The sequence below is a fragment of the Nocardia sp. NPDC058666 genome (assembly GCF_042714895.1).
Lineage (GTDB): Bacteria > Actinomycetota > Actinomycetes > Mycobacteriales > Mycobacteriaceae > Nocardia.
In genome coordinates this window covers 110,644-167,420 of the sequence record NZ_JBHXRY010000006.1, presented here as the reverse complement: position 1 = coordinate 167,420, position 56,777 = coordinate 110,644, and the positions used below count along the sequence as shown (strand labels likewise).

At 66.1% G+C, this 56,777-nt stretch carries 56 protein-coding genes and 1 pseudogene (2 of these 57 only partly in view); 34 read left to right on the top strand and 23 right to left on the bottom strand.

Features of this window, described 5'->3' with window-relative positions:
• Positions 1-995: the beginning of a prolyl oligopeptidase family protein gene (locus ACFWVD_RS16840; RefSeq protein WP_379243621.1), read on the bottom strand. It extends 1,066 nt beyond the left edge of the window; 995 of the gene's 2,061 nt are visible here — the first part of the coding sequence; its start codon is at positions 993-995; the stop codon falls past the left edge of the window.
• A 51-nt stretch (positions 996-1,046) separates the two neighbouring features.
• On the bottom strand, positions 1,047-1,577 hold the full coding sequence (locus ACFWVD_RS16835) for a hypothetical protein (protein WP_379243619.1): 531 nt from the start codon (positions 1,575-1,577) through the stop codon (positions 1,047-1,049).
• Between the two features lie 138 nt (positions 1,578-1,715).
• On the opposite strand from ACFWVD_RS16835, the gene ACFWVD_RS16830 reads away from it, so the two are divergent.
• Entirely contained in the window at positions 1,716-2,690 is a 975-nt protein-coding gene (locus ACFWVD_RS16830; RefSeq protein ID WP_379243617.1) for a dipeptidase, read from the top strand.
• An 82-nt stretch (positions 2,691-2,772) separates the two neighbouring features.
• Here the strand turns inward: ACFWVD_RS16830 and ACFWVD_RS16825 are convergent, their stop codons facing one another.
• On the bottom strand, positions 2,773-3,795 hold the full coding sequence (locus ACFWVD_RS16825; protein WP_379243615.1) for an NADP-dependent oxidoreductase: 1,023 nt from the start codon (positions 3,793-3,795) through the stop codon (positions 2,773-2,775).
• Between the two features lie 200 nt (positions 3,796-3,995).
• Entirely contained in the window at positions 3,996-5,036 is a 1,041-nt protein-coding gene (locus tag ACFWVD_RS16820) for an AraC family transcriptional regulator ligand-binding domain-containing protein (RefSeq protein ID WP_379243613.1), read from the bottom strand.
• A gap of 324 nt (positions 5,037-5,360) precedes the next feature.
• On the opposite strand from ACFWVD_RS16820, the gene lpdA reads away from it, so the two are divergent.
• The 4 genes from lpdA (at position 5,361) to ACFWVD_RS16800 (ending at position 8,760) form a co-directional block, all read left to right on the top strand.
• The gene (gene lpdA / locus ACFWVD_RS16815) at positions 5,361-6,764 is read left to right on the top strand and encodes a dihydrolipoyl dehydrogenase (RefSeq protein ID WP_379243611.1); all 1,404 of its coding nucleotides are present in this window, start codon (positions 5,361-5,363) and stop codon (positions 6,762-6,764) included.
• Positions 6,765-7,140: 376 nt separating this feature from the next.
• Positions 7,141-7,599, top strand: coding sequence for a L,D-transpeptidase (locus tag ACFWVD_RS16810; RefSeq protein WP_379243609.1), 459 nt, complete (start codon positions 7,141-7,143; stop codon positions 7,597-7,599).
• Between the two features lie 122 nt (positions 7,600-7,721).
• The gene (locus tag ACFWVD_RS16805) at positions 7,722-8,342 is read left to right on the top strand and encodes a polysaccharide deacetylase family protein (RefSeq protein WP_379243953.1); all 621 of its coding nucleotides are present in this window, start codon (positions 7,722-7,724) and stop codon (positions 8,340-8,342) included.
• A gap of 94 nt (positions 8,343-8,436) precedes the next feature.
• Positions 8,437-8,760 carry a hypothetical protein gene (locus tag ACFWVD_RS16800; protein WP_379243951.1) on the top strand — a complete coding sequence of 108 codons (324 nt, stop codon included), beginning with the start codon at positions 8,437-8,439 and terminating at the stop codon, positions 8,758-8,760.
• Here ACFWVD_RS16800 and ACFWVD_RS16795 read toward each other — a convergent pair whose 3' ends face one another.
• Positions 8,761-9,138: a VOC family protein gene (locus ACFWVD_RS16795; protein WP_379243607.1), complete on the bottom strand. Its 378-nt coding sequence runs from the start codon at positions 9,136-9,138 to the stop codon at positions 8,761-8,763.
• A gap of 89 nt (positions 9,139-9,227) precedes the next feature.
• Positions 9,228-9,776: a carboxymuconolactone decarboxylase family protein gene (locus ACFWVD_RS16790; protein ID WP_379243605.1), complete on the bottom strand. Its 549-nt coding sequence runs from the start codon at positions 9,774-9,776 to the stop codon at positions 9,228-9,230.
• 200 nt (positions 9,777-9,976) lie between these two features.
• On the opposite strand from ACFWVD_RS16790, the gene ACFWVD_RS16785 reads away from it, so the two are divergent.
• A complete protein-coding gene (locus ACFWVD_RS16785) occupies positions 9,977-10,894 on the top strand; it encodes an NERD domain-containing protein (protein ID WP_379243603.1) in 918 nt (305 codons plus the stop codon).
• Here the strand turns inward: ACFWVD_RS16785 and ACFWVD_RS16780 are convergent, their stop codons facing one another.
• The 12 genes and pseudogenes from ACFWVD_RS16780 to ramB form a co-directional block, all read right to left on the bottom strand.
• Positions 10,895-11,611, bottom strand: a complete 717-nt coding sequence (locus ACFWVD_RS16780) for a GntR family transcriptional regulator (protein WP_379243601.1) — start codon at positions 11,609-11,611, stop codon at positions 10,895-10,897.
• A gap of 14 nt (positions 11,612-11,625) precedes the next feature.
• Positions 11,626-12,318 (bottom strand): urea ABC transporter ATP-binding subunit UrtE, encoded by a 693-nt coding sequence (gene urtE, locus ACFWVD_RS16775; protein ID WP_379243599.1) that lies wholly within the window; start codon positions 12,316-12,318, stop codon positions 11,626-11,628.
• A gap of 4 nt (positions 12,319-12,322) precedes the next feature.
• Positions 12,323-13,114: an urea ABC transporter ATP-binding protein UrtD gene (gene urtD, locus ACFWVD_RS16770; protein WP_379243597.1), complete on the bottom strand. Its 792-nt coding sequence runs from the start codon at positions 13,112-13,114 to the stop codon at positions 12,323-12,325.
• The gene (urtC, locus tag ACFWVD_RS16765) at positions 13,111-14,241 is read right to left on the bottom strand and encodes an urea ABC transporter permease subunit UrtC (RefSeq protein ID WP_379243595.1); all 1,131 of its coding nucleotides are present in this window, start codon (positions 14,239-14,241) and stop codon (positions 13,111-13,113) included. Before urtC ends, urtD begins: the two co-directional genes overlap by 4 nt.
• On the bottom strand, positions 14,238-15,122 hold the full coding sequence (urtB, locus tag ACFWVD_RS16760) for an urea ABC transporter permease subunit UrtB (protein WP_379243593.1): 885 nt from the start codon (positions 15,120-15,122) through the stop codon (positions 14,238-14,240). Before urtB ends, urtC begins: the two co-directional genes overlap by 4 nt.
• Positions 15,123-15,192: 70 nt before the next feature.
• Entirely contained in the window at positions 15,193-16,443 is a 1,251-nt protein-coding gene (urtA, locus tag ACFWVD_RS16755; RefSeq protein WP_379243591.1) for an urea ABC transporter substrate-binding protein, read from the bottom strand.
• A gap of 235 nt (positions 16,444-16,678) precedes the next feature.
• Entirely contained in the window at positions 16,679-16,978 is a 300-nt protein-coding gene (locus ACFWVD_RS16750; RefSeq protein WP_379243949.1) for a nucleotidyltransferase family protein, read from the bottom strand.
• Positions 16,979-17,002: 24 nt separating this feature from the next.
• A complete protein-coding gene (locus tag ACFWVD_RS16745; protein ID WP_379243947.1) occupies positions 17,003-17,260 on the bottom strand; it encodes a helix-turn-helix domain-containing protein in 258 nt (85 codons plus the stop codon).
• A 42-nt stretch (positions 17,261-17,302) separates the two neighbouring features.
• Positions 17,303-17,476: pseudogene (locus ACFWVD_RS16740) on the bottom strand (transcriptional regulator); the annotation flags it as partial.
• Between the two features lie 16 nt (positions 17,477-17,492).
• Positions 17,493-18,731, bottom strand: a complete 1,239-nt coding sequence (locus ACFWVD_RS16735) for a type II toxin-antitoxin system HipA family toxin (RefSeq protein ID WP_379243589.1) — start codon at positions 18,729-18,731, stop codon at positions 17,493-17,495.
• Positions 18,731-19,027, bottom strand: a complete 297-nt coding sequence (locus tag ACFWVD_RS16730) for a helix-turn-helix domain-containing protein (protein ID WP_379243587.1) — start codon at positions 19,025-19,027, stop codon at positions 18,731-18,733. The genes ACFWVD_RS16735 and ACFWVD_RS16730 overlap by 1 nt, the downstream gene beginning before the upstream one ends.
• A gap of 76 nt (positions 19,028-19,103) precedes the next feature.
• On the bottom strand, positions 19,104-20,510 hold the full coding sequence (ramB, locus tag ACFWVD_RS16725; RefSeq protein ID WP_379243585.1) for an acetate metabolism transcriptional regulator RamB: 1,407 nt from the start codon (positions 20,508-20,510) through the stop codon (positions 19,104-19,106).
• 86 nt (positions 20,511-20,596) lie between these two features.
• Here ramB and ACFWVD_RS16720 point away from each other — a divergent pair, with 86 nt between their 5' ends.
• The 5 genes from ACFWVD_RS16720 (at position 20,597) to ACFWVD_RS16700 (ending at position 24,740) form a co-directional block, all read left to right on the top strand.
• Positions 20,597-22,099: an ATP-dependent DNA ligase gene (locus ACFWVD_RS16720; protein ID WP_379243583.1), complete on the top strand. Its 1,503-nt coding sequence runs from the start codon at positions 20,597-20,599 to the stop codon at positions 22,097-22,099.
• A gap of 72 nt (positions 22,100-22,171) precedes the next feature.
• Positions 22,172-23,347 (top strand): anion permease, encoded by a 1,176-nt coding sequence (locus ACFWVD_RS16715; RefSeq protein WP_379243581.1) that lies wholly within the window; start codon positions 22,172-22,174, stop codon positions 23,345-23,347.
• Positions 23,348-23,359: 12 nt separating this feature from the next.
• Positions 23,360-23,641 carry a hypothetical protein gene (locus ACFWVD_RS16710; protein WP_379243579.1) on the top strand — a complete coding sequence of 94 codons (282 nt, stop codon included), beginning with the start codon at positions 23,360-23,362 and terminating at the stop codon, positions 23,639-23,641.
• Between the two features lie 10 nt (positions 23,642-23,651).
• Entirely contained in the window at positions 23,652-24,002 is a 351-nt protein-coding gene (locus tag ACFWVD_RS16705; protein ID WP_379243577.1) for a DUF3349 domain-containing protein, read from the top strand.
• Positions 24,003-24,080: 78 nt separating this feature from the next.
• On the top strand, positions 24,081-24,740 hold the full coding sequence (locus ACFWVD_RS16700) for a TetR/AcrR family transcriptional regulator (RefSeq protein ID WP_379243575.1): 660 nt from the start codon (positions 24,081-24,083) through the stop codon (positions 24,738-24,740).
• Between the two features lie 46 nt (positions 24,741-24,786).
• Here the strand turns inward: ACFWVD_RS16700 and ACFWVD_RS16695 are convergent, their stop codons facing one another.
• Entirely contained in the window at positions 24,787-25,803 is a 1,017-nt protein-coding gene (locus ACFWVD_RS16695; protein WP_379243573.1) for an alpha/beta hydrolase, read from the bottom strand.
• A 268-nt stretch (positions 25,804-26,071) separates the two neighbouring features.
• On the opposite strand from ACFWVD_RS16695, the gene ACFWVD_RS16690 reads away from it, so the two are divergent.
• From ACFWVD_RS16690 to ACFWVD_RS16675, 4 genes are read left to right on the top strand one after another with little or no spacing between them, the layout of a single operon-like run.
• Positions 26,072-26,866, top strand: coding sequence for an ABC transporter ATP-binding protein (locus ACFWVD_RS16690; protein WP_379243571.1), 795 nt, complete (start codon positions 26,072-26,074; stop codon positions 26,864-26,866).
• Positions 26,863-27,645 (top strand): ABC transporter permease, encoded by a 783-nt coding sequence (locus ACFWVD_RS16685; protein WP_379243569.1) that lies wholly within the window; start codon positions 26,863-26,865, stop codon positions 27,643-27,645. Before ACFWVD_RS16690 ends, ACFWVD_RS16685 begins: the two co-directional genes overlap by 4 nt.
• Positions 27,642-28,442: an ABC transporter permease gene (locus ACFWVD_RS16680; protein ID WP_379243567.1), complete on the top strand. Its 801-nt coding sequence runs from the start codon at positions 27,642-27,644 to the stop codon at positions 28,440-28,442. Before ACFWVD_RS16685 ends, ACFWVD_RS16680 begins: the two co-directional genes overlap by 4 nt.
• Positions 28,443-28,502: 60 nt before the next feature.
• On the top strand, positions 28,503-29,567 hold the full coding sequence (locus tag ACFWVD_RS16675) for an ABC transporter substrate-binding protein (protein WP_379243565.1): 1,065 nt from the start codon (positions 28,503-28,505) through the stop codon (positions 29,565-29,567).
• A 57-nt stretch (positions 29,568-29,624) separates the two neighbouring features.
• Here ACFWVD_RS16675 and ACFWVD_RS16670 read toward each other — a convergent pair whose 3' ends face one another.
• Positions 29,625-30,644 carry an XdhC family protein gene (locus tag ACFWVD_RS16670; protein ID WP_379243563.1) on the bottom strand — a complete coding sequence of 340 codons (1,020 nt, stop codon included), beginning with the start codon at positions 30,642-30,644 and terminating at the stop codon, positions 29,625-29,627.
• 15 nt (positions 30,645-30,659) lie between these two features.
• A complete protein-coding gene (locus ACFWVD_RS16665; RefSeq protein WP_379243561.1) occupies positions 30,660-31,247 on the bottom strand; it encodes an NTP transferase domain-containing protein in 588 nt (195 codons plus the stop codon).
• A 126-nt stretch (positions 31,248-31,373) separates the two neighbouring features.
• Here ACFWVD_RS16665 and uraD point away from each other — a divergent pair, with 126 nt between their 5' ends.
• From uraD to puuE, 9 genes are all read left to right on the top strand, one after another.
• Positions 31,374-31,862: a 2-oxo-4-hydroxy-4-carboxy-5-ureidoimidazoline decarboxylase gene (gene uraD, locus ACFWVD_RS16660; RefSeq protein WP_379243559.1), complete on the top strand. Its 489-nt coding sequence runs from the start codon at positions 31,374-31,376 to the stop codon at positions 31,860-31,862.
• A complete protein-coding gene (uraH, locus tag ACFWVD_RS16655) occupies positions 31,859-32,176 on the top strand; it encodes a hydroxyisourate hydrolase (RefSeq protein ID WP_379243557.1) in 318 nt (105 codons plus the stop codon). Before uraD ends, uraH begins: the two co-directional genes overlap by 4 nt.
• A 2-nt stretch (positions 32,177-32,178) precedes the next feature.
• A complete protein-coding gene (gene pucL, locus ACFWVD_RS16650) occupies positions 32,179-33,081 on the top strand; it encodes a factor-independent urate hydroxylase (RefSeq protein WP_379243555.1) in 903 nt (300 codons plus the stop codon).
• Entirely contained in the window at positions 33,069-34,439 is a 1,371-nt protein-coding gene (locus tag ACFWVD_RS16645) for an 8-oxoguanine deaminase (RefSeq protein ID WP_379243553.1), read from the top strand. Before pucL ends, ACFWVD_RS16645 begins: the two co-directional genes overlap by 13 nt.
• A 251-nt stretch (positions 34,440-34,690) precedes the next feature.
• Positions 34,691-35,539 carry an FAD binding domain-containing protein gene (locus ACFWVD_RS16640; RefSeq protein ID WP_379243945.1) on the top strand — a complete coding sequence of 283 codons (849 nt, stop codon included), beginning with the start codon at positions 34,691-34,693 and terminating at the stop codon, positions 35,537-35,539.
• Entirely contained in the window at positions 35,536-38,469 is a 2,934-nt protein-coding gene (locus tag ACFWVD_RS16635; RefSeq protein ID WP_379243551.1) for a molybdopterin-dependent oxidoreductase, read from the top strand. Before ACFWVD_RS16640 ends, ACFWVD_RS16635 begins: the two co-directional genes overlap by 4 nt.
• The gene (locus ACFWVD_RS16630) at positions 38,466-39,695 is read left to right on the top strand and encodes a DUF6986 family protein (protein ID WP_379243549.1); all 1,230 of its coding nucleotides are present in this window, start codon (positions 38,466-38,468) and stop codon (positions 39,693-39,695) included. The genes ACFWVD_RS16635 and ACFWVD_RS16630 overlap by 4 nt, the downstream gene beginning before the upstream one ends.
• Positions 39,696-39,847: 152 nt before the next feature.
• A complete protein-coding gene (gene alc / locus ACFWVD_RS16625) occupies positions 39,848-40,825 on the top strand; it encodes an allantoicase (RefSeq protein WP_379243547.1) in 978 nt (325 codons plus the stop codon).
• Positions 40,822-41,742, top strand: coding sequence for an allantoinase PuuE (gene puuE / locus ACFWVD_RS16620; RefSeq protein WP_379243545.1), 921 nt, complete (start codon positions 40,822-40,824; stop codon positions 41,740-41,742). The genes alc and puuE overlap by 4 nt, the downstream gene beginning before the upstream one ends.
• 167 nt (positions 41,743-41,909) lie before the next feature.
• On the opposite strand, the gene ACFWVD_RS16615 is transcribed toward puuE, so the two are convergent.
• Positions 41,910-43,043 (bottom strand): lipase family protein, encoded by a 1,134-nt coding sequence (locus ACFWVD_RS16615; RefSeq protein ID WP_379243543.1) that lies wholly within the window; start codon positions 43,041-43,043, stop codon positions 41,910-41,912.
• A gap of 512 nt (positions 43,044-43,555) precedes the next feature.
• Here ACFWVD_RS16615 and aceA point away from each other — a divergent pair.
• The 8 genes from aceA (at position 43,556) to ACFWVD_RS16575 (ending at position 54,288) form a co-directional block, all read left to right on the top strand.
• A complete protein-coding gene (gene aceA / locus ACFWVD_RS16610) occupies positions 43,556-44,845 on the top strand; it encodes an isocitrate lyase (RefSeq protein WP_378709799.1) in 1,290 nt (429 codons plus the stop codon).
• 162 nt (positions 44,846-45,007) lie between these two features.
• Positions 45,008-45,880, top strand: coding sequence for a 3-hydroxybutyryl-CoA dehydrogenase (locus ACFWVD_RS16605; RefSeq protein ID WP_255284589.1), 873 nt, complete (start codon positions 45,008-45,010; stop codon positions 45,878-45,880).
• Between the two features lie 190 nt (positions 45,881-46,070).
• Positions 46,071-48,395 carry a 5-methyltetrahydropteroyltriglutamate--homocysteine S-methyltransferase gene (metE, locus tag ACFWVD_RS16600; RefSeq protein WP_379243541.1) on the top strand — a complete coding sequence of 775 codons (2,325 nt, stop codon included), beginning with the start codon at positions 46,071-46,073 and terminating at the stop codon, positions 48,393-48,395.
• 168 nt (positions 48,396-48,563) lie between these two features.
• The gene (locus ACFWVD_RS16595) at positions 48,564-49,064 is read left to right on the top strand and encodes a DUF4365 domain-containing protein (RefSeq protein WP_379243539.1); all 501 of its coding nucleotides are present in this window, start codon (positions 48,564-48,566) and stop codon (positions 49,062-49,064) included.
• A 5-nt stretch (positions 49,065-49,069) separates the two neighbouring features.
• A complete protein-coding gene (locus ACFWVD_RS16590) occupies positions 49,070-50,119 on the top strand; it encodes a hypothetical protein (RefSeq protein WP_379243537.1) in 1,050 nt (349 codons plus the stop codon).
• Between the two features lie 15 nt (positions 50,120-50,134).
• Positions 50,135-50,743 (top strand): hypothetical protein, encoded by a 609-nt coding sequence (locus ACFWVD_RS16585; RefSeq protein ID WP_379243535.1) that lies wholly within the window; start codon positions 50,135-50,137, stop codon positions 50,741-50,743.
• Positions 50,740-53,940: an ATP-binding protein gene (locus tag ACFWVD_RS16580; protein ID WP_379243533.1), complete on the top strand. Its 3,201-nt coding sequence runs from the start codon at positions 50,740-50,742 to the stop codon at positions 53,938-53,940. The genes ACFWVD_RS16585 and ACFWVD_RS16580 overlap by 4 nt, the downstream gene beginning before the upstream one ends.
• 69 nt (positions 53,941-54,009) lie before the next feature.
• Positions 54,010-54,288 carry a helix-turn-helix domain-containing protein gene (locus tag ACFWVD_RS16575; RefSeq protein ID WP_379243531.1) on the top strand — a complete coding sequence of 93 codons (279 nt, stop codon included), beginning with the start codon at positions 54,010-54,012 and terminating at the stop codon, positions 54,286-54,288.
• A gap of 10 nt (positions 54,289-54,298) precedes the next feature.
• Here ACFWVD_RS16575 and ACFWVD_RS16570 read toward each other — a convergent pair whose 3' ends face one another.
• The gene (locus ACFWVD_RS16570; protein WP_379243529.1) at positions 54,299-55,369 is read right to left on the bottom strand and encodes a S1C family serine protease; all 1,071 of its coding nucleotides are present in this window, start codon (positions 55,367-55,369) and stop codon (positions 54,299-54,301) included.
• 117 nt (positions 55,370-55,486) lie between these two features.
• Here ACFWVD_RS16570 and ACFWVD_RS16565 point away from each other — a divergent pair, with 117 nt between their 5' ends.
• Entirely contained in the window at positions 55,487-56,539 is a 1,053-nt protein-coding gene (locus ACFWVD_RS16565) for an NAD(P)-dependent alcohol dehydrogenase (protein WP_379243527.1), read from the top strand.
• 57 nt (positions 56,540-56,596) lie between these two features.
• Positions 56,597-56,777, top strand: the 5' portion of a protein-coding gene (locus tag ACFWVD_RS16560) for an AI-2E family transporter (protein WP_379243525.1). The gene runs 992 nt beyond the window's last position; 181 of the gene's 1,173 nt are visible here — the first part of the coding sequence; its start codon is at positions 56,597-56,599; its stop codon lies off the right edge, out of view.

Below are 56,777 nucleotides of genomic sequence, written 5' to 3'. Positions count from 1 at the left end.
TCGGTCCATCCCCAACCGTCCAGTGAGGTATGCGCGTCGGGGGTGAACAGTGCCTCGAACTCCCTTGCCCCGGAAAGGAAGTCGTTCAAGTCGGTGACGAGCAGGCTGCCGGGTGGGAAGGTGGTGTCACCGGGTGTCCACTCGGTTTTCAAGCGCACCAGCAGCCAGTCGTGGTACCAGTCGACATCGGCGTCGGTCGGAGTTTCGATCAGGCGCCACTCCCCGTCCTGCAGCAGCGACACCTCACTGTTGAAGAAGTCGGTCGAACGGGTCAGCACGTGCCGTTCGTAACCGGGGTGGCGGTCGTACCCGACGCCGATCGAGACATCGCTGGGCTTGCCCTCGAATACCGTTTCCGCAGCGGACAATTCGGTGCCGCGATGCCAGCGCTTGGCGATGCGCGGGTAGCCGGAGTCGGTCAGCGATCCCGGTCCGAAGTCGGTGCCGATGTACACGGTGTCGGCGTCGATCCAGCTGATCCGCGTCTTGGCTTCGGGGACGTAGAACCCGCCGTCTTCGGGGGCGATGAATTGCCTTGTGGTCAGGTCGAATTCGCGTTCGACCTTGGCGTCGGCGCCGCCACGGGACAGGTGGATGATGGCGCGTTCCTGCGAGGGCCGCAGCACCGCGGCGCCCGCCCACACCCAGTTCTCGCCGTCGGCCTCGGCCAACGCGTCCACATCGATCAGCACATCCCACTCGGGATCGCCGGTGGCGTAGGACTCGAACGTGGTCCGTCGCCACAGCCCGCGCTGATGCTGCGCGTCGCGCCAGAAGTTGTACAGCCACGGCCCGCGCCGGCCGGGGAAGGCGATCTTGGTGTCGTCGTCGAGCATCGCGAGCATGCGACGCTCCAGGTCGGCGAACCGGTCGGTGGCCGCGAAGCGTCGCGCCACCACGTCGTTGCGGGCGCGCGCCCAGTCCAGCGCGCCCTCGTCGGTTACGTCCTCGAGCCAGAGATAGGGATCGGTCACGTTCTGCTCAACGCCGCTCATCCCCACATTGTTGCCGATGTGGGGATTCGCACGTCCGGCGAGCCGGGGTGGTCACCAATAGTGGGCGACGTCCACGACCACGCGGGTCGGATTCTCGAGCGTCATGACGCGGAACGGCAGCCGGGCACGCACGCCCAGGCCCATCCGGGACTGGCCTTCGAACGACACCGCCCAGGCGAGCTGGCGGAACGTTTGATAGCCGTTGACATCGACAAGTTCGGTGCGGTTCGGCGGCCAGTAGGTCATGTTGCCGGCGCTGTCGTAAGCCGGCGCGTTGACCGTGACCTGCAGGAACGCGCCGCCGCGCAGGGGAACGACCGCGCCGGAACCGTCTTCGGTGACGGTGTCGACGTAGCGCACCGTGTACCCCGCCGCCGGGCCCGCCACGTCCACGACCATGCGGTCGAAGCATTGGTGACGGCCCGCGCGCACATTCGTGAGGGTGCCTGCGGAGTAGTTCGGATCGGATTTGTCCTGGGAACCCCACACCAGTCCGCAGTAGGACGGGGTGGCGGCCGCGGGCAGGATGGCCAGGCCGAGGAAGGTTGCCAGGGAAGCTAGGAGGATGAGGAAGCGACGCATGTCGCACCGCCTTTGATCGGGGGCCCTAGGTCGGGGTCGGAGTATTGATTTATCGGACGAATCAGACATCGCGTTAGCGTCGGTCCGGTGTCGAATGCGCGGCGAAACGTACGATCACAGGTCACGAATCAACCGGAGGTGGATGTGTTCCTGTGGGAGCAGCACTGTTGTCTGCCGTTGCGGCCGACGGCGCGGATCGAGGATCTGGCACGGTATCCGCTGGGGTCGTATCTGTGTGTGAATGTGGGGTATTCGGGGGAGAGCAAGGCCGACTCGCTGGCGCTGCTGCACCAGTTCCGGGGTCAGGCGCAGGATGATCCGCGGTTCCGGTTGGTCGACACCGTCGCCGATATCGGCGCCCCCGACGTGATCGGGCTGGCCTTCGACCTGGAGGACTCCGCGCCGCTGGAAGGCGACCTCGACAATGTCGACCTGTTCTACGGCCTGGGCGTGCGCTCCTTGCTGCCCACCTACAACCACGCCAACGCGGCAGGCTGCGGCTGCCTCGACACGGTGGACACCGGCCTGACCGGCTACGGAAAAGACCTGGTACGCAAGCTCAACGAGGTCGGCATGTTCGCCGACGGCTCGCACTGCTCACGCCGCACCGGCCTCGACATCTCCACCCACACCTCGGAGCCGATGATCTACAGCCACTCCAATTTCGCTGCCCTGCACGAACATCCACGCAACATCGACGACGAACAGGCCCGCGCGTGCGCCGCGACCGGCGGCGTGATTGGCATCAACGGCGTCGGCATCTTCCTCGGCTTCAACGAACCCGCCGCACGCCTACAACGCTTGGCTGCGATGGCCGACCAAATCCGTTACGGCGTAGACCTACTCGGCATCGACCACATCGGCATCGGCTCCGACTACTCCTTCGACGGCGAACAATTCAACGACGAGATCCAAGAAAACCCCGCCGCCTTCTCCGCCGCCTACACCCAGTGGGGCCCGCTCCAATGGACCCCACCCGAAGACCTCCTCGGCAAGTCCGACCTCCCGGGCCTCGGCGACCTGCTGGCCGACCGCGGTTTCACCCCCACCGAGCGCGCAGCGGTCTTCGGCGGCAACTTCGCCCGCATCGCAGCCCAGGTCTGGCGCACCTAGCGTGTTGGACGAGTGATCACCACGCTCTGGTGGCGGGAGCCTCTCGCGCGATGCCGCCACCACAGCGTGGTGATCTTGAAACCTAGGCGAGGCGGACGAGCATCTTTCCGGTGTTGGCGCCGGTTAGGACGCCGAGGAGGGCTGCGGGGGCCTGGTTGAGGCCTTCGTAGACGGTTTCGGTGGTGTGTAGGGTGCCGTCGGCCAGCCAGGTCGCGGCCTTGGTGATGTATTCGGCGAAGATCGGGAAGTAGCTGGTCACCAGCATGCCGCGCAGGGTGATCTCCTTGGTTGCCGCTAGGTAGAGGTCGGGGGTCTGCTGGGTGGTGGTGCCGTTGTAGCCGCTGATCGCGCCGACCAGGGCGACGCGGCCGTGCTGCTCGAGCGCCTCGATGGCGACCTTCAGGTGTTCGCCGCCGACGCTGTCGAGGTAGACGTCGATGCCCTCGGGCGCGGCCGTCGCCAGCTGCCCGGCGAGATCGCCCGCGCGGTAGTCGATGGCGGCGTCGAAGCCGAAGTCCGCGAGCAGCTTTCGGGTTTTCACCGCACCGCCTGCCGAACCGATCACCCGCTTCGCGCCCAGTGCCTTGGCGATCTGCCCGGCCACGCTGCCTACCGCGCCTGCGGCAGCCGAGATGAACACGGTGTCGCCGGGTTTCACCGGGGCGACCTCGGTGAGTGCGGCGTAGGCGGTGAGGCCGGTGGTTCCCAGCACGCCCAGGAAATGCTGTGGCGCAGCGAGATCCGTATCGATGACGGTGGCGGCGTCGACGATGGCATGTTCGCGCCAGCCGGCGAAGTGCGAGACCGTCGCGCCGACCGCGATATCCGCCGAACGGGAGGCGATCACCTCGCCTATAGCCGAACCATCCAGGGCCGCACCGAGTTCGAACGGTGGGATGTAGGTCACCTTGTCGTCCATGCGGCCGCGCATATACGGGTCCACCGACATCCAGGTGTTGCGGACCAGGATCTGCCCCTGCGCGAGCTCGGCCAGTTCCCGCTCGACCAGCGCGAAATCGCCTGCCACCGGTGCTCCGTTCGGCCGGGCGGCGAGGTGGATCTCGCGGGTGAAGGTGGGCAGCGCGCTGGTGGTCGTGTTCGACATGATCGGGCCTTCTTTCCAGGTCAGCCGGTGTTTCTCGCCGGTGATGACAACGTTATGGGGCGCGATCGGCCCTATCGAGGTCCTTGGACGCCACCACTCGGTCCCTTCGCGTCACGTATCGCAACGGCGCGGCACTCGTCGCGTGGGGTGAGGGCGGCCGACAGATCGATCAGGTTGAACCAGCTGGGCATCAGGGCGGATCAGCGAGTCCAGCGGTGGAAGGCTTTGCGGAGGGCGCGGTCATCGGTGAAGCCGAGGCGGTGGGCAATCGCGGTTCGGGTGAGCCCTTGGGCCAGTAGGAGTTTCGCGCGTTCGTGGCGGAGCATGTCGAGTTCGTCGCGCCAGGTGGTGCCGTGTTCGGCGAGGTGGCGTTGGAGGGTGCGTTGGCTCATCGCAAGGGATTTCGCGACGCGGGGCAGGGTGGGGTCGGCGGCGTCGAGGGCTGCTTCGAGGGCGATGTGGAAGGTGTCGAGGGGGTCGGCGATGGTGCGTGCGGAGGCCAGGACCAGGTCGGCGTGGCTGCGCATCAGGTCTGCGAGCATCGGGTCGCTGCGGTGCAGTGGGGCGTTGGCGTCGTCGGCGTGGAAGGTGATCGAGTCCGATTCCGCGTCGAATTCGATACTGGCCGTGCCGAATACAGCCAGCAGGGCCGACCGATCAGGCGGCGCGCTGTGACCGAAGCTCACCCGTGTGGGGACCAGGGGGCGCCCGGTGGCCTCGCGGCCACGCCGCAGGTAGTAGGCCAGCACGTACTCGTTGACCACCGCCGCCACCGCGGGATCACCGGCGGAGGTGCGGTAGCCGATGGTGAGATCACCGTCGCCGGAGAGATCGAAACTCTCCGCAGCGCCGGTGACGAGGCGGTGATACGGCTGGGCACGGTGCAGCGAATCGGTCAGTGTCGCACCGCTTGTCACCAGGTAGTCCCAGGTGTTCAGCGTGCCGAGCGGTGCGGCGGCGGCCACCGCGACCCCTGCTCCCGGACGCGTATGGGCGATCAACTCCCACAGTCGCACCAGCGAACTCATCGGGATCCGGTTCAGCTCACCGCGCAACACCACGTCGTCGGTGCCGGGGACGCGAGTCAACTGCGCTTCGGCCACCCCCGCTTCACGTGCGGCCTGAACGAGCAATCGAACCAAGTGGGTCGACACCGTGCCGTCGAGTCGACTGCCGATTCCTGGGCCCGCGGCGGAGTCGTCGACGTAGGGCACACTGTCGGGCAACTCTGGGCTGTTCACTGCCGGTCCTCACAGCTCCGACGTGCACACCGTCTGGCAACGCTCGGCTGTTCACTGCCGGTCCTCACAGCTCCGACGTGCACACCGTCGAGCAACCCTCGCCCGCTCACTGCCCTCACAGCTCCGACAGTAATCCCTGATCTGGCACAACGGCCGTTCTGGACAGTCGATCACCAGGCTTTCACGCAAACATCGCCCGAGTAGAAAAATCCCTCAAAGCCTGGTGATCGACTGACCAGCAGTAGTAGCTCCGTGTTCGCGCGCATCTCACCGATGTGGGGGACGGGTGGGTGAACTTCGCGAAACAGAGTTAGGCTCGTTCACGTGACTTCCCACTACGATGTCGTCGTTCTCGGCGCTGGTCCCGGCGGATATGTCGCCGCGATCCGTGCCGCTCAACTCGGCCTGCGAACAGCGATTGTCGAGCAGAAATACTGGGGTGGCGTGTGCCTGAACGTGGGCTGCATCCCGTCCAAGGCACTGCTGCGCAACGCCGAGCTGGCCCATATCTTCACCAAGGAGGCCAAGACCTTCGGCATCTCCGGTGACGTCAGCTTCGATTTCGGTGCCGCCTTCGACCGCAGCCGCAAGGTGGCAGACGGTCGGGTCAAGGGCGTGCACTTCCTGATGAAGAAGAACAAGATCGACGAGTACGACGGTCTCGGTGTGTTCACCGGCCCGAACTCGATCGATGTCGACCTCACCAAGGGCGGCGTCGAGACGATCACGTTCGACAACGTCATCATCGCCACCGGCACCACCACCCGCCTGCTGCCCGGCACGTCGCTGTCGGAGAACGTGGTCACCTACGAGGAGCAGATCCTCACCCGTGACCTGCCCGGCTCGATCCTGATCGTCGGCGCGGGCGCCATCGGCATGGAGTTCGCCTACGTTCTCAAGAACTACGGCGTCGACGTGCGGATCGTGGAGTACTTGGATCGCGCGCTGCCCAACGAGGACGCCGACGTCTCCAAAGAGATCACCAAGCAGTACAAGAAGCTGGGCATCACCATCACCACCGGTGCGGCCGTACAGTCGATCGACGACGACGGTTCCAAGGTCACCGTGCAGATCAAGGACAACAAGTCCGGCGCGATCGAGACCGTCACCGTCGACAAGGTGCTGCAGGCCGTCGGCTTCGCCCCGCGCGTGGAGGGCTACGGCCTCGAGACCACCGGTGTGGAGCTCACCAACCGTGGCGCCATCGAGATCGATGACTACATGCGCACCAACGTGCCGCACATCTACGCGATCGGTGACGTCACCGCCAAGCTGCAGCTCGCCCACGTGGCCGAGGCACAGGGCGTGGTCGCGGCCGAGACCATCGGCGGCGCCGAGACGATGACGCTGGGTGACTACCGGATGATGCCGCGCGCCACCTTCTGCCAGCCGCAGGTCGCCAGCTTCGGCCTCACCGAGGAGCAGGCCCGCGACGAAGGCTACGACGTGAAGGTCTCGACCTTCCCGTTCCAGGCCAACGGCAAGGCGCACGGCCTCGGCGACCCGACCGGCTTCGTGAAGCTGATCGCCGACGCCGCGCACGGCGAACTCATCGGCGGCCACCTGATCGGCCCCGACGTGTCGGAGCTGCTGCCCGAGCTGACCCTGGCCCAGAAGTGGGACCTCACGGTCAACGAGGTGGCCCGCAATGTGCACACGCACCCGACGCTGAGCGAAGCGGTGCAGGAAGCTGTGCACGGCCTCGCGGGGCACATGATCAACTTCTGAGGTGTTCGATGGCGGCCGGGTGCGCGGATATCGCGTGCCCGGCCCTTTCGTAGCCTCCCGTGATCACGCGAGAACATGGGTAACTCCCCAGCCGACTCCGAACCGTTTCGCACCTGACGCGAGACCGAGAACAAACAGTCGAATTGCCGGACGGCACGCAAAATACGCGGGGAGGCGGGAAGGCGCGTTGATTTGGTGAATCCCGTTCCGTGACCGATGATCAACTGCACCTCCAGGTAGTTGTTCCACGCTCGTGTTCGACATGTTTGTGTTCCATGAGATGGTCCCCTCACCCGGGTCTCGCCGCGGTGGCGGGCACGGTTGAGAGGGTACGAATCGAATGAGCTTTCTCGGGTGGACAGCACGGATCGCGGCTATGGCCGCAGTAGCTGTGGCCGGACTCGGCACGGTGACACCAGCCGTGGCTGAACCCCTTTTCCCAGGTGGGCCGGATGTTCCCGGCGTCCCCTCGATCATCCCCACCGCCTCCCCGTGCCCCGTGGTCGAAGCCAGGGTGTGCATGCGGCTGTCGACGAACGAGGCGTGGCTGGTCGACAACGGTCGGGTGATCTTCGGACCCACCCCGATCTCGCACGGCATGCCCGGCTTCGAAACCCCGCCCGCGGTGACCCGCGTGTCGTTCAAGCGGGAATTCCACTGGAGCACGATGCACAACGCGCCGATGCGCTGGGCGACATTCTTCAACGGCGACATGGCATTTCACGTCGGCCCGATCCAAGCGCAATCACACGGCTGTGTGCGCATGACCGAAGACGGTGCGCACCGCTTCTTCGACTATCTGAATCCGGGCGATATCGCCCAGGTGATCGTGTAGAAACGTCCTGACTCACCGGGGATGACCCGGTGAGTTACCGTTTGCCGGTGCGCAAGTGGCTGGTCGGCGGGGTTGTCGGGATCGTTGTGGTGCTGGCGGTCGTGGCTGGTCTGTATGTGTTGATGAATTCACGGACCTATCAGCTGCAGGGGCGGCTGGTCGACCGGGTCGCCACCGAGGAGAAGGTCGTCGCGTTGACCTTCGACGACGGGCCGACCGAGCGCACGCCCGAGGTGTTGCGGATGCTCGACGAACTGAAGGTGCCCGCCACCTTCTACCTCATCGGCGAAGCCATGGCGGCGCATCCCGAATACGGTGCCGCCATCGCCGCGGCCGGGCACGAGATCGGCAATCACTCGTATACGCACCGTCGCATGGTGCTGATTTCCGGTGACACCGTGCGCGAGGAGATCGAGCGCACCGACACCGAGATCCGCCGCACCGGCTTCGCGGGACCGATCACTTTCCGCCCGCCGTACGGCAAGAAACTGTGGGCGCTGCCGCATTACCTGGCCGAGCACGACCGCACGACGGTGACCTGGGATGTGGAGCCCGATTCCGCGGGCGGGGCCTCCCGCGAGACCATCGTCGGCGACGCTCTCGCGCAGACCAGGCCTGGCTCGATCATCCTGCTGCACGTGATGCAGGGAACCGAGTCCGCCGCGGCGGTCCCGGACATTGTCAACGGACTGCGTGCACAGGGCTACCGATTCGTCACCGTCTCGGACCTTCTCGCCCGCTGACCTCGCGTATCGAAAGACCGCTAGGCTCGGCAGCGTGGCTGATCAAACTCCCCGTCGACGTGCGCACTCCTGGTTGAGTGGGTTGTTGTTCGTGATGGGCACCCTGCACTTCGTGGCACCCAAGCCGTTCGACAAGATCGTGCCCCCGCAGCTGCCCGGCAACCCGCGGACCTACACGTATGCGTCCGGGGTTGCCGAGCTCGGCGTTGCCACCGCGCTTGCGGTGCCGCGCACCCGTCGGCTCGGCGGCTGGCTGGCCGCGGCGTTGTTCATCGGTGTGTTCCCCGCCAACATTCAGATGACCGTCGATGTGGTCGGTAATCCGAAGGCGCCCAAGGCTTTCAAGGCCGGGGCGTTGGCGCGGTTGCCGTTGCAGATTCCGATGATCGTGGCGGCGTTGCGGGTCGCGCGCCGCTGATCAGACCCACTGGACGAGCTGGATGATGATCCCGTTGGGGTCGGTCATCTGGAAGTAGCGCTCGCCCCACTCCTCGGTTTCGATCGGCGTTTCGATCGGGACACCTTCGGTGCGCAGCCGGTCGTATTCGCGGTCGATGTCGTCGACGACGAACACCACCAGCAGCCCGTCACCCGCGCTGCCGGCGATGCGGGCGGGCTTGAACGAACGCAGGCCCGTGCGCAGGTAGATCACGTCCATGCCGGCGTCTTCCCGCGACAGCGCGACGAACCCGTCGGCGGCCATCTTCTCGGTGAAGCCGAGGTGGTCGATGAGGAACTGGGCCGAGGCCTGCGGGTCGGCGACATTGAGGGAGACGGCGGAAGCGGTGATCTGCATAAGTTCTCCTCGGGGCCATGAACTCCGTACTTTGTACGCTTTTCACTCTGGGAGATCGCGGGCCGCCCCGCCATATGGCCTGGGTCACACTATTTGAAGGTGTCCCGTTCGACGCGCAAGGTCGTGATGGTCGAGGCCAGGCCCTCGTACTGGTTGATCAGCAGCACGATCTCGATCAGGACCCGCTCGTCGAAGTGCGCGGCCAGCTCGGCCCACGCCGCGTCGTCGACATTTCGGGTGGTCACCAGCTGATCCACGGTCGCCAGCAGCGCCCGCTGCCGAGGTGTCCAGCCTTCGGCGTCCGGACCTGCGGCAACCCGCTCGATCTCGACGGCACTCAGGCCCGCCTTGCGCCCCAGTCGCCTGTGGTGGTCGGTCTCGTAACCGCACTCGCGCAGGTGCGCCACCCGCAGGATCACCAATTCGGCCTCCGCGCGCGGCAGGCGACCGCCGGGCATGAGCTTGCCGGAGAAATGCAGCCAGCCGCGGAACAGTCCGCCGGTGCGTCCGAGGGTGCTGAAAAGGTGTGCGTCGTCGGTGCCCGACGCGCGGGAAAGTACTTGCCACACAACCCAGTTGATCGGTCCTAGTTCACCGAGTCGTCCCGGAGAAACGCGTGGTAGGGGCACTGAATCCATCGTTGGTCCACCTGTCGTGTGCAGCATCGTCGGCCGAATCGCCAGGGTACTCGCCGGTTCCGGCCGCGGGGGTCGGTCCTGTGTTCGTGCCGGTTTTCTTTGGTTTCCAGTGGTTTTCGGAACAGTTGCGCGTCATGATCGGTGGGTACCGCAGCGCGCAGCGGCGGTGAGATCGCAGCACTGGTAGGGGAACATCGCACATGCTGGTTCGGATCAGGCCTGGGGCGCAGCTCACGGGGGCCGAGCGCGAGCTCGTGGAATGCCTGCGCGACTATCCGAGTACGGGGCTGGCGCTGGTCGATTGCCAGGTCGGTGATCGGCGGCTGGGCGCGGTGATCGTGACCCCGCGCGGGATCACCGTACTCGAGGTCAGGGGCTTCCGGCGACGGCAGAGCGGGCTGCTCACCGTCGCGGCCGACGGCAGCTGGAAGATCAGCGACAGTCCGCTGGATTTAGAGGACGAATCCACGAACGCGCTCACCGACCAGGTCGAGCACGGGGTACACGCGGTGCGCGTGGCGTTGGAACAGGCGCTGCAAGAGGGCAAGCACGTGTGCGGTGCGGTGATACTCGTGCCGTACCGGGGCGTGGTCGTGCGGCCCGCGCGCACGACACTGCGGCCCGGGCTGGACGTGCTGGTCGCCAATACCGTTGACGCGCACGAGCTTCGGGTCTATCTCGAGGGGTTCTCGGCGGCACCGCGCGAGTGGACTGTGGATCGGGTGATCAACACGTGCACCGCGCTCGGGGTGGGGGAGGTGCCGTCGCGCGCGGAGTTGGCCGAGGAGGGGTTCGCGGCCAATCGCCCCGCACCCACGCCGGTGGCGCCGCAGGTGCGGCCGGTGCGCAAGGTCAGCGCGCCCCCGCCGCCGGTGGATCCCTCACGGCGCGGAAAGCTGGTCGGCGTAGCGGTTTTCGTGGCGGCGTTGATCGGGGTGTTCGTGGTCTTCCTGGTGGTGGGCATGGCTCTGCTGCAGGAATCGCCGAAGACGCGGCCGATGTCGGATACCTCGCAGACGACCTCGACCACTCGTGCGCCCGTGCTCGGTCCGTCGACGACCAGCGCGCCTGTCACGCCGCGTAAGACCGCGTGCTGGCCCTTCCAGACCGACTGCTGATCAATCCCGCACGGCGCGACCGAGTTTGGTGAACGCGATCGCCTGCTCGGCACGCACCCGGACGTGGGCGCGGGAGGAATCCAGGTGGGCGGTGAGGGTGCGCAGGGCCTGTTCGGTGTCACCGGACAGGACCTGTTCGGCGATGGTGATGTGCTCGGCGGTCATCGCGGCCACTCGTTCGGCGGTGGGCATGTCCATGGTGCGGACCGGGCGAACGCGCAGGTACATCGCGGTCAGTGCCTCGGCGAGTGCGGAATTGCCTGCGGCCCTGAGGAGTTCGGTGTGGAACTGTTCGTCGGCGGCGACCAGCTCGGGGCCGGGTTCGGGTGGGGCGTCGCGGTATCGGAGCCAGCGGGCCAGTTCGGCGCGCACGGTGGGCAGGTCGTGTCCGGGCGTCGGTGCGTGGACTGAACTTGCTGTGCGCTGAAAACCGCGGGATTCCAGCACGATTCGTAGCTCGTAGAGTTCGTCGAGCTCGTTCAGGCGTGGGCGGTAGAGGTATAAACCGTCGGAATGCCGTTGCACCAGGCCATCGGCTTGCAGGCGGGCCAGCGCCTCGCGCACCGGAGTGCGCGAGACGCCGTAGCGGCGGGCCAACCGTTCGGCGCGCAGCCGTTCGGTCGGAGCCAGTTCGCCCGTGGCGAGGTCACGCCGGAGCTCGTCGTAGACGCGGGAGGCAAGCGGTACCCGCTTCGCCGGACCGGCCCTGTCTGCCATGTGACCGGCTGCGTTCAGATGGCCATCGCCGCGCGGACCGCGGATTCCGCGCCGGCCCCGCCCGTCCCGGTCGAGCCCAGATGCCCCGAATGCAGCACGTAGTACTGCTGCGCGGCCTGCAGGGCGAAGCCGATGTGTTGCTCCACCAGCAGCACGCTCAAACCGCCGCGCTGCGTCAATTCGATGATGGTGCGCTCGATTTCGGCCACAACCGACGGCTGGATGCCCTCGGTGGGTTCGTCGAGAATGAGCAGTTTCGGCTCGGTGATCAGGGCGCGCGCAATGGCCAGCTGTTGACGCTGGCCGCCCGAGAGCAGACCGGCCTTGCGGGTGAGCAGGTCCTTCAAGGCGGGGAACAGGTCCAGGGATTCGTCGATCAGCGCCTTGCCGCGTTTGCGACCGTCCGCGACCACCTGCAGGTTTTCGGCGGTGGTCAGCTGGCCGAAGCTCTGCTGACCCTGCGGCACGTAGCCGATGCCGCGCTTGACCCGTTGCGACGGTGAGAGTTTGGTGATCTTCTCGCCGTTGAACGTGATGGTGCCCGACTTGGTGGGCAGCAGGCCCACCGCGGTGCGCAGCAGGGTGGTCTTGCCCGCGCCGTTGTGGCCCATGATTGCGACCACGGAGTCGTCGGGCACGGTCATGCTGATGCCGTGGATGACCTCGGTGCGCCCGTATCCGGCGTGGATGTCGTGTAGCTCGAGCATCGGACTACTCCTTTTCTAGCGCAACGAGATTCGCGGTACCGAGGTAGACCTCTTGCACCTTCGGATCGGCCTGCACCTGTTCGACGCTGCCCTCGCTGAGCACCTTGCCGCCCGCGAGGACGGTGACCGAGGTGGCGAACGAGCGCATGAAGTCCATGTCGTGCTCCACCACGATCACCACGCGGTCACCACCGATGCGGCGCAACAAGTTTCCGGTCTCTTCGCGTTCTTCGGCGCTCATGCCGGCGACAGGTTCGTCGAGCAGCAGCACCGAGGCGTTCTGGACCAGCAGCATCCCGATTTCGAGCCACTGCTTCTGCCCGTGCGCGAGGACGCCTGCGGGCTTGTCGCGCAGTGCGGTGAGACCTGTTGTCTCCAAAGCCTCTTCGATGCTCGGCAGCACCGACTTGCGCGTGCGAAGCAGCGAAAGCGCCGAACGTCCCGCTCCCGCAGCGATATCCAGGTTCTGCAGCACCGTCAGCTGTTCGAACACGCTGGCCGTCTGGAAGGTGCGTCCGATGCCCAGGCGGGCGATCTGGTGCACCTTCTTGCCCAGCAGTTCCACACCCTGCTTCTGCGCCGAACCGGTGGCCGGGACCAGGCCGGTGATGGCGTCGATCAGCGTGGTCTTGCCCGCGCCGTTCGGGCCGATCAGGAACCGCAGGTCACCCTGCAGCACAGTGAGGTCGACATCGGTGACCGCCTTGAAGCCGTCGAAACTGACTGTCAGGCCACGGATTTCGAGGTAGTCGCTGTCCATTCCCGCGTTGCCGCCGGCTTTGGGTTCGTGGGTCATCGCGCTTCCACCTTCTCCAGGGTGACGTCGGCGGTGGGTTCTTCCGGTGCGGGCGGCAGCTTCTTGCGGCTGTCGAGCCAGCCCTTGAACATCGGCCACAGCCCGGCCAGACCGGCGGGGATGAAGCCGACGACCACGATGAACAGGATGCCCTGCATGTAGGTCCAGCCCGACGGGAACTGCTCCGACAGCGACGTCTGCGCCCAGGCCACGCCGATCGCGCCCAGGATCGGGCCGAGCAGGGTGGTGCGGCCGCCGATGGCCACGCCGATCAGGAAGGCGATCGACGGGATGACGCCGATGTCGGCGGGGGAGATGATGCCCACGATCGGGGTGAACAGCGCACCGGCGATACCGGCCAGGAACGCCGCCACCACGTACGCGACGATCTTGATATTGGCCGGGTCGTAGCCGAGGAAACGCACGCGTTCCTCCGCGTCACGCACCGCGACCAGCAGTTCGCCGTAGCGGCTGCGGTTGAGCTGACGGATCAGCGCCACCACCACGAGCAGTGCGCCCGCGGTGATGAAGAACAGCATCTGGCGGTTGGCCGGGTCCGACAGCTTGAAGCCGAAGAACGCGCGGAAGTCCGACAGGCCGGTGAAGCCGCCGATGGCCTGCTGACCGGTGAGCAGGATCGCCAGCGCCGCGGCCAACGCCTGGCTCAGGATGGCGAAGTAGGCGCCGCGCACCCGACGCTTGAACACGCCGTAGCCGAGCACGGCGGCGACCAGGGCGGGCAGCACCAGGATGCCCAGGATCGCGACCGGCGCGGAACTGAACGGCTGCCAGAAGGTCGGAAGTTCGCTGATGCCGGAGATTTCCATGAACTCGGGGACGTCGTTGCCCAGGCGTGCGGCGTCGGCGAGTTGCATGTGCATGGCCATGATGTAGGCGCCGATGCCGAAGAACACGCCCTGGCCCAGGGTGAGCATTCCGCCACGGCCCCATGCCAAGCCGATGCCGGCGGCCACGATGGCGAAGCACAGGAACTTGGCGAGCAGGTTCAAGCGGAAGTCGCTCAAAACCGCTGGGGCGACAGCGAACAGCAGAATCGCGGCGACCGCGAAACCAGCAAGGGGAGTGGCGCGCGGGTAGGCGCGGAGACGTTCGGTGAGTGCGGTCATGCCAGGCTCCTCGTCCGCACGGTGAACAGGCCCTGCGGGCGGACCTGCAGGAAGATGACGATCAGCACGAACACGATCACCTTCGCGATGGACGCGGTGGTGGAGTATTCGATGAACGAGTTGAGCAGGCCGAGCGCGAACGCCGCGATCACCGTGCCCTTGATCTGGCCCAGGCCGCCGATCACGACGACCAGGAACGCGTCGATCAGATAGCTCTGGCCGATGGTGGGGCTGGTCGAGCCGATCAGGGTGAGCGCCACACCGGCGACACCGGCGAGTCCGGAGCCGATGAAGAAGGTGCTGATATCGGTGAAACGGCTGGAAATACCGCTGGTTTCGGCCAGTCCGCGGTTCTGCACGACGGCACGAATCCGGCGGCCCATCGGGGTGGTCTTGAGCACGGCGGCCAGTGCGGTCACCGCGACGATCGCCAGCACCAGGATGAAGATGCGGGTCTTGGGCACCACCGCACCCGCGATAGTGATTCCGCCACTGAGCCATTCGGGCACGAGCACGTTCTTGGCGGGTGCGCCGAAGATGTCGCGCGCGGCCTGCTGCAGCACGAGGCCGACACCGAAGGTGACCAGCAGCGTGTCGAGCGGACGGTCGTACATGTAGCGGATGAGCCCCATTTCCAGGGCGGCGCCGAGCAGGCCACCGATGAGAAAGCCCATCAGCAGCGACACGACCAGTGAAACTCCGGCCGACGAGAAAACTTGCTGCACAACATAAGTGGTGTAGCAACCGGCCATGATGAATTCGCCGTGCGCCATGTTGATCACGCCCATCTGACCGAAGGTCAGAGAGAGGCCGAGCGCGGCGAGCAGAAGAATGGATCCCAGACTCAGCCCGGTGAAGAGCTGACTGATCAGCACGTCCATTGCAGTGGACTCCTTGGAAATGGGGCGGTGTGGGACGCGGTCGGTGCGCGTCCCACACCTGTTGGGCGACTTACTTGAGGCCCTTGGCCCACTCGTAGGACTTCAGGTACGGGTCAGGGGTGATGGCCTTGCCGGAATCCCAGACGGTGTAGATCAGGCCGTCGGGGCGGATCTCACCGATGCGGGCGGTCTTGGTGATGTGGTGGTTGGAACCGTCGATGGTGACGGTGCCCTCCGGGGCGTCGAAGCTCACGCCGTCGGCGGCGGCCTGAATGTCGGCCACGGCGAACGACTTCGCCTTCTCGACCGTGTTCTTCCACAGGTACACCGAGGCGTACGCGGCTTCCATCGGGTCCGAGGTGGGCTTGTCGGCGCCGAAGGCGGCCTTGTAGTCGGCGACGAACTTCTTGTTCGCCGGGGAGTCCACAGTCTGGTAGTAGTTCCAGGCGGTCAGCTGGCCCGCGATGTTCTGCGCGCCGATACCCGCGACCTCCTCCTCGGCGATCGACACCGAAACCACCGGCATCTCAGCGGCTTTCAGGCCCGCGTTGGTGTACTCGCGGAAGAAGGCGACGTTGGAGTCACCGTTGAGGGTGTTGAACACCGCGCCCGCCTTGGCGGCACGCACCTTGTTGATGATGGTGGAGAAGTCGGTCGAGCCCAGCGGGGTGTAGTCCTCGCCCTTGATCTCGATGCCGTTGGCCGCCGCGTAGGCCTTGATCTCGCGGTTGGCGGTCTGCGGGAACACGTAGTCCGAACCCACCAGGTACAGGGACGTGATGCCCTTCTGCTTCAGGTAGTCCAGCGCCGGAATGATCTGCTGGTTGGTGGTGGCACCGGTGTAGAAGATGTTCTTGGAATCTTCCAGGCCCTCGTACTGCACCGGGTAGTACAGCAGCGAGTTCAGGCTCTCGAACTTCGGCTTCATCGCCTTACGGCTCGACGAGGTCCAACCACCGAAAACCGCTGCGACACAGTCGGAGCTGATCAGCTTCTCCGCCTTCTCGGCGAAGGTCTTCGGGTCCGAGGCGCCGTCTTCGAGCACGATCTCGATCTTCTTGCCGTTGACCCCGCCCGCGGCGTTGATCTGGTCGATGGCCAGCTTGGTCGAATTGGCCACGGTCACTTCGGAAATGGCCATGGTGCCCGACAGCGAGTGCAGCGAGCCCACCTTGATGGTGTCCTTGGTGGTGTCGACACACGACGCGGCGGTCGAACCGGTCGACGCGTCGTCGCGCGCACCACAGCCGGTGAGTAGCAGGCCGGCGACGGCCACCGCGGCAGACACCGAAAGTGCCTTGACCAAACGGGTTTCAGACATGGGGCGTTCTCCTCATCAGGTGTAACGACGGCGCGCCACACGCGCCACCACGAACACCACCGCTGCCTGGGCGTACACCGAGTTGTATACAGCGGCTGTATTCGTGAGCCGAACCCTAAACCGAAGATGTTGCCCCAGAATGTCTCCCGATCACACGCCCGTTTCGTCTGTTTCGTCCGTGTGAATTGTTCAAAGGAGGGGGCGAACTCGCGGGCGACGGAGCCCGCAGCGTCGACTACTCGGGCTCAGTCTGCGGAGTCGAGGTCGGCGAGGAAGTCATCGGGCAACCGTGCAACCGACTCGCCCAGCAGGTGCAGCACCGCCTCAGCGGCCAGTCGGAGGTTCTGATCGTCCGCGTGCTTACGGCACGGCGACTCACAGCGGCTCGGCCTCGTCTCTGGGGGTGGGGGCCGTCAGGTAGACCGCCTTCGGAAACAACGTCGACATGGAGGCCGGTTAATTCTTCCAGCTCGAAGACCAGATCGGCCGTGTCGAACAGGTCGGCATCGGAGTCGAAACGAACCAGAAGATCTATGTCGCTTCCGGATACGTCCTCGCCTCAGGAGGTGGATCCGAAGATGCGAACTCGATGGGCTTTGTGACGGGAGGCGAGCGCGATGATCTGGTCGCGGTGTTTGGCGACGACGCCCGATGGCCGTGGCCGAGCGACGGCCCGTAGTCGGGTCAGCATCATCGGAGACGGTCGTCGTGTTCCGGCTTCGTAGGCGGCGATCACCGATCGCGCTACCCCGGATCGCGCCGCCGACTCGGCCTGCGTGAGGCCGGCGGCAAGTCGCAGGTCGACGACGGTTTCCATGCCCTCGATGACATCGGAGGATGCAGCATGGGAGCGACCTTGTTTGATGAGGTACGGCGAGACCGAGCTGCGGTGTTCGCTGATGTCGAGGGCTTTACCCAGGGGTGGGAAGGCTCGTTGGGGGCGTTGGCCGTAGCGGGTGGCGCGGCGTTCTACGGTGCGGGCTACCCAGAGGTACATGCGGCCGTCGGGCACCTGGGCGAGTGTGGTGGCTACTGCGCGAAGGCGTCGGTCAGCGGGGGCGCGAGCGTCTCTCCATGGTGGAGTGCAGTTCCTCGAACGCTGGGGCGAAACGCTTACGCTCGCTGGGCGAGATGCCGTTCGTTGCGGCGACATCTGCCCAGTTTGCTGTCGCTGCCAGTATTTGACGGAGCACCGTGGCTGCAGCGTCGTCTGTAAGTCCGAAAGCATCCGCAGCTGCCATCAGTGCTTCTGGCTCGTCGGTGCACGCGGTTACCCCGGCGATGGAAGTTGTTCGGTGCTCGGCGATCTCAGGGTTCGGGTTCACGTCGAAGACCGGGGCAAGGTGCCACCCGCCCGCATGGCGGATGAAGCCATGATTGCGGAGGTGGTCGTCGGTGTTGTGGATGGCGACGCTGAAGGCGATACGGCGCCACAGGGCGCGTAGGTCCGAGTTCGGCTGTGCGCTGTGTTCAGGAATTGTCTCGGCGAGGTCGAGATAGTCGTGGCCCTGCCCGTCGCGTGCTTGCAGCATGGTCATGGCGCTGATGTAGCCGAGTCGCTGTCCGTGTACCCGATCGAAACGGTCGAGGATGAGCACTCCTCGGCCGTCGATCCGGCGCAGAGTGCGAGCGGGGGTCGTGATGCCCGCTGCCTCGGCGAGGTCGAGAGCGGTTTTCTCCCAGGCCATGACATCCCAGGAATCGGCGTGATGTGGAAACTTGGCGATACACAATCGGTCCTCGTCGCGAACCGACGCTTTCGGGCGGGCACCACCCAAAGTCGCTGTTCCGGCGGCGAGCAGAATTTTTAGGTCGCTGAAGTCGGCATCATCTCGAGCGATGTGGTCCGAAGCCCTGAGTAGCGAGGGCAATTCGATCAATTTCGGGACAGTGGCGTCAGGATTCAGGAACTCGTCGGTATTCGGCTCGGCGAAGCGGAGTGCCCCTTGGCGGGTGAGGTCGCTGACACCCACCAAGAAGTCGACGGGTGTGAGCGCGCGGGGCATCGACTTGTTCGCCTGATCCAGTATCTGGAGGCGTCGCTTGACAAGGTTCTGCCCCCACCGGTCAGGTGCACAGTCAGCGAACGCACCGGGCAGACCGGACACGTGGTGCTGTCCTTGATACAGAGGCAGCGCGGGGTCGAGTTCGTAGGCTCCCGGCATCCGAAGGTAGTCGGAGCTGTATTGGAACGAGGTGGCGAGGCTGCCTCGGTGGGTGAAGTAGGCGGTGCCTGCCTGGATGGTCCGGCCGTTGATATCGACGGAGACGATCAGCTCGTCTGGCATCAGCGCACTCGCTTCGGGAGCTGCTGGTCTGCGCGAGCGCGGCCTAGATCGGTCTCGTACGGGTCGATGGCGGTGACGACGTTGTCGAGTTGTCCCAGTGCGCGCAGCACGTTGAGATAGGTATCCATCGAGACCCCCAGTTCGCCCTGTTCGAGGCGCCGGTAGGTGGATCTGGCGACGCCTGCCCGTTCGGAGACCTGCTCGGCGGTGAGGCCGAGAAGTTTTCGCCACGTGACCAGGTGTTCGCCGATGTCGCGTGCCGCTCGGGTGACCCGCGCGGGGGTTCGTCGCTTCACTGGCAGCTCCTGATAATGGCGCGTATATGAATCATTATAGGCTCCTATGGAGCAGATACGCTCCATTGAAGCGAGGCTATTTGATGAGGTAGGGGGAGACCGAGCTGCGGTGTTCGCTGATGTCGAGGGCTTTGCCCAGGGGTGGGAAGGCTCGTTGGGGGCAGTTGGAGCGGACGCAGACTCGGCAGCCCGCGCCGATGGGGGTGGCGGTGGCTTCGCCGAGGTCTATGCCGTCGGCGTAGATGACGCGGGCGGCGTGGCGTAGTTCGCAGCCGAGGCCGATGGCGAAGGTTTTGCCGGGTTGGCCGTAGCGGGTGGCGCGGCGTTCTACGGTGCGGGCTACCCAGAGGTATTTGCGGCCGTCGGGCATCTGGGCGATCTGGGTCATGATCTTGCCGGGGTAGGCGAAGGTTTCGTAGACGTTCCACAGGGGGCAGGTGCCGCCGCTGGCGGAGAAGTGGAAACCGGTGGCGGACTGGCGTTTCGACATGTTGCCCGCGCGGTCCACGCGGACGAAGGAGAAGGGGACGCCGCGCAGGGTGGGGCGTTGCAGGGTGGACAGGCGGTGGCAGATGGTTTCGAAACTCTGCGAGAAGAAGGCCGACAGACGTTCGATGTCGTAGCGGAAGTTCTCGGCCACCTCGTGAAAGTGTGTGTAGGGCAACACCATTGCGGCGGCAAAGTAGTTGGCCAAGCCGAGCATGGCGAGCTTGCGTGACGACTCGGACGCGAAATTGCCTTCGTCGACCAGCTTTTCGAGCAGGGTGTCGCATTCGAGGTAGGCGAGTTCGGCGGCGAGTTTGAAGGTGCGTTGGCCGCCGGACAGGTGCGGGGAGATCTCGAGCTGCTTGGTGTCGGGGTCGAAATTGTGCAGCACCCCTTCGCCCAGGTCGATCCGCTCGCTGATCCGGACACCGTGTGAACGCAACAGTCGCACGATCTCGGTGCTCACCTCGCCGCCGTGGAAGCGGATGCGTGCGGTGAGTTCCTCTGCGGCGGTGTCCAATTCGTGGATGTAGTTCTGGCGCTGATAGAAGTAGTCGCGCACTTCCTCGTGCGGTTTGCTGATCGCGGCACTGCCGGAACCGTCGGCGAACCGGTCCTCGGTCGCGGCGGCCAGCTGGGCGCTGGTGTTGCGGTACCGGTTGTGCATGACCACCAGCGCGCGCGCCATCGACGGATGCGCGGAGACCATGTCGGCGATCTGCTGGGTGTCGGCCTCGATGCCCAGTTCGGCGTCCATCACGACTTCGGACAGCTCGGCGATCAGCCGGGTGTCGTCCTGGGCGGAGAAGAAGGTGGGGTCGACGCCGAAGACTTCGTTGATGCGGGTGAGCACCGGCACGGTCAGCGGTCGCACGTCGTGTTCGATCTGGTTGAGGTAACTGGCGGAGATCTCCAGTTTCTGCGCCAGCGCCACCTGGCTCAGCCCACGTTCGGTGCGCAGCTGACGCAGGCGCGCCCCGACATAGGTTTTGGCCATATGTCCAGTTTAGGGGCGGTTTCGCAACCTTGCCAAGCAATGCTTAACACCACGGACTTGTCACACCCCCGCGTTAGGGTCGACAGGTGCTGTTCAGCGATGTCGTGCACGCCTCCGAGGCCGTGCGAGCCACCCGGTCGCGCAAGGCGAAAACCGCCGCGCTGGCCGAACTTTTCGCGGCTACGGGACCGGCGGAGATCGGGACGGTGGTGGCGTGGCTGTCCGGTGAGTTGGTGCAGGGCCGGATCGGCGCCGGTTGGCGCACGGTGACCGGGCTGGATACCCCGCCCAGCAGCGTCGCGAGCCTGACGGTCGGCGAGGTGGACGACATCTTCTCGCAGTTCGTCGGGCTGAACGGCAAGGGCTCGACCCTGAAACGTCGCGAACTGCTGACTGCTCTGTTCACCGCCGCCACCCAGGACGAACAGCACTTCCTGATCCGCCTGCTCACCGGCGAACTCCGGCAGGGCGCGCTCACCGCGATCGTCGTGGACGCCCTCGCGCAATCCACCGGCATCCCCGTCGACGTGGTCCGCCGCGCCCACATGCTCTCGGGCCAACTCCCCGCCACCGCGATCGCCGCACTCGCGGGCGGCGAACAAGCGCTGCAAGCCTTCCGCCTCGAAGTAGGCCGTCCGATCGCCCCGATGCTCGCTTCACCCGGCGGCTCACTCGACCAGGCACTGACCGAATTGGGCTCGCAGGTCAGTGTCGAACACAAACTCGACGGCGCCCGCATCCAAGTGCACCGCGACGGCGACCAGGTCTGGGTGTTCACCCGAACCCTGCGCGACATCACCGAAGGCGTCCCCGAACTGGTAGAGCTGGTCAAAAGCCTCGACTGCACAAGCGTTGTCCTCGACGGTGAGACCCTGGCGCTCACCGACGCGGGCCGCCCCCGCCCGTTCCAGGAAACGATGAGCCGCTTCGCCACCATCGGCGACCCGCGACAACTGCACCCCTACTTCTTCGACTGCCTGCACCTGAACGGCACCGACCTCATCGACGAACCACTGCGCGTGCGCCGCACCGCGTTGGCGCAGGTAGCAGGCGAACACAGCATCCCCGCCCTGCTCGCGCCGACACCAGAGGAGGCCGCCGAGGCCTACGACGATGCACTCGCGGTGGGCAACGAAGGCATCATGGTCAAGTCCCTTGACGCCCCCTACGCCGCCGGTCGACGCGGCAAGGCCTGGCAGAAGATCAAACCCGCACACACCCTCGACCTGCTGGTGATCGGCGCGGAATGGGGTTCGGGCCGCCGCACCGGCTTCCTGTCGAACCTGCATCTGGCCGCTCTCGATCCGGACACCGGCGAACCGGTGATGGTCGGCAAAACCTTCAAGGGCCTCACCGACGAACTACTGCGCTGGCAGACCGAACAATTCCCGCTCCACGAAACCCACCGCGACAACCACACCGTGTACCTGCGCCCCGACCTCGTCGTCGAGATCGCGCTCGACGGCATCCAGACCAGCACCCGATATCCCGGCGGCGTCGCGCTGCGCTTCGCCAGAGTGGTCCGATATCGCCCCGACAAGGAGCCCGCGCAGGCCGACACGATCGAGGCCGTGCGCGCGTTGGGCTGAGGTCGCACCGGGTTCGGCGACTTTCCCGCAACAGTGCGCCGATCCGACGCGGGTATACGACACACTGTTCGGGTGAGCGCCGAACTAGTGGTCCTGTTGATCGTCATCGTCACCGCTCTGGTCTTCGACTTCACCAACGGCTTCCACGACACGGCCAACGCCATGGCGACCTCGATCGCCACCGGTGCGTTGAAGCCGAAGACGGCGGTGGCCATCTCGGGTGCGTTGAACCTGGTCGGCGCGTTTCTGTCGGTCGCCGTGGCGGCCACGGTTGCCAAAGGCATCGTGCGACTGGACGAAGTGCACGGGCAGGACCTGCTGGTGATCGTGTTCGCCGGACTCGTCGGCGGCATCCTGTGGAACCTGTTCACCTGGCTGCTGGGCCTGCCGTCGAGTTCCTCGCACGCGCTGTTCGGCGGTCTGATCGGCGCGACGATCGCCGCGCTGGGCTGGAGCGGGGTGATCTGGGTGGCGGGCACCGACGGGGTGCTGGTCAAGATCGTGCTGCCCGCCGTGCTCGCGCCGGTGGTGGCCGCGCTGGTCGCCGCGATCGGCACCTTCCTGGTCTATCGGATCACCCGCGGGGTCAGCCGGGACAAGACCGACGAGGGCTTCCGCTGGGGTCAGATCGGGTCGGCTTCGCTGGTCTCGCTCGCGCACGGCACCAACGACGCGCAGAAGACCATGGGCGTGATCTTCCTGGCATTGGTGGCCTACGGCTCGATCGAATCCACCGATCACATGCCGCTGTGGGTGATGGCCAGCTGTGCGTTCGCGATCGCCCTTGGCACCTATCTGGGCGGGTGGCGGATCATTCGCACCCTCGGCAAGGGGCTGGTCGAGATCGAGTCGCCGCAGGGGTTGGCCGCGGAATCGACGTCGGCGGCGATCATCTTGACCTCGGCCCATTTCGGGCTGCCGCTGTCGACCACGCAGACCGCGACCGGCGCGATCCTGGGCACGGGCCTGGGCAAGGGCGCGGAGGTGCGGTGGCCGGTGATGGGGCGGATGGCGGTGGCCTGGATGTTGACCCTGCCCGCGGCGGGCATCGTCGGCGCGATCTGCTGGGCGGTGGCGCATCTGATCGGCGGGCTGCCCGGTGTGCTCGTGGTGTTCGCGGTGCTGATCTTCGGCGCGCTGGCCATCTGGTTGCGGTCCCGGCGCGACATCGTGGGCCATCACAATGTGAACGAGGAATGGGAATCGGTCGAACCGGAGCACACCGATGATCAGAACAAGACAGGCTAGGAGGCGGACCGGATGCACACACTGTGGCTGAATCTGCGCGAACTGTGGGACGTACTGATTGCCGCGCTGATCCTGGGCGCGGGCGTGCCGATGGTGTTCGCCTTCGCGGTGCGCTGGTGGGCGCACGCCGAGACCGTCGACGCGCACGGGCAGGTGAAGCGCAACTACGTGGCACTGAGCGGCGCGGTGCTGTGCATGATCTTGATCATCGCCGTGGTGGTGTCCGGAATCCTGTTCACCGCAAAGGCTTTCATCGCCCATCAGTTCGGAATCCACCTGTTCGGCCAACAGTGAGCGAGGACCGATGACCGACCCCACACCCCCGGTACGCCCCACCCTGCTCACCCGGGTGCTGGGCTGGTTGCGCGCGGGATATCCGCAGGGCATTCCGCAATCGGACTACGTCGCGTTGTTCGCGGTGTTGCACCGACACCTCACCGATTACGAGGTGGTGGTGATCGGCGAGCGATTGGCCGAGGCCAGCCGTGAAGGCGAAAAGATCAGCGAGGCAGACATTTCCGCCGCCATCGCCGATTTCGCCAAGCAACAACCCGCGGCCGCGGACGTGTCACGGGTGGCTTCGCATCTGGCCGCCGGTGGTTGGCCGCTGGCCGAACCGCTGGACGATACCGAGCCCACCGCCGAACAGAATTGAACCGCAACCTTTTTCGACAATGGCGAATCGCCTGGCTGTGCGGGAAATGCGCGCTAGCATGCATCCGTGGTTCGGCGTGTGGATGTAACCGATAGTGGTCGTAGTTACGGTGGATTGTCGCGCCAGCAGCGAGTAGCGCTACGCCGCAACAGATTGACCGACGCGGCCCTGGAACTATTCGGCACCCAGGGATATTCGTCGACCTCGATCGAACGACTGTGTGCCACCGCGAATGTGTCCACACGCAGTTTCTACGAAGACATCGGTAGCCGTGAGGCATTACTGATCGCACTGGTGGACCGATTGAACGCCGCGGCACTGCGACGCCTGGACGAAGCATTGGAACGCACCAGCGAACAACCACTGGTGGTGCGCGTGGTGGAAAGTTTCCGTGCGTTTCTCGCGGTGACCTGTCGGGATCGCCGGGCCGCGCGCGTTTTCTATGTCGAAGTCGTCGGTGTGAGTCCGGTGGTGGAGGAGTGGCGGCGCGCGCAACGGCGGTCCATTTCCACGCTGCTGACTCGTGAAGCCCAGCGTGCGGCGGAACGCGGCGAAGCGGAATCGCGCAGCCTGCACCTGTTCGGGCTGGCGGTGATCGGCGCGGTGAATTCGCTGGCGCAGGAAATGGTGCACGCCACGGTGCCCGGTGACGCGATCTCGGTCGACGAGATCTGCGACGAGATCGCCTACTTCATTCGGTCCGGACTCACCGTGCGCACCGCGATCGTCCCCACATAGAAAACGGGAGGCATCCAGTGCGGATGCCTCCCGTTTCAGGGGAAAATCAGATGCCCATGCCTGCGGCCAGCAGCGGCCACGACTCGTGCAGTGCCTGCTCCCAGTAGGGCCAGTAGTGCGTGCCCATCGGGGTGAACTGGTAGGTCGCGGGGATGCCCAGCGAGTCCAGCTTGGCCTTCAGGTTCTGGCTGCACGCGTTGGTGGCGGCCTCGATGCCGATGCCGAGACCCAGGTTGATCACGCCCATCGGGCCGGGCGAACCGTTGAGGTAGTACGCGGCGTCGGCGTTGGTGGGCATGCCGCTACCGCTGGAGATGTAGAGGTTGGTGCCACGCAGCTTCTCGGCGTTGATGACCGGGTCGTTCTCGACCCACGCCGGATCGTTGTCCGGGCCGTACATGTTCACGGTCTTGCCGCCGGCCCAGGTCTCCACGGAGAACTTCACGGCCTGCTTGCCCAGCGGGTCGGCGATCTGCGCGCAGCCACTGTAGGCGGCCACGGACTTGAACAGACCCGGCTTGGCCTCGGCCAGCTGCAGCACCGAGGTGCCCGAGGTGGACAGGCCGGCCAGCGAGTTCAGGCCGGTGGAGTTCAGGGCGCCGTCCAGCAGCGACGGGAGCTCCTGGGTGAAGAAGGTGCTCCACTTGTTCAGGCCCAGCTTGGGGTCGGCCTGCTTCCAGTCGGCGTAGTAGCTGCCGCGGCCGCCGATCGGCTGGATCACGTTGACCTGCTTGTCGGCGAGGAATTCCAGCGCCTGGGTCTGCGCGGCCCAGCTCGCGGAGCCTTCGCCGCCGTCGAGACCGTTGAGCATGTAGAAGTTGGGGGCGGGCTTGGACTCGTCCACGGGACGCTGCACGTCGATGGTGATGTCCTGCTTCATCGCCGCCGAGTACACCTTCAGGTGCCACACGCGTCCGTCTTTGACGATGGACGACACGGCCGAGGCCTTCTCAGGTGCGGCGGACGCAGCGCCACCGGCGACAACGGCCACCGACAACGCGGCGGTCAGAGCCATGGCGGTGGTACGCAGCCCGGCCACGGTACGTAGTGCAGAAAGCTTCATCGAAAAGTCGGTCCCAGTCCACGGCCCTGTCGGGCACGTCATCGCAGTGCTTCCCCGGTCGTCGAGCAGCATATGTGCTCGACCCCCAATGGGCTGTCAGATCCTCCGATAGTCTATGTCCTCTCACGAGACAGAATCGTTACTGATTCAACTTTCTACGGTGACCTCGAGCACGCTGGAAGTTTGCTGGCGTGTCGGTTAACGGCAGCGCAATACAAGCCGCGATCAGGAAATGCCCCCGCAACCGGCCGCTCTTATGGTGACGAGCATGGGTAAGGAAATCCCCGGTAGCGTGACCACCGGGATCGAGATCAGCGGTTTGAGCAAGACGTTCAAGGTCGGCCGCACCACCGTCAACGCACTCGACTCGGTCGACCTGCATACTTCGCACGGCGCATTCCTGTCACTGCTGGGCCCCTCGGGCTGCGGTAAATCCACGGTGCTGCGGATTCTGGCCGGCCTCGACGATCCCACCGCGGGCACCGCGCGGATCAACGGCATGACCCCCGAACAATTGCGCGGCGGCCATCAGTTGGGAATCGCGTTCCAGGATTCGGCACTGCTGCCGTGGCGCAGTGTGGAATCCAATATCGCCCTGCCGTTGCAGGTGGCGGGACTGTCGGCGGAACCCGAGCGGATCGCGGAACTGATCGCGTTGGTGGGGTTGGAAGGGTTCGAGAAGGCCAAGCCCGCGCAGTTGTCCGGCGGTATGCGGCAACGGGTTTCGATCGCGCGGGCGCTGGTGGTGCAGCCGTCGGTGCTGCTGCTGGACGAACCCTTCGGTGCTCTCGACGACATGACCAGGCAGCGGCTGAATCTGGAACTGCTGCGGATCTGGACCGAGAAGCCCGCCACGACGCTGATGGTCACGCACGGCATCGGCGAAGCCGTGTTCCTGTCCGATGTGGTCGCGGTGATGAGTCCGCGACCGGGGCGGGTGCTGGAACTGGTCGAGATCGACCTGCCGCGGCCGCGCACGCCCGAGATGATGCGGACGCCGGAATTCCACAAGCTCTGCGATTACCTTTCTGAACTGCTGTTCGGGCGGGGTGGGGTGGCATGAGTACGGCTATAGCCGGGCGTATCGGGATGGGCCGGGTTGCGGGGGCGCTGGGCATCGTGGCGTTGATCGCGCTGTGGTGGGGGCTGGCTGCCGCCGGAGTTGCGGGCGGGACGATTCCCACACCGTGGGTCGTGCTGTCCACCATGTGGTCGGACGGATGGGGGCTGTACGGACCGAACTTCCAGGTCACCGCCATGGGCGCGCTGCAGGGCTTCCTGTGGGGGAACGTGCTGGCGATCGGGATCGCGGCGCTGATCATGCTGGTGCCGCGCATCGAACCGCTGGCCACCCAGCTGGCGATCCTGAGCTACTGCACCCCGCTGGTGGCGCTGGGCCCGATCATTCTGGTGGTTTTCGGCGGGCGCACCCCGACGGTGTTCCTGGCCGCGATGTACTGCTTCTTCACCACGATGGTCGGTGCGGTGAGCGGGTTGCGTTCGGCCGATCCGGCGAGTCTGGATCTGGTCCGGGCGTACGGCGGTGGGCGCTGGCAGCAGCTGTACCGGGTGCAAGCCATTGCGGCACTGCCGAATACGTTCGCGGCGCTGAAGATCGCCGCACCGTCGGCGGTGCTCGGCGCGATCATCGGTGAGTATCTCGGCGGTGTCGACAGCGGCATCGGCGTCGCGTTGACCGCCGCGCAAACCGCGTACAACGTGCCGCGCACCTGGGGGATGGCGCTGGCCGCCGCGGCGCTGGCGGGGTTGGGTTACCTGCTGGTGGCGGGTATCGCACGACTGGTCACGCCGTGGACGGCGACCGCGGAAGAGGGACGATGACAACCACAGTTCTGCGCCGGATCGGCCGTTTCCTGCTGCCGCTGGCGACTTCGCTGATCCTCCTTCTTGTCATTTGGACGCTGTTTCTTCGCATGTTCCCGCAGATCGGGCCGCGGGTGGGCAAGACGCCATCGGACGTATGGACCTACTTGGTGACCTCCGCCGGTGCGCCCAACGCGCGGCAGGCGATCTTCGACGACCTGGCGATCACGCTCGGTGACGCGGCGTCCGGTTTCCTGGTCGGCATGGTCGGCGCGCTCGGTGTCGCGGCGCTGTTCGTGCTGTATTCCGCTGTGCAACAGACGTTTATGCCGGTGGCGATGCTGCTGCGCTCGGTGCCGTTGGTGGCGCTGAGTCCCATTGTCGTGCTGGTCTTCGGACGTGGCACCGCGGGCGTGACCGTGCTGACGGCGATCGTGGTGTTCTTCCCCGCCCTGGTGATGATCATGACCGGACTGCGTGAAGCACCAAGGCAGGCAATGGAACTGGTGACCGCCTATGGCGGATCGCGATGGACCAGGCTGCGGATGGTCGCGATCCCCGCCGCACTGCCGTCGGTGTTCGCCGCGGCCAGGGTCTCGGTGCCGGGTGCGCTGATCGGCGCGCTCCTGGGTGAATGGCTCGGCAGCGGAACAGGATTGGGCGCGAGTCTGGTGCGCGCCATTCCGATGTTCCAGTACAACCGGCTGTGGGCATCGATCGTGGTCGTCACGGTGGTGTCGGTGCTGCTGTACGCGATCGTGGGCGTGATCGAGAACCTGGTGCTCGCCCGATTCGGGCCGAAAGCGGGAGCGTAGGGAATACCAGCGGAACCGGGACGCAAAGAGAACGAAACTTTGCGAATCTACATTCGCGCTATGAACAATATCGACCGTCGTTCCTTTCTCCGCTATTCCGCACTGACCGGCGCCGCACTCGGCGGCGCCGGATTGCTCGCCGCCTGCGGCGGTGGTTCGGGTACCTCCTCGAACGGTTCGACCGACGACGGCTCGAAATACGGCAAGGTCGCTATCCAGTTGTCCTGGATCAAGAACATCGAATTCGCGGGTGAGTATTTCGCGGATTCGAAGGGCTATTTCAAGGATGCGGGATTCGGTGCGGTAGACCTCGTCGCGGGTGGTGCGGCCTCGACCTCGGTGGAAGCCGGCCTGGACACCGGCAAGATCTGGCTGGGCTATTCCGCCCCGCAGACCACCGCCCCCGCCGTGCTCGAGGGCCTGCCCGCCAAGATCGTCGGCGCGACCTTCCAGAAGAACCCGTTCTCCATCGTCAGCTCCGCGGGCAAGCCGATCCGCACGCCCGCGGACATGAAGGGCCGCAAGATCGGCGTGCAGGACACCAACCAGTTGATCTTCAGCGCGCTGCTGGCCGCCAACGGCATCAACCCCGGCGACGTGACCGTGGTGCCCGCGCAGTTCGATCCGACTCCGCTGGCCAACGGCGAGGTCGACGGCTGGGTCAGCTACGTGACCAACGAGCCGATCACCCTGGCCGCCAAGGGCTTCGCCAACACGAACTTCCTGTTCGCCGACTACGGCCTGCCGCTGGTGGCCGAGACGCTGACCGTCAGCCAGAACACCATCGACAACGAGCGCGACAAGCTCAAGGCATTCCTGATCGCGGAGATCAAGGGCTGGAAGGACGCTGTCGCCAGCCCGGCGGAGTCCGCGCGCCTGGCCGTGGAGGTCTACGGCAAGGACCTGAAACTGGATGTGGCCGAGCAGACCCTGGAGGCCACCGCGCAGAACGACCTGGTCGTGTCCGCGGGGACCAAGTCCGACGGTCTGCTGTCGATGTCCGACGCGCTGATCGAGCAGAACATCGCCGCGCTGCGCACCGCCAAGATCGACATCAAGGCCGAGCAGCTGTTCGACCTGTCGATCCTGCGTGAGGTCTACGCCGAGAACCCGGGCCTGAAGTAGGAACACAGAAGCCGGCGTCGCGAACTTCGCGACGCCGGCTTCGGCAATTCACATCGCCTAAATCGCCATACCTACCGCGGCAGGAGAGCCGTAGTCGCGGTGGGCCGCAAGGCGCAGGCCCGCGCGCGAGGCGAGGAAATCGGCGGTGATGAACACCGCGGTCTCGGCCGGTGTGCGCGGACCCGATTCCAGGCCGGCGGGCACGTGGATGCGCGACAGGGTCGCTTCGTCGAAACCACCCGCACGCAGGTCGTCCAGGCGACGTGCCTGGTCGGCGGGAGTGCCAAGCGCCGCAAGGTAACCCAGCTCGGGCTGGCGCAATGCCACGGTGAGCAGCGGGATCTCGAAGCGCGGCTCGTTGGCCAGCACCACGATCGCGGTGGTGCTGTCGATCTCGCCGGCGGCGGCGAGGGTGTTGAGGTAGCGGTGCGGCCAGTCCACGACCACTTCGGCGCCGGGGAACGAGTTCGGATCGGCGAATTCGGGGCGCGAATCGCAGATGCTGACCCGGTAGCCGATCATCCGCGCCTGCGCCACCAGGGTGGCCGCGTAGGCGTTGGCGCCGAAGATGATCAGGCGCGGCGGCGGGCAGTACGAGGCGACGAACAGGTCCGATTCGGGCAGCGCGACAAGCTCGGTGGCGTGCTTGCGATCGGTGACCAAATGCTGGCCGATGACGTCGGGGTCCTGATTCCACACCACGGTGAACACGGTGACCCGGCGATGGGCCTGAATGTCGGCGGCGATGGTGGGGAATTCGGGGAAATCGCGGCAGGAGAACGGCTCGACGAAAATGTCGACCAGCGTGCCGTCGTCGGCGCTGGATTCCAGGCCGGTGAGCATGCTGTAGCGACGCAGTTGCCGGATGCCGGTGCGGCCCGCTTCCAGCGCCGCCTCGTAGACGGTCTCTTCCAGTCGACCCGAGGCGATGGATCCGAAGACACCACCATTGGGGGTCACCAGCATCGACGAGCCGATGGGCAGGGAATTGGTACCGATGGTGCGGACCACGGTGGCCAGGCCGCCCGTGCGGCCCGAATGCCACACTCTCAGAAGGTCATCAACGATATCGCGCATATCTCAAATCTCCGATCATCGTGCGCCGACCTCTGGGAAATCGCGATCGTTCCCTGCCGCCAAGTCGTCGCACGTGACGCACACCATATCCTGTCGACCGGACAAATAGGAACTGGCCCCCATATCGCCTGCGCATAACTCCGAAATGGCTTCCCAGTGCTTGTTCTCGATCACAACGGGATGCCCAGGTGTGTCGGAGAACACAGCACGTGCGAGTCCGCTCTGGCTCGTGCGGGCCGCGGCGAGCACGCGGGCGACGACATCGGGTCCGATATCGGGGATATCGACGGGCAGGAACGCCACGTAGCGCGAGTTCGCCGCGTGCAGTGCGGCGCGCACCGTCGCGGACAGTCCGGTCGCCCAGTCCGCGACCCACAACCACTCGGTGTCGGCGGGTAGGGCGACCGCGGTCGGATCGGGTCCGGTCGCGCCGAGCAACACGATCACCCGATCGCAACCACCGTCGCGCAGGGCGGTGATCGCCGAGCGCAACCAGGCGCCGTTCTCGGCGAGTGCCTTGGGTTTGCCGTAGCGCGTTCCGGCACCGGCCGCGAGGACGAAGCCCGTGCACGAGGAGTGCGCGGCGGGGTCGGCTGAGGGCATGTGAGCGAAGGTAATGACGTTATGTTGCGGGTCGATTACGGCAGGGCGGCTCGGCGACGACGACACGCCGACGTGATGGATTGCACATCGGTGGCGACAGGGCGGGGATCGCGCGATGCTGGTCCGATGACAAGCGAAGGGATCGGCCTGGCGGGCTTCAACAATCTGCCCGCCGACGCTGCCGAACAGGCGTTGCTTGCCTGTTGCTCCGCGCCACGCTGGGCACGGGCGGTCGCGGCCGCGCGCCCGTATGCGAGCACGGAATCGCTGCTGGAGGCGGCCGATGCGGCGTTGGAGGCTCTGGACGACGCCGACATCGACCAGGCGTTGGCCGGGCATCCGCGCATCGGCGACCGGCCGACCTCGGCGGCCTCGGCCCGCGAGCAAGCGGGTGTCGCAGGCGATGACGTGCGCGCCGGGCTAGCGCAGGGCAACCTGGACTACGAGGCGAAGTTCGGGCACATCTACCTGGTCTGTGCGGCCGGGCGCAGCGGCGAGGAGCTGCTGGCGGTGTTGCGCGCGCGCCTGGACAACGACCCGTCGACCGAAAGGCACGTCATGCGAACCGAATTGGCGAAGATCAACGCGTTGCGACTGGCGCAGGTGGTGGCATGACCAGCCTGAGTACGCATGTTCTCGACGCCGTGAGTGGGGTGCCCGCCGCGGGGGTGGCTGTGTGGCTGACTCGCGGCGAGGACCGGCTCACCGAGGCGCTCACCGACGCCGACGGCCGCGTGAAAGAACTTGCCGCGGGCCTGAATCCGGGCGACTACCGTTTGTTCTTCGACACCGGCAGCTACTTCGCCGCACAGGGAACCGAGACCTTCTACCCGGAGGTCTGTGTCACTTTCACGGTGGGTGAGCAGGCGCATCTGCATGTGCCACTGCTGCTTTCGCCGTTCGCCTATTCCACCTACCGAGGGAGCTGACCATGGCACTGAGTGGTCCGATCGTGCTGACCGATAACCGCTACGGCAAGGCCGAGAACCGGGTGGTGCGCTTCTACAAGGAGAACGCACGCCACGAGATCCGCGACGTGAACGTGTCCACCGCCCTGCGCGGCGATTTCGAGGCGGCCTACACCGACGGTGACCAGCGTCACGTGCTGCCCACCGACACCCAGAAACACACGGCGTTCGTGTATGCGAAGAAGCCGGGTCTGGACACCATCGAGGAGTACGCGATGGCGCTTGCGAAGCACTTCGTCGACACGGTCGACCCGGTGTCCAGCGCGCGGATCGACGTGGATTCCTATGGGTGGCAGCGGGTCTCGATCGACGGCAGCGAGCACGATCACACCTGGGTGCGGCAGGGGCCCGAGGTGCGCACCGCCGCGGTGACCGTGTCGGGCAAGGGCGACCAGCAGCGGACCTGGGTGATCGGCGGGATCAAGGACCTGGTGCTGCTGAAGTCGACCGGCTCGGAGTTCGCGGACTTCCTCACCGACGAATACACCACCCTGGCCCCGACCAATGATCGCGTGCTGGCCAGCGCGCTGGTGGTGCAGTGGCGGTTCGCCGAGACCGACGTGGACTGGGATCAGGTGTACGCGGGGATCCGCGCCACGCTGCTGGAACTGTTCGCGACCACCTATTCCAAGGCGCTGCAGCAGACGCTGTACGCGATGGGAACGGCTGTGCTGGAACGGTTTCCGATGCTGGCCGAGATTCGCCTTTCGGCGCCGAACAAGCACCACTTCGACTACGACCTGGCGCAGTTCGAGATCGAGAACGCCGGTGAGGTGTTCTGGGCCGCCGACCGTCCCTACGGTTCGATCCACGCCACGCTGGAGCGTGCGGACGCACCCGGTGCGGGGATCGCGTGGCAGCCGTGAGTGCGCCCGATCTGCTGATCCACGGGTGCGCGGTGGTGACCGTCGACGCGGCGGGCACCGAGTACCGCGACGGCTGGGTCACGGTGCGCGGCAACAGGATCGACGCGGTCGGTGAAGGTGCGCCGCCGGAGTTCGGGCCGGAGGTGGCGCGGATCGACGGGCGCGGGTGTGTGCTCACGCCGGGTCTGGTCAACACCCACCACCACCTGTACCAGTGGATCACTCGCGGGCTGGCCGCGGACAACACCCTGTTCGAATGGCTGACCACGCTGTACCCGGTGTGGGCGCGCATCGACGAGAAGTCGGTGCGCACGGCGGCCACCGGCGCGCTGGTGTCGCTGGCGCGCAGTGGCTGCACGACGTCGTCGGATCACCATTACCTGTTCCCGCGTGGGGGCGGCGACCTGCTCGCGGCGGAGATCGGGGCGGCGGCCGACGTCGGGCTGCGGTTCCATCCGGCGCGCGGGTCGATGGATCTGGGGCAGAGCAAGGGTGGGTTGCCGCCGGACAATGTGGTCGAGTCGATCGACGACATTCTCGCGGCCAGTGCTGCGGCGATTACGGACTGGCATGATCCGTCGTTCGATTCGATGGTGCGGATCGCGCTGGCGCCCTGCTCGCCGTTCTCGGTGACCGCCGATCTCATGCGCGAGTCCGCCGCGCTGGCGCGTTCGTCGGGGGTGCGGTTGCATACGCATCTCGCGGAAACGCTGGATGAGCAGGAGTTCTGTCAGGACAAGTTCGGCTGCACGCCCGCTGAGTACATGGAGCAGTTGGGGTGGATGGGCGACGACGTCTGGTACGCGCACGCCGTGCATCTCGACGATCCGGCGATCGCGGCGATGGCGCGGACCGGGACCGGGATCGCGCATTGCCCGACGTCGAACGGGCGGTTGGGGGCGGGGATCGCGCGCACGGCTGACCTGGTGGCGGCGGGGGTGCCGGTCGGGCTGGGCGTCGACGGTGCGGCCAGCAACGAGTCGAGTTCGATGATCGAGGAACCGCGCAATGCGCTGCTGTACGCGCGGGCGATCGGCGGGCCGCGGGCAATGACTGTGCGGACCGCTTTGGAGTTGGCGACCATGGGTGGAGCTCGGGTGCTCGGGCGGGCCGAGGAGATCGGGTCGATCGAGCCGGGCAAGTTGGCGGATCTGGCGCTGTGGCGGGTCGATACCGCCGCGCATGCCGGTATCGAGGATCCGGTGGTGGCGTTGGTTCTCGGGTCGGCGCCGCCGTTGGCCGCGCTGTTGGTGAACGGGCGCGAGGTTGTTCGCGACGATGTGGTGTTGACCGTGGACGAAGCGGCGGTCGGTGCCGATGTGGCTCAGGCGCAGGCGACGCTGTTGGCCGGTGCGTGAGCGCGATCTTTCTGGGTGGTGCTGATGGTGTCGGTGGGTCGGCGCGGTCCGGGCGGGCGCTGATGGGTTCGGCGCGTGCGCGCGTCCGCGTCGCCGTCGACGTGCGGCGTGCTGAACTGCGGTTTTGTTCGGATCGGCGCACACTGGAGGGCGTACACCGGGTTAACCGCGGCGCAATCTGGCGCGGGTTTCGTGCAACATCGTGGCAACTCCCGGCCCCTACTGTGGCCGGAGAGGGTAGCGAGGTGAACGTGGATCTGGATACTGTTTCCGAGGTGGTTCTCGCCCGCGAACGCGCCGATTTGGCGCAGGTCGGGGCGGGTAGTGCGGTGCTGGCGGGCGGCACCTTCTTGTTCTCCGAACCGCACGATCATCTCGACCGGTTGGTCGACATCACCACGCTGGGATGGGCGCCGCTGACGGCGACCGCGCAGGGGTTGGAGATCGCGGCGACGTGCACGCTGGCGGAGTTCGCCGGTGCACGTGTCGGGCGGGAACTCGGGTCTTCTGTGTTGCGGAAGGAATGGCCGGGGACGGCTCTGTTCGCGCAGGCTTGTCGGGCGCTGTTGGCTTCGCACAAGATCTGGCGTACGGCCACTGTTGGTGGGAATGTGTGTCTGTCGTTGCCTGCCGGAGCGGTGCTCGGTGCGCTGGTGGCTTTGGATGCGACCGCAGTGGTGTGGCCGCGTGGTGGTGGTGAGCGGCGAATTGCTCTGCGTGACTTCGTAACTGGGCCTGGGGACAACGTTCTGGCCGCGGGTGCTGTCGTTCGTTCCTTTGTGGTGCCGATGGCGAGTCTGTTGGCGCAGACCAGTTTTCGGAAGATCGCGCTTGCTCCGCTCGGACGTTCCGGGGCTGTGGTGATGGGTAGGCGCGAGGCTGACGGCCGGTGTGCGATCACGATCACCGCATCTACCGTTCGGCCGATTGTGCTCGACTTCGACGTTCCCCCTACCGATTCCGAGCTGAACGACGCGCTGGCGGACATCGATGCCGACGTGTGGTTCGACGACCCGCACGGTGCGCCGGACTGGCGTGAGCATGTGACCGGGCTGCTGGCTGCCGAAGTGGCTGCTGAGTTACGGGGGGCCCGGCTATGAGGCTCGATATCGACGGCGCCTCGGCCGAAGTCGACGCCCGTCCCGGCCAGTGCCTGCGCACTGTGCTGCGGGAACACGGCGAGCTGGCGGTCAAAAAGGGTTGTGACTCAGGGGATTGCGGTGCTTGCTCGGTGTTGCTGGATGGCGAGCCGGTTCACTCCTGCTTGATTCCAGCGCACCGTGCCGCCGACCGTTCGGTGACTACGGCGGCTGGATTGGGTGACGGTGACGGACCCACTTCTATGCAGCGGCGGTTTGTGGAGAACGCGGGATTTCAGTGTGGGTTCTGCACGGCGGGCATGGTGGTGACGGCGTCCGGGTTGGCTGCGGGTAGGGCCGACACTGCTGTGGATAACCTGTCGGCGCAGGATGTCACCGATGCCGAGCGGGCCGAGTTGATGAAGGGGAACCTGTGCCGGTGCACGGGGTACCGGTCGATCGCTGATTCACTTGCCACACCCTGTGCATCGCTGTGTACAACTGGCGAGGTCGACTCGGGTGGTCGCGGAACGTCTTGCGGTGAGGTGCTGCCTGGGCGGCCTGCCGGGGAAGTCACCTCGGTGTCGGCCGTGCAGGGGCACGTGGTCGGGGCAGATGAAATGCCGGCCGTGGAGTCGCGGGTCGGCGGGGTGATGCGGCGTAAGTATGGGGCCGGGCAGATCGGGGACGGGGTTCGGGCGCCTGCGGGGTCGCGGATCGTTCGGGGTGGGGAAGCGTTCACCATGGATGTGGTGCCGGGGGCGGGGGAGCAGATGCCGCCGACGGCGCCGTGGCATCTGGCGGTGCTGACCAGTCCGCATCCGCACGCGCGGATCGTTTCCATCGATGTGGCTGCGGCGCAGGCTGTTCCGGGCGTGCGTGCGGTGTTGAGGCAGGGGGATGCACCGAAGACGGCGTTTTCCACGGCCCGACACGAACTGCGGCAGGACGATCCCGACGACACGTTCGTGCTCGATACCACCGTGCGGTTCGTGGGTCAGCGAGTGGCCGCGGTCGTGGGCGAGACCCTCGATGCCGCGCGGGCTGGGGTACGGGCATTGTCCGTCGAATATGAGCTTTTGCCAGCGGTATTCGAGCCCGAAGCCGCGCTCGCTGAGGGTGCGCCGAAGCTGCACGGCGACAAGCCGGAGTCGGCGCGGATCGCCGATCCGGATCGCAACCTGATCGCCGAGATCCACGGCGGTGTGGGTGATTTCGATGCAGGTCTCGAGCAGGCTGCGAAAGTTGTGAGTGGCGTGTGGAATTCGCCGCGCGTGCAGCACGTGCACCTCGAGACCCACGGCGGCATCGGCTGGTTCGATGACGCAGGCAGGCTCGTCATCCGCTCGAGCACCCAGGTCCCGTTCCTCGTGCGCGACGAACTGTGCCACGTCTTCGGCCTCGACCGAGACCGCGTGCGAGTCTTCGCCACTCGTCTCGGCGGCGGCTTCGGCGCCAAGCAGGAAATGCTGGCCGAAGACCTCATCGCACTGGCCGTTCTACGCACCGGCCACCCGGTGCAATACGAGTTCACCCGCACCGACGAATTCACCTCGGCCACCTGCCGTCACCCGATGCGCGTAGCCGTCACCGCGGCCGCCGACGCGTCCGGTATCCTCACCGCCCTCTCGGTCGACGTCCTCGCCGACGCGGGCGCCTACGGCAACCACAGCGCGGGCGTGATGTTCCATTCCGTCGGCGAATCCGTGGCCGTCTACCGCTGCCCGAACAAACGCGTCGACGCACAAGCGGTGTACACCAACAACATTCCCTCCGGCGCCTTCCGCGGCTACGGCCTCGGCCAGGTGAGCTTCGGCGTCGAATCCGCCATCGACGAACTCGCCCGCGAACTCGACATCGACCCCTTCGAATTCCGTCGCCGCAACGTGGTGATCCCCGGTGACCAGTTCACCGGCGCCGAAATCGACGAATCAGACCTGACTTTCGGCAGCTACGGTCTCGACCAGTGCCTCGATACCGCCCAGCACGCCCTGCGGCGAGGAAACGGAGCCGAGGCACCGAGCGCGGAATGGCAAGTGGGCGAAGGGATGGCGGTCGCGATGATCGCCACCGTCCCGCCGAACGGACACCACGCCGATGCGACCGCACGACTTCTGCCGGACGGCCGCTACGAAATGAGCGTCGGGACAGCCGAATTCGGCAACGGCACCACCACCGTGCACGCCCAACTCGCGGCAACGGCACTGGCCACCGCCGCCGAACGGATCATCATCCGCCAGTCCGACACCGACCTGGTCGGCCACGACACCGGCGCGTTCGGCTCCACCGGCACCATGGTCGCGGGCAAAGCCTCCTACGCGGCCGCGCTGGAACTGCACGCGATGCTGCTGGCCAGGGGCGCGAAGGTCAGCGGTCACCCCGAACGCGACTGCCTGCTCGAAGCCGGCGGCGTGCGCTGCGGTGCGGAGCTGATCACCGCCACCCAACTGCTGGCCGACGGCGAACTCCTCGCCCACGGCACCCATGCGGGCACCCCACGCTCGGTCAGTTTCAATGTCCACGCGTTCCGGGTCGCGGTGCAGCCGTCGACCGGCGTGGTGAAGATTCTGCAGTCGATCCAGGTCGCCGACGCGGGTACCGTGCTGAACCCGGTCCAGCTGCGCGGGCAGGTCGAAGGCGGCGTCGGGCAGGCCCTCGGAACCGCCCTCTACGAGGACATGCGGTCCGAGAACGGCATCGTGACCACCAAGACACTGCGGCACTATCACATCCCGCAGTTCGCGGATTTGCCCCGCACCGAGGTCTATTTTGCCGAAACCAGTGACGAACTGGGCCCGCTGGGTGCCAAATCGATGAGTGAGTCCCCCTACAACCCGGTGGCACCGGCCCTGGCGAACGCGATCCGCGACGCCGTCGGCGCCCGCCCGAACCGATTACCGATGACCGCCGACCGTGTGTGGCGGACCATCCAGGAAGGAACCGCCGGGTGAATACCCGTATCCCCGAACACATTCGGGCTCGGATCGATTCCGTGCTCGACTCCGTCGACGCCGAACTGCGCGTGCGCTATCCCGGTGCGGGTGACCGGGTGCAGCCCGTGCACACCGCGTACGTGCCCGCCGACCGCGCCAGCGCTGACACCCCCGCCGAATGGGGCGCCACGGCCCTCGACCTGCTGCATCGACACGCCGACTTCCTCGTCGGTCTCGACGCGACCGGTGCCCTGCCCGCCGTCCGCCGCCGTCTCACCGATTCGCCGGTGCAGGACATGCGCATCGACTTCGAAGACGGTTACGGATTCCGGGCCGATGACGTAGAGGACGCGGCGGCAACCGCTGCGGGCGAAGCTTTGGCTGCGTGGGCCGGAAAGCCCGGTGCGCCTGAGTCATTCGGAGTTCGCACCAAGGGGCTGGCGGCGAACGAGCGGCGGCGCGCACTGCGCACATTGGAGTTGGTTCTCGACGGGGCGGGTGGCGTTCTGCCCGGGTTCGTGTTCACGGTGCCGAAGATCCGTGCGGCCGAACAGGTTTCAGCACTCGTCGATCTGTGCACTGGTCTCGAGCGCGCTCACGGCCTGCCTGATCGCTCGCTGCGTTTCGAACTGCAGATCGAGAGCCCGCAGGCGATCATCGCCCCCGACGGCACCGCCCCTATCGCCAAGATGATCCACCTTGCCGAGGGCCGTTGCAGTGCATTGCATTTCGGCACCTACGACTACACCGCCGCCTGCGGCATCGCCGCCACCGACCAAACCCTCGACCACCCGGCCGCCGACTTCGCCAAGTCCGTCATGCAGGTCGCGGCCGCGCAAACCGGCGTCTGGATCTGCGACGGGTCCACTCAGATCACCCCCGACGTCGACCCCGAAGGCGCCTTCCGCAACCACCACCGCCTGGTCGAACGCGCCCTGCGTCGCGGCTACTACCAGGGCTGGGACATGCACCCCGGCCACCTGGTCACCCGCTGGCTGGCCACCTACGACTTCTTCCGCACCGCCACCGACGTGGCCGTGCCGCGCCTGCAGGCCTACCTCGATCGCCGCTCCGGCGGGGTCGTCGACGAGCCCGCCACCGCGGAAGCGCTGGCCACCACGGTGCTGCGCGGATTGCGCTGCGGGGCGACCACCGACGACGAATTGGTCGCGCGCGCACCGGAACTCACCGTTCCCGTGCTCGAGGCGCTGGTCGCTCGGCGCACCCCACCGCAGGCGCCGTGATGTGGTCGAACAGGTCCGGCTTCGGCCGATGTCGCACCATGGAGGTATGACGACGCGATAGTGAATCCAGCCGGGCGCGCGGCGACAGCAGTAGCAGTACACAACGGGGTGCACAGCGGATAGTTCGCGCGCACCCGAGCAGAGGAGACACGGTGAGCACACACCCCGGCGGCGACGATTTCACGCTGCTACCCGACCTGGCGGTTCGATCCCTCGGCGGTTCGGTGATCTGGGCGAACGACGAGTTCTTCGCGGAGAAGGAGAACCTGGTCAGCCCTGGCCCGTCGGAGTATCAGCCGTCGACCTTCGGCCACAAAGGCCAGGTGTACGACGGCTGGGAGACCCGCCGTCACCGTGGCAAGCCCGGCGACGACTCGGCCATCGTGCGACTGGGTGTGCCGGGCGTGATTCGTGGCGTCGTGGTGGACACCGCCTGGTTCAAGGGCAACTTTCCGCCGGAGGTGTCGCTGTCGGCGCTGGTCGTGGAGGGTTATCCGCCCGCCGAGGAGATCGCCGCCCGCACCGACTGGGTGACCCTGCTCGACCGCGTGAAAGTCGGGGGCGACAGCCGCAACCCCTTCGCCATCGACGACGAAAACCGTTGGACCCATGTGAAACTCACCATGCACCCCGACGGCGGCGTTGCCCGGTTGCGCGTGCACGGTGAAGGTCGCCCCGACCCCGCGCTGCTCGGGTTAGGCCCGCTAGACCTGGCCGCGCTGGAAAACGGTGCGATCGTGCTGGACTGCTCCAACCGCTTCTACAGCTCGCCCAACCAGATGCTGTACCCCGGCCTGGCCCGCGAAATGGGCGACGGTTGGGAGACCTCGCGCCGCCGCGACGACGGAAACGACTGGGTCCGCATCAAATTGGCCGGACCCGGCGCGATCCGCCTCGCCGAGATCGACACCTCCTGCTTCCTCGGCAACAGCCCCGGCTCGGCTTCGCTGACCGGATTCACCAGCGACGGAACAGAAGTCGAGCTGATGCCACGCACCGACCTGCTCCCCGACACCCGCCACCGCTTCGCCCTGACCCCCGCGGCCGCGTCGGTGGAAGAAGTGCGCCTGGACATCTACCCCGACGGCGGCCTCGCCCGCCTTCGCCTGTTCGGGGAGCTGAGCGCATGACCGAGGCACGCGATTTCATCGGCTACGGCCCCACCCCACCCGACCCGCAGTGGCCCGGCGGCGCCCGGATCGCGGTGCAGTTCGTGCTCAATTACGAAGAGGGCGGGGAGAACAACGTCCTCGACGGCTCGCCACACTCGGAAACGTTCCTGTCCGAGATGACGCCCGCCGAAGCGTTCCCGAACCGGCACATGAGCATGGAATCGCTGTACGAATACGGGTCCCGCGCGGGCCTGTGGCGAGTACTGCGCGCCTTCGAACGACGCGGCATCCCGCTCACCATCTTCGCCGTCGCCCACGCCATGCAACGCAATCCCGAAGCGGTAGCGGCCTTTTCGGAACTGGGCTACGAAATCGCCAGCCACGGACTGCGCTGGAAGTCCTACCAGCTGGCCGACGAGGAAACCGAACGCGCCGACATGGCCGAGGCCGTGCGCATCCTCACCGAACTCACCGGCGCGGCGCCGCTCGGTTGGTACACCGGCCGCGACTCACCCCGCACCCGCGAATTGGTCGTCGAACACGGCGGTTTCGTCTACGACTCCGACTCCTACGCCGACGACCTGCCCTACTGGACCGAAGTCCGAGGCCAGAACCACCTGGTAGTCCCGTACACCCTCGACACCAACGACATGCGCTACGCCTCCCCGGCAGGCTTCGCCAACGGCGACGAGTTCTACGCCCACCTGCGCGACGCCTTCGACGTCCTCTACCGAGAAGGCACCGAAGGCGCCCCCAAAATGCTCTCCATCGGCCTGCACTGCCGCATCGCGGGCCGCCCCGCCCGCACCGCAGCCCTGGAACGCTTCCTCGACCACGTCCAATCCCACGACAAGGTGTGGATAACCCGCCGCATCGACATCGCCGAACACTGGCACAAGGTCCACCCGGCGGGCGAGCAATCGCTTGGCGGCTGACCCGAGCGGGGGCGGATACGCAAACCTCGGGGCTCGTGGGTGTCACGCGCTCTGAATCGCGCGTGAGTCCGGCGTAATCGCCCAATCGGCCGCTTCAGAATCAGTTTTCTGACTTTTTGAAGGCGAAGTGGGCGATTACGCCGGTTGGTCCGGCGGTGTGGACCGGCTCAGGCGAACAGGGTTCGCACGAACGGCACCGAATCGACCAGGGACGCGTTGACGGTGGCGTCGTGGTCGGTGGGGTAGGTATGGAAGGTCAGGGGTTGGTTGTTGGCTTCCAGGACGGCGGCGTAGCGGAGGGTTTCGGGGGTTACCACGTCGGTGTCGTAGAGGCCTTGGCCCATGAAAAGTGGGCGGTCGTAGCCGGATTCGGGCAGGCCCATGTAGGTGGTGAGCAGGCCGTGGATGTCGGGGATCGAGGCGAGAGGGCGGGTGAAGAAGCTGCCTACCGGCGGTTTGGTGGCGGAGAGTTCGTCGCCCAGGGGGGTGATGCAGGTGGTTTGGGCTCGGGCCAGCCAGGTGCGGCCGGAATCGGTGAGGAAGCTGTCGATATCCAGGTCGGGGTAGGTGGTTCGCAGGCCGCTGAGGATGTAGAGGACGTAGGCGGTGAGGTGGGAGCTCAGGTGGATCGGCGGCATTCCGGGGCCGACCAGTTGGATGACGTCTTCGATGTAGGCGGGCACACCGGTGCCTACCGCGCCGCGGTAATCCAGTGTGGGGCCGCCGAATTCGGTGGCGTAGCGGGCGGTGGTGATCGCCGCGCCCCCGCCTTGGGACTGGCCGACCACGGCCCACTTGTTCGACAGGGTGCGGTACTGCTGCGTCGCGGCCTTGACCGCGTCGACCACGTTGTGGGCTTCGGCGATGCCGTTCAGATACGGATGCTCGCCGGGACCGCCGAGGCCCGCGTAGTCGGCGGCGACGATCGCGTAGCCCTGATCCAGCCAGGTGCCCAGGTATGCCCAGTCGCGCTCGACTGCCGCGGGGCCCGCAACGCTGTACGCGCAGTCGTCGCCGAGACCGACGGTGCCGTGCGCCCACGCGATCACCGGCCAACCGCCTTCGGGTGCCTCGCCCGCGGGGAAGTAGACGGCCGCGCTGGTGGTGGTCGGCTGGTCGTTCGCGGTGGTCGAGCGGTAGAGCAGGCGCTGCGCGTTCGCCGAACCGGGCAGGGTGGCCGCGGCGGACAGCGGCTCGACGCCGACGACGGTGCCTGCCGGCTGCGCGTCGGCCACCGGCACCACGCTCAGTGTCGCGGCCAGCACGATCAGCGAAGTCGCCGCGATCCTCGAAATCCTCATGGACCTACTCTTCCTTCTTGATGGACGTGCGTCCAGGATGTGGCGCGCGCATTTCGCACCCACTTCTGGGGGCTACCCGCACCGTGACCGAAACGAGTGACGACACGCACACCGTTCGTGTCCGGCGTGGTGGGTGAAACCGATCACACCCTGGAAGGGTCGGGGGTGTCGGAGCTCGCCCACCCGATGATCTCTAACAGTACGAGCGTTATGCTAAAACTCCTGGTCAGCACTACCCCTCGGTAGGCGGGGCCCTTGCAATTAACCCGCTAATTTCGCAAAGTTAGCAAACGGGCCTGCAAAACTAGCTGAGATTCACACAACCAACAGGTAGACGGCCATTTCTGGGTGTGCCATTGTTTGGAAGTACACCCCTTGGGCCCTAGTAAGTCCTAGCAAGCCTGCAAATTGCTCCAGCAGTACGAGATGTGCAACCGAAAGCGTTCAGCCGCCGGTTGATTCGCACGCCGACTGCTGCGAGTACCGACCACACGAGGAAGTGGAGTCAAGAGATGTCTCTCCCCGGCACCCCGAAGACCGCAGCGGAAATCCAGCAGGATTGGGACACCAACCCGCGTTGGAAGGGCCTGACCCGCACCTACTCCGCCGAGCAGGTTTCCAAGCTGCAGGGCAACGTCGTCGAGGAGCACACCCTCGCCCGTCGCGGTTCGGAGATCCTGTGGGACCTCGTGAACAACGAGGACTACATCAACTCGCTGGGCGCCCTCACCGGCAACCAGGCCGTGCAGCAGGTTCGCGCCGGCCTGAAGGCCATCTACCTGTCCGGTTGGCAGGTCGCCGGTGACGCCAACCTGTCCGGCCACACCTACCCGGACCAGTCGCTGTACCCGGCGAACTCGGTTCCCGCGGTCGTGCGTCGTATCAACAACGCCCTGTCGCGCGCCGACGAGATCTCCAAGGTCGAAGGCGACGAGTCCGTCAAGAACTGGCTCGCCCCGATCGTGGCCGACGCCGAAGCCGGCTTCGGTGGCGCCCTGAACGCCTACGAGCTGCAGAAGGCCATGATCGTGGCCGGCGCCGCTGGCGTGCACTGGGAAGACCAGCTCGCCTCGGAGAAGAAGTGCGGCCACCTCGGTGGCAAGGTGCTGATCCCCACCCAGCAGCACATCCGCACCCTGACCTCCGCGCGTCTGGCCGCCGACGTCGCCGACGTGCCCTCGGTGATCATCGCCCGCACCGACGCCGAGGCCGCCACCCTCATCACCTCCGATGTGGACGAGCGCGACCGTGAGTTCCTCGACGGCACCCGTACCGCCGAGGGCTTCTTCGGTGTGAAGAACGGCATCGAGCCCTGCATCGCGCGTGCCAAGGCCTACGCCCCCTTCGCCGACCTCATCTGGATGGAGACCGGTATCCCGGATCTCGAGGTCGCCCGCAAGTTCGCCGAGTCGGTTCGCAGCGAGTTCCCGGACCAGCTGCTGGCCTACAACTGCTCGCCTTCCTTCAACTGGAAGCAGCACCTGGACGACGCGACCATCGCGAAGTTCCAGCGTGAGCTCGGCGCGATGGGCTTCAAGTTCCAGTTCATCACCCTGGCGGGCTTCCACTCGCTCAACTACGGCATGTTCGACCTGGCGCACGGCTACGCTCGCGAGGGCATGACCGCGTTCGTCGACCTGCAGGAGCGCGAGTTCAAGGCTGCTGCCGAGCGTGGCTTCACCGCCATCAAGCACCAGCGTGAGGTCGGTGCCGGCTACTTCGACACCATCGCCACCACCGTCGACCCGAACACGTCGACCGCCGCCCTGAAGGGCTCCACCGAAGAGGGTCAGTTCCACTGATCCCCTCGGGGTTGCTTTGAGTAGCAACTTCTTTCCTCTACTCCGGTAGGGGTGTACGCCCTCCCTCGCCGATCAGCCCTCGGTGAGGGAGGGCATCCCTATACTTTGGTCTCCATGACCTCCCCAGCCACCCCACAGCCAGACACACAGCAGGAGCGGGACGTGAGCAGCAGCGAGAAGATTCAGCGCGTTGGCATCATCGGCGCCGGACAGATGGGCGCGGGTATCGCGGAGGTGTGCGCGCGTGCGCACGTCGACGTCCTCGTCTACGAGACCACCCGTGAACTCGCCGCTGCGGGTCGCGCACGCATCCTGCGTTCGCTGGATCGTGGTGTGAGCAGTGGCAAGATCACCGAGCGCGAGCGGGAGCAGGCCGCATGGCGGCTGCGCTTCACCTCCGATCTCAGCGACTTCGCCGACCGTCAGCTGGTGGTCGAGGCCGTTGTCGAGAACGAAGAGGTCAAGACGGCCATCTTCGCCGAGCTGGACAAGGTCGTCACCGACCCCAACGCCGTGCTCGCCTCCAACACCTCCTCGATCCCGATCATGAAGATCGCCGTCGCCACCGCGAACCCCGAGCGCGTGGTCGGTCTGCACTTCTTCAACCCGGTGCCGGTGCTGCCGCTGGTCGAGCTGGTCACCACCCTGAAGACGAGCGAGCCGGTCGCCAAGCGCGCCGAGCAGTTCGCCGCCGAGATCCTCGGCAAGCAGATCGTGCGCTCGGCGGACCGTTCCGGATTCGTGGTCAACGCGCTGCTGGTGCCGTACCTGCTGTCGGCCATTCGCATGGTCGAGTCGGGCTTCGCCACCAAGGACGATGTCGACAAGGCGATGGTGCTCGGCTGTGCGCACCCGATGGGCCCGCTGGCGCTGACCGACCTGGTCGGCCTGGACACGGTGAAGTCGATCGCGGACTCGATGTACTCCGAGTTCAAGGAGCCGCTGTACTCCGCGCCGCCGCTGCTGATGCGCATGGTCGAAGCCGGTTTGCTCGGCAAGAAGACCGGAGCCGGTTTCTACCAGTACGGCAAATAAGAGTTTGCTCACCGGAGGCCACCGACATCAGCTGCGACGCGATGCCGGTGGCCTTCGGCCTTTTCCTGGGTGTTTGCAGGGGGAACGGCGAAGGGTCGGGGTTGCGGCCTAAGCTGCTGTAGCCGGACGCGCTCGCGCATCCGGTGTTATGTCGAGCGCAGCGTGTGATCGAAAGGGAGTATCGGCGGTCATGGTCAACGTCACCGATGGATTCGGGTCGAGCGTTCTCGGATACCCGAGGATCGGTCCGCACCGAGAGCTCAAGCGTGCGCTCGAGTCGTACTGGCGCGGATCGATGGAACGCGAGGAACTGCTGCAGGTAGGCCGCGATATCCAGGAGCGTCAGTTCAACGAACTGGCCGCCACCGGACTCACGCAGGTGCCGGGCAACACCTTCTCCTTCTACGATCACATCCTCGACAACGCGCTGCTGTTCGGTGCGGTGCCGTCGCGATTCAAGCAGTTCCAGGACGGGCTCGACCCCCTGGATTTCTACTTCTTGATGGCGCGCGGCAACCCGGACACCCCGCCGCTCGAGCTGGTGCGTTTCTTCGGCACCAACTACCACTACCGTCAGCCCGAACTCGACGCCGACACCACGTTCTCGCTGCACCCCGAAGCCCTGCTCGACGAGTGGGACCGGGCCGCGCAGCGCGGGATCGAACTGCGGCCGGTGGTGCTGGGGCCGGTGTCGTTGCTGCTGCTGTCCAAGGCCGGGCATGTGCCGGGTGAGGCCGAGTTCGACACGTTGAGCCTGCTCGACCAGCTGCTGCCGTTCTACGAGGAACTGTTCTCGATCCTGGCCAAGCGCGGGTCGACCTGCGTGCAGCTGGACGAACCGTGCTTCACCGGGGAACGCACGCCCGAGGAACTGGCCGCGTTCGAGAAGGCGTACACCCAGCTGTCGAAGGCGCCGCTGCGCCCGCGCATCCTGGTCACCGGGCAGTACGGCGACTTCGGTGAGGCGCTGCGGATTCTGGCCGCCAGCAACGTCGAGGCCATCGGCCTTGATCTGGCGTCGTACCGGATGCAGCCCGAGGAACTGGCGGCCATTCCGGGGATCAAGCGCAAGCGGATCTACGCGGGTGTCATCAGCGGTCAGAACGTGTGGCGCGCGGACCGTGTCGTCACGCTGAACTACCTGAACTCGATCGCCGAGGTGTGCCCGGATCTGGTGGTGTCCACCGGCACCACGCTGCTGCACGTGCCCTACGACGTGCTCGCCGAGTACGACATCGAAGGCAACGTCGCCGACCGGCTCGCCTTCGCGAAACAGAAAGTGGGCGAGGTTGTTTCGCTCGCGAAGGCCCTGACCGAGGGCCCCTCGGAGAACTGGCGCAAGCGGCCCACCGAGGTGCACTTCAAGCAGAAGCACGCGGTGCGCCAGCGGGTGTACGCGGTGACGCCGCAGATGCGCGAACGCGCCCCCTACGACGTGCGCGCGGCCGCGCAGCAGCAGCGGTTGAACCTGCCGCTGGTGCCCGCCACCACGCTGGGCTCGTTCCCGCAGAGCTCCAAGCTGCGCCAAGCCCGCCACGAGGTGGCCTCGGGACGGCTGTCCGACGACGACTACCGCAAGCTGGTCGAAGCCGAGATCGAAGCCACGATCGCGCTGCAGGAAGACATCGGCCTCGACGTGTTCGTGCACGGCGAGCACGAACGCAACGACATGATCCAGTTCTTCGCCGAACAGCTCGACGGCTTCGCCACCACCCGCTTCGGCTGGGTGCAGGTGTACGGATCCCGTTGCGTGCGACCGCCTATCGTCTACGGCGACGTGGCCCGGCCCGCGCCGATGTCGGTGGAATGGACCGCCTACGCGCAGTCGCTGACCGACAAGCCGGTCAAGGGAATGGTCACCGGGCCTGTCACGATGCTGGCCCGCTCGTTCGTGCGCCAGGACCAGCCGCTCTACGAGACCGCCGACCAAGTGGCACTTGCCATTCGGGACGAAGTGGTCGACCTGGAGAAGGCAGGCATCGCGATCATCCAGGTCGACGAACCCGCCATCCGCGAACTACTCCCCGCCCGCCCCGGCGGCCGCGAAGAGTACCTGCGCTGGGCCGTCGGCGCGTTCAAGCTGGCCACCTCCGGCGTGCGCCCCGACACCCAAATCCACACGCACATCGGCTATTCCGGCCGTACCGAAGTGGTCGACGCGATCGATCAACTCGACGCCGACGTCACCGCGATCGTGGCCACCCGCTCCATCGAATGGGTCATCGAGGCGCTCACCGAGGACCTGTCCACCGGCCACGGACTCACCCACGGCGTGGGGCCGGGTGTGTACGAGAGCCGTTCGGCGCGCATCCCCGATATCGACGAGTTCGACGAACTGCTCACGCAGGCGGCGAATGCTGTTACGCCACAACGGTTGTGGGCCAATCCTGACGGTGGGCTCAAGACTCGGCACTACTGGCAGTTGGAGCCTTCGTTGCGGAACATGGTGGCCGCGGCTCGGCGGGTGCGGCGACGGGCGTTGGCTGCACAAGCGGAAGCCGCCGCCGAAGCGTAAGTGAGCTGGGCAAAGGGGTGCACCGGATTCGGTGCGCCCCTTTGTTGTTCCGCTGGGTCGTTGCCCACGTCAGCGGCCGCCGAATATGAAAATGCCTGAACCTCAGCAGATCTCGGCGTCGGCGACTACAGTTCGCGGCGGCAGCGTCGGGTTGTTCAGGAGGGCGCGGTGCTCGATCCGAATCACCATCAGGGGAAATTCGGGCACGACTACATTCGGGTGCTCGCGTCCGCCGCGGGCCTGCTGTGGTCGACCGATGATGTCGACGTCGACGGTGTAGACCTGTGCATCAAGCAGCCGGGGCGGACGCCGCACGGGTTCGGACCTGCGATCGCGGTGCAGATCAAGACGGTGTCGCGGCCGAAGTGGCGGGGTGGGAAGCTGATTTTCCCCGGGCTCAATCACACCCAGTTCAACTGCCTCGCCGGCGACGACTTCCAGATCCCGCGTTACCTTTTCGCCGTGCATGTGCCGCGCACAAGTGCCCAGTTCGTCGAGTCGACGACGGGCGCGTTGGAGCTGCGTCACGCCGGGTACTTCCTCTCGCTGCGCGACCGGAAGCGGTTCGCGGTCGATGATGCCAGCCGTAAAGTCTCGGTGCAGATTCCGCTGAGCAATGTTCTCGATGTCGAATCGTTGCGTGCACTCGTCATCGGACCGCCACGGTGAGCCGTATGCCGCCTGCTCGCGACGAGGTGATCGGATACCTGCAAGCCCAGGGCTGGACGGCCGGTGGGCAGTGGCGCAGCGGGCAGATCTGGACGCGAGGCTCGTTCGACGTGTTGGTTCCGGGTACCGAGGTGCTGGACTATTCCACCGCGATGCGGGCGCTCGTTCGATGTGTGGCCGATGCCGAGCAGCGACCGCGGGAAGCGGTGGGCCGCGATATCGCCGCGGGCGGAGTGGACGTCGTCGGCTACCGCGCAGGGGACCCAGCCGACGACGTTCCTATCAGCACGGCCACCGCGGCGCTTGTCGCGCTGCAGGACTTGCTCGTCGCGTGCGCCGAACAGACTGCGATGAGTGAGGTTTCGGGATCATGGCGGCGTCGCGCGGCCGTCACCGAACTTCTCGACAGCACGGCTCTGCTACCGCAGCACGATGTCTTCGGCTATGACGTCTATTTGGCCGGGCCGGGGTCTCGGCTCGGTCGCAGCGTCGCGGTGCGGCTGCTCGATGTCGCGGTGATGGTGCGGACCGCTGCCGGAGACGAGCAGGCAGCGCGTGGATGGCAACACGAGGTCAGATACGAAACCATCGAGGCTTTCAGTGCGCTGGGGGCGGCGGCATTCGCGCCGATGAGTTTCGAGTTGAACTTCCGCTGGTCGCGGCAGGTGCCGCGACCAGACGTCTCGCTCGACTTCTCGCGTACCGCGGTCTCCCGACTGTCAGGTTTGACCGACCCGGACTCGCCCGTTGCAGAAGTCATTGCAGCACAGCCCCTTCCGGAGGCGCAGCGGTACGCCACGGTCGATGGCGTAGTAGTCGGGCTCGACAACGACGGCGGCTGGAAAGTAACTGTGCGGGGGGTTCTTCGGGTGGGTGACACGAGCACCGGGCGACAGCGGCGGATCGTCGTGCACCTGCGAACCGAGCACGAGTACGCGAAGGCGCTTGTCGCGCATCGCCGGACGGACAGTGTTCGAGTATCCGGAAACTTCGATGGCAAGCGCGACCTGGAAGTGGCCGAGAACGGATTCACCGTTGTCGGGGACCGAACGTGAGAGAACGGATCGTAGATGTCTGATCGACTGAGCTCCCTGCAGCGTGCCGTGCTACTGGTGTTGCTGGCAGAAGCACGCGAACTCACCAATGCCGAACTGAAAGAGGTCGCGGGGCTGAGCCTGACCGGCAAACCGAGAGTTCAGCTCAATGAACTCGGTCTGGTCGAGAGTACGACGCCGTGGCGAAACATTCTCGTCCACGAATTGACCGAACTCGGCGCGCAGTGGTGCACCGAGGAACTGTCGCGTCCGGCGCCGGCGCGGGCCGGTTCGTTCGGCGGAGCTCTGTACTCGGTGCTGGGGGGTTTGCACCGTTATCTCGACGGCTCGGGGCAACTGCTCACCGATATCTTTCAGCCCGACGTAGCCGGTCAGATCGTGCGCGCGTACGCGGCCATCACCGACGGCAAACCCGAGCAGGTGCGGCTCGCCGACGTGCGCACTCGACTGCCGCATCTGTCGCCGGACGAGTTCACGCGTGCGATCGTCGCGCTCGCCGACCGCGAGGGCGTCCATGTCCGGGCCGAGGCCGACCGCAAAACGCTGACCGAGGACGACCGTGCGGTCGCCGTGTCGCTGGGTGGCACGGCGCGCCATCTACTCACCATCGAGGTGTTGAAGTGAACGACGAGCAGTACCGCGCGCTCATCCGGGTTCAGTTCAGTACCGCGCTCGGCCCGGATTCGATTTGGCAACCGCAGACCCACCACGTCGAAGAGTTGCATCGGCATGCGGCCGACGCCATTTCGCGGGCGATCGACATCGCGGCTCATCGGCCGGACTCCCTGCCCACCGGATACATCCTCAACGGGGACCCCGGCGTGGGGAAGACGCATCTGCTCGGCTGGATTCGTGAGCAGGTGCAGGCCAAGGGCGGATTCTTCTTCATGCCCAAGCTGGCCGACGGCGAATCGTTCTGGGACGGTGCGGTACACGGGGTGGTGAACCGGCTCGTCGGGACCGACGGCAATCAGCTGCGCCGATTGCTGCTGGCGCTCACCGACCAGGCCGAATGCGATACCGACCTGCAGATGCGGATCGCCGGTCCGATACGGCCAGAGCCCGAGCAGGTCGACATCTTCCTGGACGCGCTGACCGAACGTCATCCCCGGCTCTACGAGTGCCAGGACACGCTCCGCGCGCTGGTGCTGTTCCGCGCGGGCGGACCGCTGCGCGATATAGGGGACAGCTACCTGATGGTCAGTGACGGTCTTGCCGCGGAGATCCTCGACAAGTGGGGTTTCCGGCATCGCGAACGCAATGCGCAACGCGTGTTCCAGGACCTGATCCGGCTCTTCGCCGCCGCGGGTCCGGTGGTCATCGCGTTGGACCAGATCGACGCGATCATGGCCGAATCCGCCCGCGCGGGTGGTGCGGTCGCGACCGGCCACGCGAACAGCCTGATGAAACTGCGCGAGGAGACCGTGCGGACGATCATCGTGGCCGCGTGTATTTCGACGACCTGGCGTTATTTGTCGGAGCACTCGGTGTCTTCGGCGGTGGACCGGTTCAGCGTGCTCGAACTTCGGACGAAGCTGCCCGGACCGGCGGTCGCGGCGGCGATCGTCGCGGGTCATCTCGCTGCCCAGTACGGCGAGGTGGACTTCGTCGCGCCGCATGCCAGCTGGCCGATCGCACCCGCGGCGTTCCGCGGCGAGGAGGTCGGCCACTACACGCCACGGCGGTTGCTGCAGCAGGTCGCGCTGCACGTGAAGAACTGCCTCGACAGGAACGAGATCAGCGAGCTCACCGATTTCGCCGATCTGGTCGACGACACGACATCCGATGTCGTGCTGGCGCCGGTCGATTCGTCCGCATTCGATACCTGCTTCGAGCGACTTCGAGACACCGCGGACATCGTCGGTCCGATCGATCCCGCGCAGGAGGACGACCTGATGGCGCGACTGCTGGTCGGCGCCCTGCACTGCTTGGTCATGGAACGTCAGGATGATCGGCTGACGATTGATCAACCCGCGGTTACCGGCAGGGCACTGCACGCCCGGCTGCGATGCACCCTCGACGCCGAACTGGAAGTCGAGAAGCACTGGAGTCTGCGGGCCATCGCACATCCGCACCACCATGCGGTGCAGGCGCGACTGCGGGCGGCGGTCCTGGAATCAGGGATCGCCGCGGCGAACGACAATCGCAGCCTGACCATCTTACGTAATACGGCGTTCTCTCCCGGTCCGAAAACCAGGGCGATGCTCACCGAGCTGGCCGAGGCCAATGGTATGACGCTGAACATCGGACACGACGACCTGCGAACGTTCACCGCCCTGGCAGCTATGTTCGCGGACCCGAAACCCGGCTTCGAGAGCTGGCTCAGGCAGCGGCGGCCGGCCGGGAGCACGCAGTTGTTCCGCAGGGTGTTCGCTGATCTGCCCGGACCGGACGACCTGGGCGTGCGGGGCACGAACGGCCCCGAATTACCGCAATCCGGCGGCGGCGCCCAGGCTGTTTCGCCGAAGACACCGGAGGTGATTCCCGGTCCGGCCGCTTCGACGACCGATGAGCGCCGACATTCGGCGGACCTCGATGACGAGGCCGGTGTTGCCGTGACACCCACGGGCGAGGGTGCGCTGCGCGCTGACACCGTCTTGCTCGGTCACGGATATATCGATGGACAGGAATTCCGGGTTCCGGTCGAGCTGCTCCGTAAGCATCTGGCGCTGTTCGCAGGCAGTGGTTCCGGGAAAACGGTGTTCCTGCGGTGGTTGATCGAAGAGCTTGCGCTGCAAGGGGTCTCCTCGATCGTGATCGACGCCAACAACGACCTGTCGCGGTTGGGTGACCCATGGCCGGAGAAGCCCGCGGGCTGGGGTGCCGAACAGGTCGCGCGGGCCGAGCGGTATCTGGCCGAGACCGATGTGGTCGTGTGGACGCCGCGTCGGCGGACGGGTCGTCCGCTGGTCCTGCAACCGCTGCCGGATTTCAGCGCGGTCGTCGACGACGCGGACGAACTCCGAAGTGCGGCGGAGATGGCGGTGGCTGATCTGTTGCCGCGCACCGGCCTCGCCCGTAAAGCCAAAGCCGAGCAAGCCAAGGCGGTATTGCTGGAGACCCTCATGCATTTCGCCCAGACCGGCGGATCGCGACTCGAAGGACTGATCGCGCTGCTGGCGGAGCTGCCCGCAGGTGTGAGTCGGGTGCGTCGTGCTGTCGATCTGGCGGCTGAAATGGCGGATGGGCTCGCGGTTGCCATGATCAATGACCCATTGTTCGGTGGTGAGGGCGAACCCCTCGACCCGGGTGTTCTGCTCGCGCCCGCACCGGGCAAGAAGGCGCGAGTGTCGGTGATCAATTTTGTCGGCCTGCCGGATACCGATCAGCGGGCGGCCTTCGTGAGCCAACTGCAGGTCGCCTTGTTCACTCATTTCAAAAAGAATCCGGCCAGGGATCGGCCGCTCGGTGGTCTGTTGGTGCTCGACGAAGCCCAGATCTTCGCACCGTCGGGCCGCGAGACGCGGGCAACGGCCAGCACCCTGATGCTCGCCGCCCAGGCGCGAAAGTATGGCCTCGGCATCGCTTACGCGACGCAGGCGCCGAAGGGTTTGCACAACAGGGTTGTCGGCAATACCGCAATCCAATTCTTCGGCAAATTGGGGACGGTTGTACAGATGCAGGCGGCCAACGCAATCGCCGCTGCTTGGGGTGGTCATCTCGATGACATCGGGCATCTGAGTGCCGGCGAGTTCTACGGTGCTGCTGAGGGGCGACCGTTTCGCAAGCTTTCGACGCCACTGTGTTCGAGCCACCATCCCAGTAGCGCACCAGACGAAGCTGAAGTCCTCGAGCGCGCCCGCCGAGGTCAGGATGAGTGAGCCCTGGTCGATTTCGCCGCCGACCCGGCCCTCGCGGGCCGGTGTTGCGAGCAGGAAGGGAGAGCGCTGATGGCGGACGAGACGTTCGACAGCGTGTGGGATGCGATCGAGGACACCCCACAGAAAGCGGAGAACATGCGGCTGCGGTCGCGGTTGATGATGGCGTTGAGCGGGCACATCGAGGCGTCGGAGTGGACGCAGGCTTTCGCGGCCGGGAAGCTGGGGGTGACGCAGCCTCGGGTGTCGGATCTGATGCGCGGCAAGATCGACCTGTTCAGTCTGGATGCGCTGGTCAACATGGTGGTGGCGGCTGGGATGCATGTCGAGATGAATGTTCGGGCCGCGTGACCGCAGGCTGCTAGGTCGGGGTGCCCTGTGCCAGTACCGCTTCGACTGTTCGGGTGACGCCGTCGGGGGAGGTGACGTCGAGGCGGACGGGGTCGGCGGGTTTGCGGAGGTTGATGGCGGCGCTCAGGGCTTTGGCGGTGGTGATCGAGACGCCGTCGATGGCGGTGATCACGTCGCCGATGGTGATGCCGGCTTCGCGGGCGGGTTGGCCGTAGAAGGCCCAGCTCACCTGGGCTCCGGCTGGTCTTCCGTCGATCACCTGGACGCCCAACGTCGCCGTCGGTCCTATGTGGACGGTGTCGGTGGGCGTGCCCGAGCGGATCTGGGTCACGATGCGCATGGCGGTGTCGATGGGGACGGCGTAGCCGTTGGGTGGGTTGCCTTCGGTGCGGGATGCTTCGCCCGAAGCTGCGGTGATCACGCCGATTACTGCCCCGGTCGCGTCGGCCAGCGCGCCGCCGGATTGTCCGCCCATCACCGGCGCGGCGACTTCGACCATGCCGTTCAGTGCCTTGCGGGTCAGGTCGGCGGAGTTCATGGCCACGATCGTGGCGTTCAGGTCGGTGATCGGACCGGTGACCGCCGTGGGTTCGCCGCCGTCGCCACCCGCGTCGCCGATGGCCAACACATCCTGGGTGATGCGCAGGTCGGCGGAGGTGCCGAGGCGCGCGACCGGTAAACCCGACGCGCCCGCCAGCGACAGCAGCGCGATGTCGGCGCCGGAGTCGTATCCGAGCACGGTCGCCTCGTAGACCAGCCCGTTGGCGATATCGGTGACGCGCAGCTCGTCGGCGCCCTTGATCACGTGATGACTGGTCAGAATCTGCCCGTCTTCGGTGAGCACGATCCCCGAACCGGCCGCTCCGCCCCCGAAACCCGCGGTCTCGACATCGATATTGACCAGCGCCGCCTCCACCTGATCGGCCACCACCACCGGGTCCATCGGTACCAACACCGGAGCCTGCGCTTGCGCCACGAATTGGGGTTCGACCAGGGCGAACTCTCCGCGATACCCGAGAAACGCGCACACCCCGAGCAGCGCGACAACCATCGTCACCAGTAATCGACTGACACGTCTCACCGCACATGTCCTCTCTCACGAGCCGACCAATCCATTGTGACGTGATTTCGCCGTCCGCTGGTCTCGATCCGGACCCGACTGTTGGCAAAGCCCGTATGCGGCTGTAGGCATGTAGCCATGAGCACTGCTGCCGCCTACGCCAAGCCTTCGCCCGAAGGGCCCTTCGAGAAGGTCACCATCGAACGTCGCGAGGTCGGCCCCGACGATGTGTTGATCGACATCAAGTACGCGGGCATCTGCCACTCCGATATCCACACCGCGCTCGACGAATGGGGTGGCGCGCAGTACCCGTGCGTGCCCGGCCACGAGATCGCGGGCATCGTCGCCGCGGTCGGTTCGTCGGTGCGCAAGTACAAGGTGGGTGACCGGGTGGGTGTGGGCTGCCTGGTGAACTCGTGCGGTAAGTGCGTGCCGTGTCTGGCGGGCGAGGAGCAGTACTGCGCCAACGGTGCCACCTGGACCTACAACTCGCCGGTCCCCGAAACCGCGCAGCCCGGCGGGTACACGATGGGCGGCTATTCCACCCAGATCGTGGTCGACGAGAGCTTCGTCGTCGCGATCCCCGAAGGTATCGGCCTCGACGTCGCCGCACCGCTGCTGTGCGCGGGCATCACGCTGTATTCGCCTCTGCGACACTGGAATGCGGGCCCCGGCAAGAAGGTCGCCATCATCGGAATGGGCGGTCTCGGGCACGTCGGTGTGAAGATCGCGTCGGCGCTGGGCGCGGAAGTCACCGTGCTGAGCCAGTCGCTGCGCAAACGCGACGACGGCCTGCGCATGGGCGCGGACCACTACTACGCCACTAGCGACAAGCAGACCTTCCGCCAACTGCGCGGCCAGTTCGACCTGATCATCAACACCGTGTCGGCCGACCTGCCCATCGACAACTACCTGCGCCTGCTCGCCCTCGACGGCACCCTGGTCATCCTCGGCCTGCCGGAGAACCCGATGAGCGTGTCCGGCCGCAACCTCGCCGGGTACCGCCGGTCGCTGGCCGGTTCGATGATCGGCGGCATCGCACAGACCCAGGAGATGCTGAATTTCTGCGCCTCACACGGCATCGGCGCGGAGATCGAGCTGATCTCCGCCGATGAGATCGACTCCGCGTACGAACGGGTGGTCGCCAGCGACGTGCAGTACCGGTTCGTCATCGACACCGCCACCGTGTAGTTGTTCGGGCAGGCGCGCCGACCGGCCGCCAAGGCCCGCGCTGGGTACCGTGAGTTCGTGGTTGCCGAGGACGAATCCGCTGAACGCGCCGTCGACGTGAGGGCGCTGCCCGCCTTCTGGTCGGTGCGCACGCCGCCGCGCTGGCTGCCGCGGGCGCTGCTGTACGCGGTGCTCGCGGTGGCGGGGTTGATCGCGGCGTTCTGGGTGTTGGGCAAGTTGCAGGGCCTGTTGACGGTGC

Coding starts and splice junctions, on each gene's coding strand:
- ACFWVD_RS16835 (WP_379243619.1), bottom strand. CDS start 1,577: ATGCGTCGCTTCCTCATCCTCCTAGCTTCCCTGGCAACCTTCCTCGGC.
- ACFWVD_RS16825 (WP_379243615.1), bottom strand. CDS start 3,795: ATGTCGAACACGACCACCAGCGCGCTGCCCACCTTCACCCGCGAGATC.
- ACFWVD_RS16810 (WP_379243609.1), top strand. CDS start 7,141: ATGGCCGCAGTAGCTGTGGCCGGACTCGGCACGGTGACACCAGCCGTG.
- ACFWVD_RS16805 (WP_379243953.1), top strand. CDS start 7,722: ATGAATTCACGGACCTATCAGCTGCAGGGGCGGCTGGTCGACCGGGTC.
- ACFWVD_RS16800 (WP_379243951.1), top strand. CDS start 8,437: ATGGGCACCCTGCACTTCGTGGCACCCAAGCCGTTCGACAAGATCGTG.
- ACFWVD_RS16795 (WP_379243607.1), bottom strand. CDS start 9,138: ATGCAGATCACCGCTTCCGCCGTCTCCCTCAATGTCGCCGACCCGCAG.
- ACFWVD_RS16790 (WP_379243605.1), bottom strand. CDS start 9,776: ATGGATTCAGTGCCCCTACCACGCGTTTCTCCGGGACGACTCGGTGAA.
- ACFWVD_RS16785 (WP_379243603.1), top strand. CDS start 9,977: ATGCTGGTTCGGATCAGGCCTGGGGCGCAGCTCACGGGGGCCGAGCGC.
- ACFWVD_RS16780 (WP_379243601.1), bottom strand. CDS start 11,611: ATGGCAGACAGGGCCGGTCCGGCGAAGCGGGTACCGCTTGCCTCCCGC.
- urtE (WP_379243599.1), bottom strand. CDS start 12,318: ATGCTCGAGCTACACGACATCCACGCCGGATACGGGCGCACCGAGGTC.
- urtD (WP_379243597.1), bottom strand. CDS start 13,114: ATGACCCACGAACCCAAAGCCGGCGGCAACGCGGGAATGGACAGCGAC.
- urtC (WP_379243595.1), bottom strand. CDS start 14,241: ATGACCGCACTCACCGAACGTCTCCGCGCCTACCCGCGCGCCACTCCC.
- urtB (WP_379243593.1), bottom strand. CDS start 15,122: ATGGACGTGCTGATCAGTCAGCTCTTCACCGGGCTGAGTCTGGGATCC.
- urtA (WP_379243591.1), bottom strand. CDS start 16,443: ATGTCTGAAACCCGTTTGGTCAAGGCACTTTCGGTGTCTGCCGCGGTG.
- ACFWVD_RS16745 (WP_379243947.1), bottom strand. CDS start 17,260: ATGGAAACCGTCGTCGACCTGCGACTTGCCGCCGGCCTCACGCAGGCC.
- ACFWVD_RS16735 (WP_379243589.1), bottom strand. CDS start 18,731: ATGCCAGACGAGCTGATCGTCTCCGTCGATATCAACGGCCGGACCATC.
- ramB (WP_379243585.1), bottom strand. CDS start 20,510: ATGGCCAAAACCTATGTCGGGGCGCGCCTGCGTCAGCTGCGCACCGAA.
- ACFWVD_RS16710 (WP_379243579.1), top strand. CDS start 23,360: ATGCACACACTGTGGCTGAATCTGCGCGAACTGTGGGACGTACTGATT.
- ACFWVD_RS16705 (WP_379243577.1), top strand. CDS start 23,652: ATGACCGACCCCACACCCCCGGTACGCCCCACCCTGCTCACCCGGGTG.
- ACFWVD_RS16695 (WP_379243573.1), bottom strand. CDS start 25,803: ATGAAGCTTTCTGCACTACGTACCGTGGCCGGGCTGCGTACCACCGCC.
- ACFWVD_RS16690 (WP_379243571.1), top strand. CDS start 26,072: ATGGGTAAGGAAATCCCCGGTAGCGTGACCACCGGGATCGAGATCAGC.
- ACFWVD_RS16685 (WP_379243569.1), top strand. CDS start 26,863: ATGAGTACGGCTATAGCCGGGCGTATCGGGATGGGCCGGGTTGCGGGG.
- ACFWVD_RS16680 (WP_379243567.1), top strand. CDS start 27,642: ATGACAACCACAGTTCTGCGCCGGATCGGCCGTTTCCTGCTGCCGCTG.
- ACFWVD_RS16675 (WP_379243565.1), top strand. CDS start 28,503: ATGAACAATATCGACCGTCGTTCCTTTCTCCGCTATTCCGCACTGACC.
- ACFWVD_RS16670 (WP_379243563.1), bottom strand. CDS start 30,644: ATGCGCGATATCGTTGATGACCTTCTGAGAGTGTGGCATTCGGGCCGC.
- ACFWVD_RS16665 (WP_379243561.1), bottom strand. CDS start 31,247: ATGCCCTCAGCCGACCCCGCCGCGCACTCCTCGTGCACGGGCTTCGTC.
- uraD (WP_379243559.1), top strand. CDS start 31,374: ATGACAAGCGAAGGGATCGGCCTGGCGGGCTTCAACAATCTGCCCGCC.
- uraH (WP_379243557.1), top strand. CDS start 31,859: ATGACCAGCCTGAGTACGCATGTTCTCGACGCCGTGAGTGGGGTGCCC.
- pucL (WP_379243555.1), top strand. CDS start 32,179: ATGGCACTGAGTGGTCCGATCGTGCTGACCGATAACCGCTACGGCAAG.
- ACFWVD_RS16635 (WP_379243551.1), top strand. CDS start 35,536: ATGAGGCTCGATATCGACGGCGCCTCGGCCGAAGTCGACGCCCGTCCC.
- puuE (WP_379243545.1), top strand. CDS start 40,822: ATGACCGAGGCACGCGATTTCATCGGCTACGGCCCCACCCCACCCGAC.
- ACFWVD_RS16615 (WP_379243543.1), bottom strand. CDS start 43,043: ATGAGGATTTCGAGGATCGCGGCGACTTCGCTGATCGTGCTGGCCGCG.
- aceA (WP_378709799.1), top strand. CDS start 43,556: ATGTCTCTCCCCGGCACCCCGAAGACCGCAGCGGAAATCCAGCAGGAT.
- metE (WP_379243541.1), top strand. CDS start 46,071: ATGGTCAACGTCACCGATGGATTCGGGTCGAGCGTTCTCGGATACCCG.
- ACFWVD_RS16590 (WP_379243537.1), top strand. CDS start 49,070: ATGCCGCCTGCTCGCGACGAGGTGATCGGATACCTGCAAGCCCAGGGC.
- ACFWVD_RS16585 (WP_379243535.1), top strand. CDS start 50,135: ATGTCTGATCGACTGAGCTCCCTGCAGCGTGCCGTGCTACTGGTGTTG.
- ACFWVD_RS16575 (WP_379243531.1), top strand. CDS start 54,010: ATGGCGGACGAGACGTTCGACAGCGTGTGGGATGCGATCGAGGACACC.
- ACFWVD_RS16565 (WP_379243527.1), top strand. CDS start 55,487: ATGAGCACTGCTGCCGCCTACGCCAAGCCTTCGCCCGAAGGGCCCTTC.